At 73.0% G+C, this 55,518-nt stretch carries 53 protein-coding genes (1 of these 53 only partly in view); 29 read left to right on the plus strand and 24 right to left on the minus strand.

Annotation, left to right across the window (positions count from 1 at the left end; translation table 11 throughout):
* Positions 1-93 precede the first annotated feature (93 nt).
* A complete protein-coding gene (locus N3K63_RS10345) occupies positions 94-1,014 on the minus strand; it encodes a lytic transglycosylase domain-containing protein (protein WP_261580095.1) in 921 nt (306 codons plus the stop codon).
* Between the two features lie 417 nt (positions 1,015-1,431).
* Between N3K63_RS10345 and N3K63_RS10350 the strand changes: the two genes are divergently transcribed.
* Positions 1,432-3,522 (plus strand): glucose PTS transporter subunit IIA, encoded by a 2,091-nt coding sequence (locus N3K63_RS10350; protein WP_261580096.1) that lies wholly within the window; start codon positions 1,432-1,434, stop codon positions 3,520-3,522.
* Between the two features lie 160 nt (positions 3,523-3,682).
* Here the strand turns inward: N3K63_RS10350 and coaBC are convergent, their stop codons facing one another.
* The gene (coaBC, locus tag N3K63_RS10355) at positions 3,683-4,888 is read right to left on the minus strand and encodes a bifunctional phosphopantothenoylcysteine decarboxylase/phosphopantothenate--cysteine ligase CoaBC (RefSeq protein ID WP_261580097.1); all 1,206 of its coding nucleotides are present in this window, start codon (positions 4,886-4,888) and stop codon (positions 3,683-3,685) included.
* A gap of 36 nt (positions 4,889-4,924) precedes the next feature.
* Here coaBC and N3K63_RS10360 point away from each other — a divergent pair, with 36 nt between their 5' ends.
* Positions 4,925-5,629, plus strand: a complete 705-nt coding sequence (locus tag N3K63_RS10360; RefSeq protein WP_261580098.1) for an NRDE family protein — start codon at positions 4,925-4,927, stop codon at positions 5,627-5,629.
* A gap of 75 nt (positions 5,630-5,704) precedes the next feature.
* Positions 5,705-6,337 carry a YdeI/OmpD-associated family protein gene (locus N3K63_RS10365; protein WP_261580099.1) on the plus strand — a complete coding sequence of 211 codons (633 nt, stop codon included), beginning with the start codon at positions 5,705-5,707 and terminating at the stop codon, positions 6,335-6,337.
* A gap of 212 nt (positions 6,338-6,549) precedes the next feature.
* Here N3K63_RS10365 and N3K63_RS10370 read toward each other — a convergent pair whose 3' ends face one another.
* Positions 6,550-8,097 (minus strand): FAD-dependent oxidoreductase, encoded by a 1,548-nt coding sequence (locus N3K63_RS10370; protein ID WP_261580100.1) that lies wholly within the window; start codon positions 8,095-8,097, stop codon positions 6,550-6,552.
* Between the two features lie 66 nt (positions 8,098-8,163).
* Between N3K63_RS10370 and N3K63_RS10375 the strand changes: the two genes are divergently transcribed.
* The gene (locus N3K63_RS10375; protein WP_261580101.1) at positions 8,164-8,706 is read left to right on the plus strand and encodes a helix-turn-helix domain-containing protein; all 543 of its coding nucleotides are present in this window, start codon (positions 8,164-8,166) and stop codon (positions 8,704-8,706) included.
* A 154-nt stretch (positions 8,707-8,860) separates the two neighbouring features.
* Here N3K63_RS10375 and pgi read toward each other — a convergent pair whose 3' ends face one another.
* Both pgi and N3K63_RS10385 read right to left on the minus strand, forming a co-directional pair.
* Entirely contained in the window at positions 8,861-10,546 is a 1,686-nt protein-coding gene (gene pgi, locus N3K63_RS10380) for a glucose-6-phosphate isomerase (RefSeq protein ID WP_261580568.1), read from the minus strand.
* Complete coding sequence (locus tag N3K63_RS10385; protein ID WP_261580102.1) at positions 10,540-11,325, minus strand: metal ABC transporter ATP-binding protein; 786 nt, start codon at positions 11,323-11,325, stop codon at positions 10,540-10,542. Before N3K63_RS10385 ends, pgi begins: the two co-directional genes overlap by 7 nt.
* A gap of 55 nt (positions 11,326-11,380) precedes the next feature.
* On the opposite strand from N3K63_RS10385, the gene aztB reads away from it, so the two are divergent.
* The 4 genes from aztB to aztD are packed head-to-tail and all read left to right on the plus strand — an operon-like array spanning position 11,381 to position 15,608.
* Positions 11,381-12,232, plus strand: a complete 852-nt coding sequence (aztB, locus tag N3K63_RS10390; protein ID WP_261580103.1) for a zinc ABC transporter permease AztB — start codon at positions 11,381-11,383, stop codon at positions 12,230-12,232.
* Positions 12,229-13,425 (plus strand): hypothetical protein, encoded by a 1,197-nt coding sequence (locus N3K63_RS10395; protein WP_261580104.1) that lies wholly within the window; start codon positions 12,229-12,231, stop codon positions 13,423-13,425. The genes aztB and N3K63_RS10395 overlap by 4 nt, the downstream gene beginning before the upstream one ends.
* Positions 13,422-14,372 carry a metal ABC transporter substrate-binding protein gene (locus N3K63_RS10400; protein WP_261580105.1) on the plus strand — a complete coding sequence of 317 codons (951 nt, stop codon included), beginning with the start codon at positions 13,422-13,424 and terminating at the stop codon, positions 14,370-14,372. Before N3K63_RS10395 ends, N3K63_RS10400 begins: the two co-directional genes overlap by 4 nt.
* A 36-nt stretch (positions 14,373-14,408) precedes the next feature.
* Positions 14,409-15,608: a zinc metallochaperone AztD gene (gene aztD / locus N3K63_RS10405; RefSeq protein ID WP_261580106.1), complete on the plus strand. Its 1,200-nt coding sequence runs from the start codon at positions 14,409-14,411 to the stop codon at positions 15,606-15,608.
* 66 nt (positions 15,609-15,674) lie between these two features.
* Here aztD and N3K63_RS10410 read toward each other — a convergent pair whose 3' ends face one another.
* From N3K63_RS10410 to N3K63_RS10420, 3 genes are read right to left on the minus strand one after another with little or no spacing between them, the layout of a single operon-like run.
* Positions 15,675-16,541: a DUF4097 domain-containing protein gene (locus N3K63_RS10410; RefSeq protein ID WP_261580107.1), complete on the minus strand. Its 867-nt coding sequence runs from the start codon at positions 16,539-16,541 to the stop codon at positions 15,675-15,677.
* Entirely contained in the window at positions 16,538-17,245 is a 708-nt protein-coding gene (locus N3K63_RS10415) for a LuxR C-terminal-related transcriptional regulator (protein ID WP_261580108.1), read from the minus strand. Before N3K63_RS10415 ends, N3K63_RS10410 begins: the two co-directional genes overlap by 4 nt.
* Complete coding sequence (locus N3K63_RS10420) at positions 17,233-18,531, minus strand: sensor histidine kinase (protein ID WP_261580109.1); 1,299 nt, start codon at positions 18,529-18,531, stop codon at positions 17,233-17,235. The genes N3K63_RS10415 and N3K63_RS10420 overlap by 13 nt, the downstream gene beginning before the upstream one ends.
* Positions 18,532-18,647: 116 nt before the next feature.
* On the opposite strand from N3K63_RS10420, the gene N3K63_RS10425 reads away from it, so the two are divergent.
* Together N3K63_RS10425 and N3K63_RS10430 are read left to right on the plus strand one after the other, a co-directional pair.
* Positions 18,648-19,481, plus strand: a complete 834-nt coding sequence (locus N3K63_RS10425; RefSeq protein WP_261580110.1) for a Cof-type HAD-IIB family hydrolase — start codon at positions 18,648-18,650, stop codon at positions 19,479-19,481.
* 50 nt (positions 19,482-19,531) lie between these two features.
* On the plus strand, positions 19,532-20,362 hold the full coding sequence (locus N3K63_RS10430; RefSeq protein ID WP_261580111.1) for an aldo/keto reductase: 831 nt from the start codon (positions 19,532-19,534) through the stop codon (positions 20,360-20,362).
* A 25-nt stretch (positions 20,363-20,387) separates the two neighbouring features.
* Here N3K63_RS10430 and N3K63_RS10435 read toward each other — a convergent pair whose 3' ends face one another.
* On the minus strand, positions 20,388-21,185 hold the full coding sequence (locus tag N3K63_RS10435) for a siderophore-interacting protein (RefSeq protein WP_261580112.1): 798 nt from the start codon (positions 21,183-21,185) through the stop codon (positions 20,388-20,390).
* A 94-nt stretch (positions 21,186-21,279) separates the two neighbouring features.
* Between N3K63_RS10435 and N3K63_RS10440 the strand changes: the two genes are divergently transcribed.
* From N3K63_RS10440 to N3K63_RS10455, 4 genes are all read left to right on the plus strand, one after another.
* A complete protein-coding gene (locus N3K63_RS10440) occupies positions 21,280-22,263 on the plus strand; it encodes a siderophore ABC transporter substrate-binding protein (RefSeq protein ID WP_261580113.1) in 984 nt (327 codons plus the stop codon).
* An 86-nt stretch (positions 22,264-22,349) separates the two neighbouring features.
* Positions 22,350-23,348, plus strand: a complete 999-nt coding sequence (locus N3K63_RS10445) for an ABC transporter permease (protein WP_261580114.1) — start codon at positions 22,350-22,352, stop codon at positions 23,346-23,348.
* Positions 23,341-24,375, plus strand: coding sequence for an iron chelate uptake ABC transporter family permease subunit (locus tag N3K63_RS10450; RefSeq protein WP_261580115.1), 1,035 nt, complete (start codon positions 23,341-23,343; stop codon positions 24,373-24,375). The genes N3K63_RS10445 and N3K63_RS10450 overlap by 8 nt, the downstream gene beginning before the upstream one ends.
* Positions 24,372-25,127 (plus strand): iron ABC transporter ATP-binding protein, encoded by a 756-nt coding sequence (locus N3K63_RS10455; RefSeq protein ID WP_261580116.1) that lies wholly within the window; start codon positions 24,372-24,374, stop codon positions 25,125-25,127. Before N3K63_RS10450 ends, N3K63_RS10455 begins: the two co-directional genes overlap by 4 nt.
* Before the next feature lie 22 nt (positions 25,128-25,149).
* Here N3K63_RS10455 and N3K63_RS10460 read toward each other — a convergent pair whose 3' ends face one another.
* From N3K63_RS10460 to N3K63_RS10475, 4 genes are all read right to left on the minus strand, one after another.
* Positions 25,150-25,428, minus strand: a complete 279-nt coding sequence (locus tag N3K63_RS10460; protein ID WP_261580117.1) for a hypothetical protein — start codon at positions 25,426-25,428, stop codon at positions 25,150-25,152.
* Between the two features lie 18 nt (positions 25,429-25,446).
* Entirely contained in the window at positions 25,447-25,854 is a 408-nt protein-coding gene (locus tag N3K63_RS10465; protein WP_261580118.1) for a VOC family protein, read from the minus strand.
* A 59-nt stretch (positions 25,855-25,913) separates the two neighbouring features.
* Positions 25,914-26,828 carry a DNA-3-methyladenine glycosylase family protein gene (locus N3K63_RS10470; RefSeq protein ID WP_390895160.1) on the minus strand — a complete coding sequence of 305 codons (915 nt, stop codon included), beginning with the start codon at positions 26,826-26,828 and terminating at the stop codon, positions 25,914-25,916.
* A 269-nt stretch (positions 26,829-27,097) separates the two neighbouring features.
* Positions 27,098-27,808, minus strand: coding sequence for a winged helix-turn-helix domain-containing protein (locus tag N3K63_RS10475; protein WP_261580119.1), 711 nt, complete (start codon positions 27,806-27,808; stop codon positions 27,098-27,100).
* A gap of 406 nt (positions 27,809-28,214) precedes the next feature.
* On the opposite strand from N3K63_RS10475, the gene N3K63_RS10480 reads away from it, so the two are divergent.
* Positions 28,215-28,514 (plus strand): GNAT family N-acetyltransferase, encoded by a 300-nt coding sequence (locus N3K63_RS10480; RefSeq protein WP_261580120.1) that lies wholly within the window; start codon positions 28,215-28,217, stop codon positions 28,512-28,514.
* 111 nt (positions 28,515-28,625) lie between these two features.
* On the plus strand, positions 28,626-28,928 hold the full coding sequence (locus tag N3K63_RS10485) for a hypothetical protein (protein WP_261580121.1): 303 nt from the start codon (positions 28,626-28,628) through the stop codon (positions 28,926-28,928).
* Positions 28,929-29,044: 116 nt separating this feature from the next.
* Here the strand turns inward: N3K63_RS10485 and N3K63_RS10490 are convergent, their stop codons facing one another.
* Complete coding sequence (locus N3K63_RS10490; protein WP_261580122.1) at positions 29,045-29,788, minus strand: alpha/beta fold hydrolase; 744 nt, start codon at positions 29,786-29,788, stop codon at positions 29,045-29,047.
* Between the two features lie 95 nt (positions 29,789-29,883).
* Between N3K63_RS10490 and N3K63_RS10495 the strand changes: the two genes are divergently transcribed.
* The 3 genes from N3K63_RS10495 to N3K63_RS10505 all read left to right on the plus strand — a co-directional run bounded on the left by N3K63_RS10495 (position 29,884) and on the right by N3K63_RS10505 (position 35,554).
* Positions 29,884-31,353, plus strand: a complete 1,470-nt coding sequence (locus tag N3K63_RS10495; RefSeq protein ID WP_261580123.1) for an MFS transporter — start codon at positions 29,884-29,886, stop codon at positions 31,351-31,353.
* 65 nt (positions 31,354-31,418) lie between these two features.
* The gene (locus N3K63_RS10500) at positions 31,419-32,567 is read left to right on the plus strand and encodes an exonuclease SbcCD subunit D (RefSeq protein WP_261580124.1); all 1,149 of its coding nucleotides are present in this window, start codon (positions 31,419-31,421) and stop codon (positions 32,565-32,567) included.
* The gene (locus tag N3K63_RS10505) at positions 32,564-35,554 is read left to right on the plus strand and encodes an AAA family ATPase (RefSeq protein WP_261580125.1); all 2,991 of its coding nucleotides are present in this window, start codon (positions 32,564-32,566) and stop codon (positions 35,552-35,554) included. Before N3K63_RS10500 ends, N3K63_RS10505 begins: the two co-directional genes overlap by 4 nt.
* A gap of 29 nt (positions 35,555-35,583) precedes the next feature.
* Here N3K63_RS10505 and N3K63_RS10510 read toward each other — a convergent pair whose 3' ends face one another.
* Positions 35,584-35,709 (minus strand): hypothetical protein, encoded by a 126-nt coding sequence (locus tag N3K63_RS10510; protein WP_261580126.1) that lies wholly within the window; start codon positions 35,707-35,709, stop codon positions 35,584-35,586.
* A gap of 110 nt (positions 35,710-35,819) precedes the next feature.
* Between N3K63_RS10510 and N3K63_RS10515 the strand changes: the two genes are divergently transcribed.
* Complete coding sequence (locus tag N3K63_RS10515) at positions 35,820-36,407, plus strand: hypothetical protein (protein ID WP_261580127.1); 588 nt, start codon at positions 35,820-35,822, stop codon at positions 36,405-36,407.
* A 39-nt stretch (positions 36,408-36,446) separates the two neighbouring features.
* Here N3K63_RS10515 and N3K63_RS10520 read toward each other — a convergent pair whose 3' ends face one another.
* Positions 36,447-38,507 (minus strand): NAD(+) synthase, encoded by a 2,061-nt coding sequence (locus tag N3K63_RS10520; RefSeq protein ID WP_261580128.1) that lies wholly within the window; start codon positions 38,505-38,507, stop codon positions 36,447-36,449.
* Positions 38,508-38,586: 79 nt separating this feature from the next.
* On the opposite strand from N3K63_RS10520, the gene N3K63_RS10525 reads away from it, so the two are divergent.
* Complete coding sequence (locus N3K63_RS10525) at positions 38,587-42,081, plus strand: TM0106 family RecB-like putative nuclease (RefSeq protein WP_261580129.1); 3,495 nt, start codon at positions 38,587-38,589, stop codon at positions 42,079-42,081.
* A gap of 692 nt (positions 42,082-42,773) precedes the next feature.
* On the opposite strand, the gene N3K63_RS10530 is transcribed toward N3K63_RS10525, so the two are convergent.
* Both N3K63_RS10530 and N3K63_RS10535 read right to left on the minus strand, forming a co-directional pair.
* Entirely contained in the window at positions 42,774-43,691 is a 918-nt protein-coding gene (locus N3K63_RS10530; RefSeq protein WP_261580130.1) for a DUF808 domain-containing protein, read from the minus strand.
* 46 nt (positions 43,692-43,737) lie between these two features.
* On the minus strand, positions 43,738-44,205 hold the full coding sequence (locus tag N3K63_RS10535) for a nucleoside deaminase (RefSeq protein ID WP_390895162.1): 468 nt from the start codon (positions 44,203-44,205) through the stop codon (positions 43,738-43,740).
* Between the two features lie 32 nt (positions 44,206-44,237).
* Here N3K63_RS10535 and upp point away from each other — a divergent pair, with 32 nt between their 5' ends.
* Complete coding sequence (upp, locus tag N3K63_RS10540; RefSeq protein ID WP_261580131.1) at positions 44,238-44,870, plus strand: uracil phosphoribosyltransferase; 633 nt, start codon at positions 44,238-44,240, stop codon at positions 44,868-44,870.
* 846 nt (positions 44,871-45,716) lie between these two features.
* Here upp and N3K63_RS10545 read toward each other — a convergent pair.
* Positions 45,717-46,829 carry an alpha/beta fold hydrolase gene (locus N3K63_RS10545; protein WP_261580132.1) on the minus strand — a complete coding sequence of 371 codons (1,113 nt, stop codon included), beginning with the start codon at positions 46,827-46,829 and terminating at the stop codon, positions 45,717-45,719.
* Positions 46,830-46,915: 86 nt separating this feature from the next.
* On the opposite strand from N3K63_RS10545, the gene proC reads away from it, so the two are divergent.
* Positions 46,916-47,752: a pyrroline-5-carboxylate reductase gene (proC, locus tag N3K63_RS10550; RefSeq protein WP_261580133.1), complete on the plus strand. Its 837-nt coding sequence runs from the start codon at positions 46,916-46,918 to the stop codon at positions 47,750-47,752.
* Positions 47,753-47,821: 69 nt separating this feature from the next.
* On the opposite strand, the gene N3K63_RS10555 is transcribed toward proC, so the two are convergent.
* Positions 47,822-48,493: a potassium channel family protein gene (locus N3K63_RS10555; protein WP_261580134.1), complete on the minus strand. Its 672-nt coding sequence runs from the start codon at positions 48,491-48,493 to the stop codon at positions 47,822-47,824.
* A complete protein-coding gene (locus tag N3K63_RS10560) occupies positions 48,486-49,901 on the minus strand; it encodes a TrkH family potassium uptake protein (protein ID WP_261580571.1) in 1,416 nt (471 codons plus the stop codon). The genes N3K63_RS10555 and N3K63_RS10560 overlap by 8 nt, the downstream gene beginning before the upstream one ends.
* Positions 49,902-49,998: 97 nt before the next feature.
* Here N3K63_RS10560 and N3K63_RS10565 point away from each other — a divergent pair, with 97 nt between their 5' ends.
* The gene (locus tag N3K63_RS10565; RefSeq protein ID WP_261580135.1) at positions 49,999-50,406 is read left to right on the plus strand and encodes an ArsR/SmtB family transcription factor; all 408 of its coding nucleotides are present in this window, start codon (positions 49,999-50,001) and stop codon (positions 50,404-50,406) included.
* Positions 50,407-50,446: 40 nt separating this feature from the next.
* Here N3K63_RS10565 and N3K63_RS10570 read toward each other — a convergent pair whose 3' ends face one another.
* The gene (locus N3K63_RS10570) at positions 50,447-51,244 is read right to left on the minus strand and encodes an ABC transporter permease (protein WP_261580136.1); all 798 of its coding nucleotides are present in this window, start codon (positions 51,242-51,244) and stop codon (positions 50,447-50,449) included.
* The gene (locus tag N3K63_RS10575; protein ID WP_261580137.1) at positions 51,241-52,125 is read right to left on the minus strand and encodes an ATP-binding cassette domain-containing protein; all 885 of its coding nucleotides are present in this window, start codon (positions 52,123-52,125) and stop codon (positions 51,241-51,243) included. The genes N3K63_RS10570 and N3K63_RS10575 overlap by 4 nt, the downstream gene beginning before the upstream one ends.
* Positions 52,126-52,216: 91 nt before the next feature.
* Between N3K63_RS10575 and N3K63_RS10580 the strand changes: the two genes are divergently transcribed.
* The 5 genes from N3K63_RS10580 to N3K63_RS10600 all read left to right on the plus strand — a co-directional run bounded on the left by N3K63_RS10580 (position 52,217) and on the right by N3K63_RS10600 (position 54,431).
* Complete coding sequence (locus N3K63_RS10580; RefSeq protein ID WP_261580138.1) at positions 52,217-53,143, plus strand: TetR/AcrR family transcriptional regulator; 927 nt, start codon at positions 52,217-52,219, stop codon at positions 53,141-53,143.
* A gap of 144 nt (positions 53,144-53,287) precedes the next feature.
* Positions 53,288-53,479: a helix-turn-helix domain-containing protein gene (locus N3K63_RS10585; RefSeq protein ID WP_121057598.1), complete on the plus strand. Its 192-nt coding sequence runs from the start codon at positions 53,288-53,290 to the stop codon at positions 53,477-53,479.
* 81 nt (positions 53,480-53,560) lie between these two features.
* The gene (locus tag N3K63_RS10590; RefSeq protein WP_003792170.1) at positions 53,561-53,659 is read left to right on the plus strand and encodes a 30S ribosomal protein bS22; all 99 of its coding nucleotides are present in this window, start codon (positions 53,561-53,563) and stop codon (positions 53,657-53,659) included.
* 143 nt (positions 53,660-53,802) lie between these two features.
* Positions 53,803-54,132 (plus strand): glutaredoxin family protein, encoded by a 330-nt coding sequence (locus N3K63_RS10595; protein ID WP_261580143.1) that lies wholly within the window; start codon positions 53,803-53,805, stop codon positions 54,130-54,132.
* The gene (locus tag N3K63_RS10600; protein ID WP_261580144.1) at positions 54,129-54,431 is read left to right on the plus strand and encodes a Dabb family protein; all 303 of its coding nucleotides are present in this window, start codon (positions 54,129-54,131) and stop codon (positions 54,429-54,431) included. Before N3K63_RS10595 ends, N3K63_RS10600 begins: the two co-directional genes overlap by 4 nt.
* 51 nt (positions 54,432-54,482) lie before the next feature.
* Here the strand turns inward: N3K63_RS10600 and N3K63_RS10605 are convergent, their stop codons facing one another.
* Positions 54,483-55,518: the 3' portion of a mechanosensitive ion channel family protein gene (locus tag N3K63_RS10605; protein ID WP_261580145.1), read on the minus strand. Its footprint extends 149 nt past the window's final position; only the last 1,036 of its 1,185 coding nucleotides appear in the window; its start codon lies beyond the right edge, outside the window; its stop codon occupies positions 54,483-54,485.

The raw sequence follows: 55,518 nt of genomic DNA on the forward strand, positions 1-55,518 counted from the left end.
CCCCCCCCCCCCCCCCCCCCCCCCCCCCCCCCCCCCCCCCCCCCCCCCCCCCCCCCCCCCCCCCCCCCCCCCCCCCACGGGCGGGGGTGCGGCTCAGTACCAGCCGGTGGACTGCGAGTGGCTCCACGCGCCGCAGGGGGTGCCGTAGCGGCCGGCGATGTAGCCCAGGCCCCAGGTGATCTGCGTGGCCGGGTTGGTCTCCCAGTCGGAGCCGGCGGTGGCCATCTTGCTGCCCGGGAGGGCCTGCGGGATGCCGTAGGCGCCCGAACCCTTGTTGTGGGCGGCCGGGTTCCAGCCCGACTCCTTCTGCCAGAGGCGGTCGAGGCACGAGAACTGGTCGGAGCCCCAGCCGTACTGGCTGGCGGCCAGCTCTGCGCCGATCGCGCGGGGGTCGCCCGCCATGATCGGGCGGGCCGGCGCCGACGAGGCGGCGGGGCGCGACGAGGTGCTGGCCGCCTGCGCGGACTCGGCGGCCTCGGCTGCGGCAGCTGCGGCGGCAGCGGCCTCCTCGGCGGCCTTCTTCTCCTGCGCGGCGGTGAGGCGGCTGCGCAGGTCGGCGGTGGCGGCGACCACGGTGCCCATGTCGGCCATCGTCTGGTCGGTGGGGTCGGCCATCAGCAGGTTCGCGTTGTCGGCGACGGCATCCAGGCGGGCGATGCCCTCGGCCAGGGCCGTGGTGTCGATGGTGGTGGCGCCCTCGACGGTCACGCCGGCGGCGGCGACCTCCTGCTGGGCGGCGCCAGCGTCGTCGAGCGCGGCCTGCGCCTGCGCGCGGGCGTCGGCGTCCTTGGCGGTGGTGAGGGGGGCCTCGGCGTCGGCGGCATCGGCGGCGTCGGCCGAGAGGAAGGGGGCGAAGCTCGCCACGGGGGTGACCTGCGCGGCCCGCACCATGGTCGTCCCGGCCGGCTCGGCGGCGTAGGCGACACCCACCCCGCCGATCATGCAGGCGCCGACGGCGACGGCGACGGCGGTGGACAACAGGGCGCGGCGGGCAGGGCGTGAGGAAGCGGGCATGACGTCTTTCGGGTCAGCGGAGCCGGCGGAAATGCACCGGCGCGTGCCCTCGGGTCGGACACAAGTTGCCGAGTCTGTCGGGCGGTTCTGGACGAAACCTCCGCTCTTCCTGGACGCCCGGTGTGAACGGCCGGTCGGAAAAGTCCTGATCCGGGGCTTGTCGGCCCCCGCGCGACGGGGCCCGGATGCCAGTGAGGGAGCGGGATCGGGGCCGATCCGGCGCGCCGGCGGCCGCCGAAGATGGACTACATTCGATCCGGTTGTAAAAACACGGCGTCGCGTTCGGAGATTCTCCGGAACCGGCGCCATACTCATGTGGTCAGGCCATAAGTCCGACCACCTTACGCCGCCGGATCGCTCGGTATAGAGTCGCGATCACAGGCGATACCCAGACAAGGGAGCACAGGGAGCACAGCGATGGCATCCAATACCGCATCTGAGATCCTCGACGCCGTCGGCGGCGCCGAGAACGTCGTCAGCCTCACGCACTGCGCGACGCGCCTGAGGTTCCAGCTCGCCGATGGCGAGAAGGCCGACAAGGCCACCGTGGAGAAGATCCCCGGTGTCATGGGCGCCGTGCCGCAGGCGGGTGACCGCTTCCAGGTGGTCATCGGCGGCGCCGTGCAGAACGTCTACAACGAGATCAACGCGCTCCCGGCCATGGCCGGCGGCGGTGCCGCCTCGGCGGAGTCGATCGACGACATCAAGAAGCGCGAGCGCGAGAAGGGCGTGCGCGGCAAGGTCGCGTGGATCGACTCGCTCTTCGAGTACCTCTCCGACTCGTTCCGCCCGATCCTGGGCGCGCTGCTGGGCGCCTCGCTGTTCATCACCTTCATGGCGCTGATGGCCACGCTCGGGGTCATCCCGGCCTGGAACGCGCCCGGCGTGACCCTCGACCCGTCGTGGGCGTTCGTCAACCTGATGTGGCAGTGCGTGTTCGTCTTCCTGCCGCTGATGGTCGCCTACAACGCCTCCGCCAAGATCGGCGCCGACCCGTGGGTCGGCTTCGCGATCATGGCCGTGCTGATGCTGCCCGGCTTCACCGGGCTGGGCGCGGGCGTCGAGAAGACGGCCCTGTTCGGCTTCGAGCAGGCGCAGGTCGCGATCGTCACCGTGTGGGGTCTGCCCATGCCGATCGCCGACTACTCGTCGCAGGTGTTCCCGCCGCTGCTGATGGCGGCCGTGCTGGGCCTGGTCTACAAGGGCCTGAAGAAGATCATCCCCGCCAACCTGCAGCTGATCTTCGTGCCGTTCCTGGCGATGCTCGTCATGATCCCGCTCACCGCGTTCCTCATCGGCCCGATCGGCGTCTACGTCGGTGCCGGTCTCGCCAGCGCCCTGGCCGCGATCAACAGCTTCTCACCGTTCATCTTCGCGATCGTCATCCCGCTGGCCTACCCCTTCATGGTGCCGCTGGGTCTGCACTGGCCGATCAACGCGATCATGCTCCTCAACATCCAGACCCTCGGCTACGACTTCATCCAAGGCCCCATGGGTGCGTGGAACTTCGCCTGCTTCGGTGCCACCGCCGGTGTGCTCTTCCTCGCCTGGCGCGAGAAGGACAAGGACATGAAGCAGACCGCGACGGGTGCGCTCGCGGCGGGTCTGCTCGGCGGTATCTCCGAGCCCTCGCTCTACGGCATCCACCTGCGGTTCAAGCGGATCTACCCGCGGATGCTGGTGGGCTGCCTCACCGGTGGTCTCATCATCGGCTTCGGCAGCCTCATCCTGGGCCTGCCCAACGGCATCACGACCAATGCGTTCGTGTTCACGTCGCTGCTGACCATCCCCGCCTTCGACCCGATCGGCCTCTACACGATCGCCGTGCTGGCCGCCTTCGCCGTCGCGATGTTCCTCGTGATCATCTCGGGCTACAAGGACAAGGAGCCTGCGGGCGAGGCGGCCGTGGCCGCCGCGACCGCCGGTGACACCGTCGTCGGCGCGAACGCCGCCACCCCTGCCTCGGTGTCCACCGTGGCCGGTGGCGCGGCCGTGGCCGGTGCCGCGACGGCGACCGCGGTCGCCGAGCGCACCGATGCCGTGGGCGAGCTCGTGCAGATCGCGTCGCCGCTGGACGGCACCGTCGTCGCGCTCGACCAGGTTCCCGACCCCGTCTTCGCCGGCGGCGTGATGGGCCCGGGCGTCGCGATCGAGCCGACCGGCGACACCGTCTACGCACCCGGCAAGGGTGTGGTGGTGGCCGCGCAGCCCACCGGACACGCGTTCGGCCTGCAGCTGGACAACGGCGCCGAGATCCTCATCCACGTGGGCATCGACACCGTCAACCTGAAGGGCGAGGGCTTCGACGTCAAGGTCAAGAACGGCGACCAGGTCGACGTCGGCACCCCGCTGGTCACCTTCGACCGCGCCGTGATCGAGAAGGCGGGCTACCCGCTGATCACCCCGGTCATCGTGCTCAACGGCGACTCGTTCGACACCGTCGACCCGGTGGCGCTCGGCCCCGTCACCAGCGGCAGCCCGCTTCTGGACATCCAGAAGAAGGCCTGACCTCCGCAGCGTCCGACCCCCGTCGCCGCGCCCGCGTCGGTTCCTCCGGGAACCGGTCGCCGGGCCGGCGGCGGGGGTCTTCGCTGTTCCGGGGCGTGGGGTGCGGGCGCGTGGTGTGTGCGCGTGGGCGCGTGTGGTGCGGGTGGGAGGCGTCGCGGGGTCAGCCGCGGGCGGCGATGATGGCGCTCCACAGCGCGTCGGCGACGGCGCGCTTGCTGCCGGCGGCGTCGACGGCGACGGCGCCCTGGGCGTCGAGCAGCAGCACGCGGTTGTCGTCGGCCTCGAACCCGGCATCCCACGCCACGCGGTTCACCGCGAGGAAGTCGACGCCCTTGCGGCGGAGCTTGCGCTCGCCGCGCTCCCGCAGCTCGGCCTCGTCGGCCGCGGTCTCGGCCGCGAAGCCGATGACGGTCTGCCCGGCTCGGCGGCCGGCCACGAGCCCCGCGAGCACGTCGGGGTTCTCGACCAGGTCGAGGGCGGCCAGTCCCTCCTCCTTGCGCAGCTTCTCGTGCGAGAGCGCCGCCGCCCGGAAGTCGGCGACCGCGGCCACCATCGCCACGATGTCGGCGGTCGCCGCCGCGGCGGTCATCGCCGCGCCCAGCTCGGCGGCGGTCGAGACGCGCGTGAGGGTGATGCGCGGATGCCGCTGCGCCGCGCTCAGCACGCCCTCGTCGACGTGCGCGGCCACCAGGTGCACCTCGGCGCCGCGCTCGGCGGCGGCCACGGCCAGCGCCGCGCCCTGCCGGCCGCTGGAGCGGTTGCCGAGGAAGCGCACCGGGTCGATCGGCTCGCGGGTGCCGCCGGTGGAGACGGCCACCCGCAGCCCCGACAGATCGCCCCCGGCCGAGGTGACCGCCAGCGCGGCCGTCGCGAGATCGTCGGGCTCGACCATGCGGCCCGGGCCGCTGTCGCCGCCGGTGAGCGCGCCGTCGGCGGGGCCGACCACGTGCACCCCGCGGGCACGGAGCGTGGCGATGTTGGCCTGCGTGGCGGCGTGCTCCCACATCGCGGTGTGCATGGCCGGGGCCACCACCACTGGCGCGGTCGTGGCCAGGAGGGTCACCCCCAGCAGGTTGTCGGCGATGCCGGCGGCCATCTTGGCCAGGGTGTTGGCGGTGGCGGGGGCCACGATCACCAGCTCGGCGCGGGTGCCGAGGGCCACGTGGCGCACCTCGGCGACGTCGTCGTGCACCGAAGTCGTGACAGGATTGCGGCTGACCGCTTCCCAGGTGGCGGTCCCCACGAACCGCAGCGCGTCGCCGGTGGGAACAACGTGCACCTCGTGCCCGTTCGTCACCAGAGTGCGGACGAGCTGGACCGTCTTGTACGCGGCGATGCCGCCCGTGACACCGATGACGACGAACATGCTCCGATCCTCCCACGCGAGCAGGAAGGCCCACCCATGTGCACCGTGATCGTCCACGTCCCCGAGATCGCCGGGCGCCCCGTGCGCCTGCTCGCGGTGCGCGACGAAGACCCCGGCCGGGCGTGGGACCCGCTCGGCGAGGCGTGGCCGGCCGAGCATCCCGGCATCGTCGGGGTGCGCGACCGCCGCGCCGGGGGCGCCTGGCTGGCCGCCGACCGGGCCGCGGGCCGCGTCGCGGTGATCCTCAACCGCGCCGATGTGCTCGGCGCCGAGCCGCTCGCCTCGCGCGGCCACATCGTGCTCGACGCCATCGCCGGCCGCCCGCCGGCCGGCATCCCGCGCACCCACGGGTTCAACCTCGTCGAGGCCGACGCCGGCGGCGCCCGCGTGACCATGTGGGACGGCGCCGCGGTGCGCACGGTGGGCCTGGCCCCCGGCATCCACATGATCGCCCACGACGACGTCGACGACCCGACCACTGCGCGCATCATCGCGTGGCGGGCGGCGTTCCCCGAGCCCGGCGAGGGCGACCGGTGGTGGGAGCCGTGGCTCGACACCCTCGAGCGCACGAGCGAGGTCGGACCGGTCGACGACCGCGCGATCGTGCGCGACAACCGCCCGTTCGGCTACCCGACCCTGTCGCTGCTGGCCTGCGCGGCCTCGATCGACGCCGACGGCGCGCGCGTCGTCTACGGCGAGTTCGACGAGCCCGGAGCGTGGAATCGCCTCACGCTGACGTGACGCGGCGGCGCGCATGAGGCGGCGCGGCGGGAGTGGAGTGCCGCGGTGTCGGGGCCCGCTGCTAGCGTCGCCGACATGAGCGATGCCGAGCCGACGGTCGTCTTCTTCGCCGATGCGGCGCAGTTCCGCGCGTGGCTGGAGGAGCACCACGACTCCGAGGTCGAGCTGTGGATGGGGCTCTACCGCAAGGGCGACCCGCGCCGCGGCATCACGTGGGAGGAAGCGGTCGTCGAGGCGCTCTGCTTCGGCTGGATCGACTCCACGAGCTACCGCATCGACGACGCGGCCCGCCGCCAGCGGTGGACGCCGCGCAAGGCGCGCTCGATGTGGAGCGCGGTCAACATCGCCCACGTCGAGCGGCTGATCGCCGAGGGGCGCATGCGGCCGGCGGGGCTCGCCGCCTACGAGCGGCGCGATCCGGGTGTGGCCGGGTACTCCTATGAGACCCAGCGCGAACTGGGCGACGACCAGCTCGCCGCCCTCGCGGCCGTGCCCGCGGCGCAGGCGTTCTGGGATGCCGCCACCCCGTCGTACCGTCGCACCGCGGGGCACTGGGTGCAGTCCGCCAAGCGCGAGCAGACCCGCGTCGACCGCCTCGCCACGCTCATCGCCGACTGCGCCGCCGGCCGCCTCATCCCCCCGCAGCGCTACGGCACCCCGCCGACCTGGGTCACCCGCGCCGCCGCCGCTGCCGCCGCGAGCGGCTGACCGGGCCCGTTCCGGCCCGCGCGCCGGCGCCGCGGCGAGCTGACTCGGCCCGCGCGCCGGCGCTGCGGCGAGCTGACTCGGCCCGCGCGCCGGCGCTGCGGCATCCGCTCGCCGCACAAGTGCGGTGCCGCGAGCGCGACACGCGGGTGGATGCCGGTGGGTGCGCGGCGTGTCGGGCTGGCGGCACCGGCGTTGTGCGGGGGTGGGGCGTGTCAGGCGCGGCGGCGGAGGAGCAGCACGCCGTCGTCGAGATGGGCGGGGTTGCCGTCGGGGTCGACGGCGTCGCGGGGGCGCACCTCGGCGGCCTCGACCGTCCAGTCAGCCGGGTCGAGGGCGAGGAGCGCGAGCTCCTCGGAGGGCGTGCGCATCGGGGGCAGGTGCGCGGGGAGCTCGCGCGCCCACGGCGGGGGAGCGGCGTGCGAGACGGCGAGCATCCGCCCGCCGGGGGCGACGCGGGCGGCCGCCGCGCGGAGGATGCCGATCCGCGGGAAGTCGGTCTCCCAGGAGTGCAGGAAGCTCGACACGACGAGGTCGAAGCTGCCCGCGGGCAGGTCGGCGTCGGCGTCGGCTGCGACGAAGTCGATGTGCAGGCCCCGGTCGGAGGCAGCCGCGCGGGCGCGCGCGATGGCGGTGGCCGACACGTCGACGGCGGTAACCGTCCAGCCGTGCTCGGCCATCCACACGGCATCCGCGCCCTCGCCGCACCCGATCTCGAGCACCGATCCGGCAGCGAGCTCGGCGACCACGGCGGCCGTCGTGGCGTTGACCCGGCCCGACCAGAACCGGGTGTTCTCGGCGTAGCGCTCCTCCCAGTGCGCGTTGCGCTCGGCGCGGCGGGCGGCGACGGCGCGCGCGGCATCGTCGGCGACGAGCGCGGCGTTCGCGCCCGCCCCGGCCATCGAGCCCGACCCCATCGCCAGCGGCACGTTGCCGAACGGCGCGACGAGGTTGCCCGCCGCCCACACCCGCGGGTGGCTGGTGGCTCCGGCGGGGTCGATGACCAGCGGGGCGCCGGGCTGGTCGCTGCGGGCGAGGCCCAGGGCGGCCGCGAAGTCGAGCGGCAGGCGCGGGGTGGGCGCGGTGAACAGCGCGTCGAGCTCGTGGCGCTCGCCGTCGGCGGTGACGAGGGCGGTCAGCGTGTCGCCGTCGACCTCGACGCGTGCGGCCGGGCTCGAGACGATGCGGATGCCGCGGGCGACGAGCCGCGCGCGCACCGCGTCGTCGAGGGGCTCGGCCGCCGCGGTGAACGCGGTCACCTCGTCGCTCCACTGCCGCACGAGTTCGATCTGGTGGATGCCGGCGGGCGAGGTGGCCAGCACGCCCAGGCGCCGGCCGGCGACCTCGTAGCCGTGGCAGTAGGGGCAGTGCAGCACATCGCGGCCCCAGCGCTCTGCCAGGCCGGGGAGCGCCGGCAGGCCGTCGACGGCCCCCGCCGCGAGCACGACCGCCCGGGCGGCGTCGACCGTGCCGTCGGCCCGGGTGAGGCGCAGCCGGTCGCCGAGGTCGTCGATTCTCGTCACGAGCCCGGTCTCGATCTCCACGCCGTAGTCCGCGGCCTCGGCGCGTCCGCGGGCCAGGAGCTCGGCGGGGTCGACGCCGTCGTGCCCCAGCACGCCGTGCATGTGCGACGCGAAGCGGTTGCGCGGCGCGCCCCCGTCGATCACGAGCGTGCGGCGACGCGCGCGCCCCAGCATCTGTGCGGCCGAGAGGCCCGCGGCTCCGCCGCCCACGACGACGGCATCCCATTCACGTTCTTCCATGCCTCACAGCATCCGATCGTGTGGCGACTCTTGCAAGCAGACTTGCAATAATGGCAAGCTGTCGTCATGGCGGGCGTGGATCAGGTGGGGGCGCGGCTGCGCGCCGCCCGGCAGGCGAAGGGCTGGACGCTCGATGACCTCGCGGCGCGCGCGTCGATGTCGGCGAGCACGCTGTCGCGGCTGGAATCGGGCAAGCGGCAGGCCAACCTCGAGCTTCTCGTGCCGCTGACCCGGATGCTCGGCATCCGCATCGACGACCTCGTCGCGGAGCCGGCCGATCCCCGGGTGCGGCGCCCGTCGACCACGCGTCACGGCTACGTCGTGGCCCCGCTCACCCGCGAGGACTCGCCGGTGCAGACCTACAAGGTGACCTTCCCGCCGCTCGCCGAGGCCCCCACGCTGCGCGTGCACGAGGGGTTCGAGTGGTTCTACGTGCTCAGCGGGCGCGTGCGCCTGGTGCTGGGCGAGAGCGAGCTCGTGCTCGAGCGCGGCGAGGCCGCCGAGTTCGACACCCGCACCCCGCACTCCATCAGCGCCCTCGGCGACGCGCCGGCCGAGGTCGTGAGCATCTTCAGCCCCGACGGCCACCGCCTCCACACCCGCACCTGACGGCCCCGGGCCCCCGGGCCCGGCCCCTGACCGCGAGAGAACACGGGGGCGCCGAGGGAACGGTCGACACCCGTTCTCTCGGCGCTCCGTTGTTCTCTCGCGGCCAGGCCGGCCGGGCCAGGCCGGGCCGGGCCGGCCCGACCCGAGCCGGGGCTCAGGGCTGGCGGTGGGTGCGGTAGTAGTCCAGGAGGGCGCGGGTGGAGGCGTCCTGGGCGGCGTAGGCGGCCTCGTCGCCCTCGATGGCGGGGGCGATCTGCAGGGCGAGCTGCTTGCCGAGCTCGACGCCCCACTGGTCGAAGGAGTTGATGCCCCAGATGACGCCCTGGGTGAAGGTGATGTGCTCGTAGAGCGCGATCAGCTCGCCGAGCACCTTCGGGGTGAGGGCGGGGGCGAAGATCGACGTCGTCGGGCGGTTGCCGGCGAAGGTGCGGGCGGCCACGAGGGCCCCCGTCGTGCCCTCGGCCTCGACCTCTTCGGCGGTCTTGCCGAACGCGAGGGCCTTGGTCTGGGCGAGGAAGTTCGCCAGGAACAGGCCGTGCACGTCGCGGTCGCCGTCGGTGAGCGGGTAGGCCGGCGTCGCGAAGGCGATGAAGTCGGCCGGGATCAGGCGCGTGCCCTGGTGGATGAGCTGGTAGAACGCGTGCTGCCCGTTGGTGCCGGGCTCGCCCCAGAACACCTCGCCGGTCTCGGTGGTCACCGGCGACCCGTCCCAGCGCACCGACTTGCCGTTGGACTCCATGGTGAGCTGCTGCAGGTACGCGGCGAAGCGGCTCAGCTGCTGCGCGTAGGGCAGCACCGCGTGCGACTGCGCGCCGAGGAAGTTGGTGTACCAGACGTTGAGCAGGCCCATCAGCACGGGCACGTTCTCGGCCAGCGGGGCGGATGCCACGTGCTCGTCGACCGCGTGGAAGCCGGCCAGCAGCTCGCGGAACGAGTCGGGGCCGAGCTCGAGCATGAGCGAGAGGCCGATGGCCGAGTCCACCGAGTAGCGGCCGCCCACCCAGTCCCAGAACCCGAAGGCGTTCGCGGTGTCGATGCCGAAGGCGGCCACCTTGTCGAGCGCGGTCGACACGGCGACGAAGTGGTGGGCGACGGCATCGGTGCGCTGGGCCTCGGAGTCGTCGATGGCGCCCGCGGTGCGCAGGCCCGCCCACAGCCAGTCGCGCGCGAGGCGCGCGTTGGTGAGGGTCTCGAGGGTGGTGAACGTCTTCGACGCGACGATGAACAGCGTCGTCTCGGGGTCGAGGTCGGCGGTCTTGTGCGCGAGGTCGAACGGGTCGATGTTCGAGACGAACCGCGCCTGGATGCCGGCGGTGGCATACGGCTCGAGGGCGGCCGAGATCATCGCGGGGCCGAGGTCGGAGCCGCCGATGCCGATGTTGACGACGGTGGCGACCTTCTTCCCGGTGATGCCGGTCCACTCGCCCGAGCGCACCCGCTCGGCGAACGCGGTCATCGCTGCGAGCACGCCCTGCACGTCGGCGTCGATGTCCTGCCCGTCGACGACCAGCTTCGGCTCGCTGCCGGCGGGGCGGCGGAGGGCCGTGTGCAGCACCGCACGGTCTTCGGTCGTGTTGATGTGCTCACCGGCGCGCATCGCGGCGTAGCGCTCGGCGACCCCGGTCTGCTCGGCGAGCGAGACCAGCGAAGCGAGGATGCCGGCGTCGATGAGGTTCTTCGACAGGTCGACGCGCAGGTCGGCCAGGTCGAACGTCAGCCGCTCGACGCGACCGGGATCGGCGTCGAACCAGGCCCGCAGATCCGGGGCGAAGACGTTCTTGTGGGCGGCGAGCTCGGCCCAGGCGGCGGTGGTGGTGGCATCGATGGGAGTGGTCACCAGGCCACGCTAGCGCGGGGCGGCGCGGGTGTGCAGTCGGGTGGGCCGGAGATAGCGCCCAGCCGCCCGTCGGCGAGCGTGGCGACCGCGTCGACGCGGCCGAGCTCGGCGAGGTCGTGGGTGACGACGACGACGGCGGCGCCGGCGGCGGTCAGGGCCGAGATCGCGGCGGCGGCATCGGCGCGCGCCGCGTCGTCGAGGCCCGTCATGGGTTCGTCCAGCAGCACGAGCGTCGCCTGCTGCGCCAGCGCCTGAGCCAAGAACGCGCGGCGGCGCTGCCCGCCCGACAGCTCGCCGATGCGGCGGCGGGCGAGCGCGGTGAGCCCCACCGCGGCGATGGCCGACGCGATGGCCTCGCGGTCGACCCGTCGCAGCGGGCGCCAGAACCCGCGCTGCCGCCAGCGCCCCATCGCGACCACCCCCTCGACGTTGAGCGGCAGGCGCTCGCCGGTGGTGGTGTGCTGCGGCACGAGGGCCACGGCGGTGCCGGGTGCCCGCCACGCGCTGCCGGCGGTGGGCGCGGTGAGCCCCGCCATCACCGACAGCGCCGTCGACTTGCCGCTGCCGTTGGCGCCGACGACGGCGAGCACCCGGCCCGCCCGCGCGTCGAGATCGACGCCGCGCAGGGCCGCGTGCCCGTCGATGTCGACGCCCACCTGCCGCAGCCGCGCGATCACGGGCGCGCCGGGCAGGGCGGCGCCGGAGCGAGCTGTGCCGGGGAGCGCTGCGCCGGGGAGGGCTGCGCGGGGAAGGGGGGCGTCGAGCGGATGCGAGGGCGACATGCCCGCCAGTATCGCAAATGAAAACCATTCTCAATAACTGCTAGGGTCGTCGACCGTGTCCCTCCTCCTCGACCCGTTCACCGTCGCCTTCGTGCAGCGCGCCCTGCTCGGCGGCGCCCTCGTGGCGCTCGTCTGCGGGGTCGTGGGCACCTGGGTGGTGCTGCGCGGCATGGCCTTCCTCGGCGAGGCGATGGCCCACGGCATGCTCCCCGGCATCGCGGTGGCGACCCTCACCGGCATCCCGCCGATGGTGGGCGCCGCCGTCAGCGCCGGGGCCATGTCGGTGGGCATCGGTGCGCTGCAGCGCCGCGGGCGCCTGTCGGCCGACACCAGCATCGGGCTGCTGTTCGTGGCGAGCCTGGCGCTGGGCGTCATCATCGTCTCGTCATCGCGGAGTTTCGCGACCGACGCGACGGCCATCCTCTTCGGCGACATCCTCGCCATCGGCACCGCCGACCTCGTCGCCCTCGCCGTGGCCGCGGCGGTCGTGCTCGTCGTGGCCGCCGCCGGCCACCGGGCATTCGTCGCGCTGACCGTCGACCCGCGGCAGGCGCAGCTGCTGGGGCTGCGGCCCCGCCTCGCGCACATCGTGCTCGTCGCCCTCGTCACCCTCGCCGTCGTCGCCGCCTACCAGGCAGTCGGATCGCTGCTGGTGGTCGGGATGCTGCTCGGCCCCGCCGTCGCCGCCGGTGCGTGGACCAGTCGCATCGTGTCGACCATGGCGCTGGCGGCGGTCATCGGCACGGCCGCCGTCGCGGTGGGGCTGCTGCTCTCGTGGCACCTCGGCACCGCCGCGGGGGCGACCATCGCGTTCACCGCCATCTGCTCCGGCGCCCTGTCGACCGGCATCCGCGCCCTCGTCCGGTCGCTGCGACCGGCCGCCGCCCTCTCCGGAAGGACCGCATGACGACCCGCCCCCTCGCACTGCTCGGCGCCGCCCTGCTGCTGCCCGCCCTGCTCGCCGGCTGCGCCGCGACCCCCGCGACACCCCCGCCGCCCAGCCCGACCGCGGCCCCCGGTCACGGGGCCGTCGCCGGGGCGGTGGAGCTCGCCGAGCCCGCGCTGCACCTCGCCTCGATCTCCCCGGATGGCGCCGTGCACCACCTCGACCTGCTCGACGGCGAGAGCACGTCGCTCGGCGACATCGCGCCGGCGGCGACGCTCGACAGCGAGGGCCGGTTCCTGTTCGCCGGACGCGACGGGTCGGTGTCGATCGTCGACAGCGGGGTGTGGACCTGGAACCACGTCGATCACTTCCACTACTACGAGGCGCCCTCCCGCCTGCTCGGTGAGCTGACCGGCGACGGCACGCCCCGCACCGTCGTCAGCGACCTCGGCGCCGGGGTGCACTTCGACGGCGGCGAGGCGGTGCTGCTCGACCTCGGCGCGCTCAAAGACGGCGAGATCGTCGCGGCACTGCGCCTCGAGGTCGCCCCCGGCGACGGCATGATCGTCCCCCTCCCCGTCGGCGCGCTCGTGACCACCGGTGAGGGGCTGCGTCGTGTGGATGCCGACGGCACGGCGCGCGAGACCATCCCGTGCGCCGCGCCGCAGGGCTCGATCGCGACGGTCGAGGGCGTGGTCGTCGGCTGCGCCGACGGGGCCGTGCTCGTCACCGGCGCGGGCGATTCGACCGCCGTCGAGCGGATCCCCTACCCGGAGGGGGCGGGGGAGCGGGCGGTGTCCTTCGCCGCCCGCGAGCACCGGCCCACCGTGGCCGGCGTGACCGGCGGGACGACCTTCTGGATGCTCGACACCCGCGCCCGCACGTGGACCGAGGTCGACGCCGGCGAACCGCTCGAGCGGGTCGTCGCCGTCGACGACACGGCCGGGCACGTGGTGGCCCTCGCCGCCGACGGCGCCGTGCAGGTGTTCGCCGGCGGTGCGCCGGTGGCCCGCACCGCGCCCCTCGTGGCCGCGTCGCTGGCCGACCCCGCCCTCGCCGCCGGGGTCTCCCTGACCGTCGACGCGCACCGCGTCTACCTCAACGGGCCCGCCGAACGGATGCTGTTCGAGCTCGCCCCCGCCGACGGCGCGCGGATCGCGCGCACCTTCCCGACCGGCCACGTGCCGCAGCTGACCACGGAGACGGGCCGATGAGCCGCCGCACCACGACCCGCACCACCGCCCTCGCGCTCGCCGCCGCGCTGTGCCTCACGGCGCTCACGGCGTGCACCGCGCCGGCCGCCGACGAGCGCCCCTCGGTCGTGGTGACCACCAACATCCTCGGCGACGTGGTCACCGCCCTGGCCGGCGACGCGCTCGCGGTCGCCACGCTCATGCCGCCGGGCGCCGACCCGCACGCCTTCGAGCTGTCGGCGCAGCAGGCCCAGTCGCTGCGCACCGCCGACCTCGTCGTCTCGAACGGGCTGGGGCTGGAGGAGGGGCTGCAGCGGCACGTCGACGCGTCGGCCGCCGACGGCGCCGACCAGTTCGTCGCCGGCGACCACGTGCAGGTGCTGGGCTACGCCGATGCGGATGCCGACGACCCCCACTTCTGGACCGACCCCGGTCAGATGACGCGCGTCGTCGAGGCGCTGCTGCCCGAACTGACCGCTCTGGCCGGGGCGGGGGCCGGGGCCGGGGCCGGGGCCGAGACCGCCGTCGAGACCGTGCAGGCGGCGGGCCGGCAGTACCTCGCCGACCTCGCGGCGCTCGATGCCGAGATGACGGCGGCGTTCGCGGCGATCCCGGCCGACCGCCGCGCCCTGGTGACCAACCACCACGTCTTCGGCTACCTCGCCGCCCGCTACGACGTGCGCATCCTCGGTGCCGCGATCCCCGGGGGCACCACCCTCGCCGCGCCCAGCGCCGGCGATCTGCGCGACCTCGTCGACGCGATCGACGCCGCCGGGGTGCCGACGATCTTCGCCGAGTCGTCGCAGCCCGACCGCCTCATGCAGGTGCTCGCCGACGAGGCCGGCCGCGACGTGCAGGTGGTGTCGCTGCCCACCGAGTCGCTGGCCGCACGCGGCGAACCCGCCGACACCTACCTCGACATGATGCGCGTGGTCACTCAGCGCATCTCCCACGGGCTCGCCCCCTGAGCCCCCCCGCAGAAACCCCCACAGAAAAGGAAGCACATGAAACGTCTCCTCCCCGTCGGCGCCCTCGTCGGCGTCGCCGCCCTCGCGCTCACCGCGTGCGCCGGCACCAGCGCACCGGCCGGCACCGCCGACCCCGCCGCCACCGACCCCGCCGCCACCGACGCGGCCGCCTCCGACTCCGGCTCCCGCGTGGCCGTCGGCTATGAGGGCGGCGTGCTCGTGCTCGACGGGCAGTCGCTCGACGAGCTCGGCGACTTCGCCTCCGAGGACTTCATCCGCCTCAACCCCGCCGGCGACGGCCGCCACGTGCTGGTGACCACCTCGGCGGGCTTCCAGTTCCTCGACGTGCAGCAGCCCGAGCTCACCGACCTCGTCGTGCCCGCCGCCACCGCCGGGCACGTCGTGAGCCACGCCGGCACGACCGTGCTTTACGACGACGCCACCAGCGACACCACGATCTTCGACTCGGCCGCCCTCGCCGACCGCGGCGACGCGCTGCCCGAGGCCACCGTCATCGAGGGCGTCGAGGCGCATCACGGCGTCTCGGTGCAGCTCGAGGACGGCACCGTGCTCACCACCGTCGGCGGCGAGGCCGGGCGCACCGGCATCCGCGTGCTCGACGACCACGGCCACGAGGTCGCCGTCAACGCCGAATGCCCCGGCGTGCACGGCGAAGGCGCGACCCACGACGAGGCGGTCGTCTTCGGCTGCGAGAACGGCGCCCTGCTCTACCGCGACGGCGAGATCACCAAGCTCGCCTCGCCCGACGCCTACGGCCGCATCGGCAACGCCTACGTCTCCGACACCAGCCCGCTGATCGTCATGGACTACAAGGACGACCCGGATGCCGAGGGCTACCTGCTGCACACCGTCGCCCTCGTCGACACCGAGGCGGCCACCCTCACCACCGCCGCCCTGCCGGAGGGCATCGCGTACACCTACCGCGGTGTCGCCCGCGGCCCGGCCGGCGAGGGTGTGCTGATCGGCACCGACGGAAGCCTGCACTCCCTCGACCCCGCCACCGGTGAGATCACCTCGTCGCTGCCGGTGATCGACGCGTGGGAGGGCCCCGCCCAGTGGCAGGAGCCGCACCCGACCCTGCGGGTCGCCGGCGACATCGCCTACATCACCGACCCGGCCGACAGCGAGCTGGTGGCCGTCGACCTCACCACCGGTGAGATCATCGCGACCGCGAAGCTCCCGCAGGTGCCCAACGAGATCGCCGCAGTGTCCTGACCCGAGGGCGCACATGCGGCAGGGCCGGTCGGGGAAGCCACCCGACCGGCCCTGCCGTGTGCGTGCTCAGCGCACCGGGCGCAGCACGACCTGACCGGCCGACACCGTCACCGAGATCTGCGACGATGCGGCAGCCGAGGTGTCGAGGCGGTTGTCGAAGCCGCCGGCCTCGACGTCGGAGACCACCCGGTAGGTCTCGTCGGGCAGCTCCAGGGTCACCCGGCCGGCCGACACGTCGATGGTGAGGGCGTCGGGGGCCCGCCGCAGCCGGCCGTCGAGCGCGCCGGCGCTCACCTGCATCTCGGCGGTGCGCACGCCCGCCAGGTCGAGGCTCGTGCGCCCCGCGCTCACGTCGACGTCGAGCTCGGCCGCGGTGCCCGACACATCGATCGCGCCGGCATCGAGGTCGACGTCGAGCTCGCCATAGGTGCCGTCGGCGGTGATCGAGCCGGCCGACAGCGACAGCGAGGCATCCAGCGCACCCCGCTCGAGGGCCGACGGGAGGGTCAGCACGGCGCTGTCGCCGCCGTCGCGCCCGAACGACCAGCCGCCGAACCACGAGCGGTCGGTGCGCACCGACAGCTCGTCGCCGTCGCGCTCGAAGCTCCAGTCGCCGGGGGTGCCCTCCACGACCAGCTGCGCCTGGTCGACGTCGCCGTAGATGATCGTCAGGTCGGCGGCGCTCACGTCGACGTCGAAGCCGGTGATGCCGTTGACCGCGGCGGTGAAGGTCTCGGTGCGCACCGCGGTGCTGCGCACGGCCGCGAAGGCCGAGCCGGCGATCGCGCCGACGATGAGCACCGCCCCGGCGACGATCGCGATGATCGCCACCACCGTCGACGAGGTGCGTCGCGGCGGGGTGGGCGCGCCCGCACCGGGGGGCGGTGCGGCGGGCTGAGGGGGCAGCGGGGGCGGGGTCATGGTGGTGGTCATCGGTCTGCTCCGTTCGGTGACGGGGTGGAAGTGGGGGTCTGCGCGGGGGTCTGCCCCGTGGTCTGCTCCAGGTGCACGAGGGCGGCCAGCACCCGCCGGTTGCCGTGCTCGTCCTGCTCGAGGTCGAGCTTCTGGAACAGCGAGGTGATGTGCTTCTCGACGGCGGCCTCGCTCACGTGCAGGGCCGCGGCGATGGCCTGGTTGCTCTTGCCCTCGGCGATCAGCGCCAGCACGGAGCGCTCCCGCTCGGTCAGCCGCGCCATCCGGTCGTCGCGGGCGCGGCGGGTGAGCAGCTGCGCGACGACCTCGGGGTCGAGCACCGTCGCGCCCTCGCCGATGCGCTGCACCGCGTCGAGGAAGTCGGCGACGTCGGCCACCCGGTCTTTCAGCAGGTAGCCCAGCGCCGCGCGCTGCCCGGCGATGAGGTCGCTGGCGTAGCGCTCCTCGACGTACTGGCTCAGCACGAGCACCGGCAGCGTCGGGTTGTCGGCGCGCAGCCCCAGGGCCGCCCGGATGCCCTCGTCGGTGAACGTCGGGGGCAGGCGCACGTCGAGGATGCACAGCTCGGGAGAGGTGCCCGCCACCTGCGCGGCCAGCTCGTGCGCGTCGGGGAGGGCGGCAACGATCTCGTGGCCGGCGTCTTCGAGCACGCGCACCAGGCCGGCGCGCAGCAGCGCGGAGTCTTCGCAGATCAGGATGCGCACGGGACGCTCACCTCCAGGGCGGTGGGGCCGCCGATCGGACTGTCCAGCCGCGGCGTGCCGCCGGCGGCGAGGATGCGGTTCATGATGCCGTCCAGGCCTCCGCCGGGCTGCACGTGCGCCCCGCCGATGCCGTTGTCCTCGACGCGGGCCCACAGGCTCCCCGAGGCGCCGTCCACGCCGTCACGGCGGCGCACGGTCACGCGGGCCTCCGAGCCGCGCGAGTGCTTGGCGGCGTTGGTGAGCGATTCGGCGATGGCGAAGTACACGGCGGCCTCGGCGGTCGCCGAGCAGCGGCCGTCGATGCGCACGTCCAGGCTCACCGGGATGGGGGAGCGGGCGGCCAGCGCCGACAGCGCGGCATCCAGACCCCGGTCGTCGAGCACGGACGCGTGGATGCCGCGGGCGAGCTGCCGCAGTTCGGTGATGGCCGCCTTCGTCGAGGTGTGCGCCTCGTCGATGAGCGCCTTGGCCGCGACCGGGTCGGTGTCGATCTTCTGCTGGGCGAGGCCCAGGGTCATGCCGACCGAGACCAGCCGCGGCTGGACGCCGTCGTGCAGGTCGCGCTCGATGCGGGTGCGCTCGACCTCGCTGGCACGCACGGCCCCTTCGCGCTGGGCGCCGGCGGTGCGGGCCTGCTCGGCGGCGGTGAAGGCCTGCTCGGCGAGGATGGCCTCCCGCGAGGGCACGAGGATCGCACGGGTGAGCACACCGTGCAGCAGCGCGATGCCCAGCAGCAGCGCGAGGCACACGACGATGCTGAGGAGGCCGATCCCCACGGCCCAGCCGGGCTCGACGGTCAGCCCGGTGGTGGGCAGGCGCACGAGGTCGCCGCCGCGCAGCGGGGCGAACAGCAGGCCGATGCTCGTGAACAGCCACGAGATCGTCGGCAGCACGATCAGGCCCAGCACGGTGGCGATCGCGACGCTCGCGACGCCGCGCCACATCGGCCCGTCGGTGAACTGGCGCCACAGCGACCGCAGCCACCCGCCGAAGCCGGGGCGTTCGCGGCGGCGCAGGCGCAGCGCGGGGAGGCCGTAGTGGTAGAGGCCCTCGACGCGCTCGTACTCGATCCACGCCGCCGCCCACAGGGCGTAGACGAAGCCGACCAGCAGCACCAGGCCGATGCCGAAGACCAGAGCGGTGCCGAGCCCCACGCTCAGCAGGGTGAACAGCACGGTGAACGCGATCGAGCCGGCGACGCCCAGGGCGGCCAGCTGCGCGATCGCGCCGAGATGGATGAGCGGGCCCGGGCGACGGACGGTCGCGGGGGCGGCAGTGGTGGTCATGACTCCACGGTAGGACCGGGGGCGACCCCGCGCCCCAGAGTCATCCGTACACCTGGGGTGGGGTTTTCCCTACCTTCGCGGGCGACGGCTGGGCGGGGCTGCGCGAGGATGGAGGGGTGCCCCGCCCCGACTCCCGCCCCGACTCCCGCCCCGACATCCGCCTGATCGCCGTCGACATGGATGGGACGCTGCTCAGCCCCGAAGGCGAGGTGCCGGCCGCGCTGTGGGGCCTGCTGGAGCGTCTGCACGCCCGCGGCATCGCCTTCGCGCCGGCCAGCGGCCGGCAGCTGGCCACCCTGCAGGCGATGTTCGCCGCGGTGCCCGTGCCGCTGGACTACATCGCCGAGAACGGCGCGTTCGTCGTCAAGGGCGACGTCGAGGTGAGCTCCGACGCGATGGACCCCGAGGTCGTCGCCGACGTGGTGCGGCGCGTGCGCGCGGCGGTGGCCGCCGGAGAGCTGCGCACCGGCGTGGTGGTGTGCGGCAAGCGGTCGGCCTACATCGAAGACCCCGATCCCGACTTCCGCATCGAGGTCGACAAGTACTACCGCGCGCTGAGCGTCGTCGACGACCTCACCGCGACCGGCGACCAGATCCTCAAGGTCGCCCTCTACGACTTCGACGGCGGAGAGACCCGCACCGCGCCCCGCTTCGCCGACCTCACCGCGACCCACCAGGTCGTCGTCTCGGGCGAGCACTGGGTCGACATCATGAACGCCGGCGTCGACAAGGGCGTCGCCCTGCGCGCGCTGCAGCGAGGGCTCGGCGTCACCGCCGCCCAGACGGCCGCGTTCGGCGACTACCTCAACGACGTCGAGATGCTGCGCGCGGCGCAGTGGTCGTACGCGATGGCCGACGCGCACCCCGACGTGGTGGCCGTGGCCCGCCACCGGGCCCCCTCCAACGCCGAGGCCGGCGTCATCCAGGTGATCGAGCAGCTCATCGCCTGACGGGCGACACCCCGAGCCCGCGGCCGGTGAGCGGGCGTAGCGTGGAGCACATGGTCACGATCCCCACGGTCACCCTCTCCGACGGCACGACGTTCCCCGAACTCGGGTTCGGCACCTACAAGCTGCGCGATGCGGAGGGAGTGGATGCCATCGTCTCGGCGATCGACAGCGGCTACCGTCTGCTCGATTCCGCCGTCAACTACGAGAACGAGGCGGAGGTGGGCGAAGCGGTGCGCCGGTCCGGCATCCGCGACGAGCTGATCGTCACCACCAAGGTGCCCGGCCGCGACCACGGCGCGCAGAAGACCCGCCGCAGCGCCGAGGCGTCGCTGCAGCGCCTCGGTCTGGAGCGCATCGACCTCTACCTCATCCACTGGCCGAACCCGTCGCAGGGCGCATGGCTGGATACCTACCGCGAGATGCTGCGCCTGCGGGACGAGGGCCTGGTGGGCTCGGTGGGTGTCTCGAACTTCACGGCGGCCATGCTGACCCGCCTGATCGACGAGACGGGGGTTGCCCCCGTGGTCAACCAGGTCGAGATGCACCCCTACTTCCCGCAGCAGTCGCTGCGCGAGTTCCACGCCGCCCACGGCATCCGCACCGAGAGCTGGAGCCCGCTGGCCCGGCGCAGCGAGCTGCTGGGCGAGCAGGTCGTCACCGACATCGCCGCCGCCCACGGGGTCACCCCGACGCAGGCGGTGCTGCGCTGGCACACCCAGCTGGGTTCGACGCCCATCCCGAAGTCCGCCGACCCGGCGCGGCAGATCGAGAACGCCGACGTGTTCGGCTTCACCCTCGCCGGCGACGAGGTCGCGGCCCTCTCCGGCCTCGAGCGCGGCCGCCTGTGGGACGGCGACCCCGACACCCACGAAGAGATGTGAGCCCGCGCGCCGATCCGGCGCCGCGTCAGTGCGGCGCGTGGTACTCCGCGGCGCCGCGCTTCCAGTAGCCCTTGACGACGAACCGGCTCGGGTCGAGCCCCCACCGCCCCTGCAGCAGCGCGCGGCCCGGCGCCACGATGGCCTGCTCGGCGGCGATGAAGCAGAACACGTCGCCGGTCGGCCGATCGGCCGCGCCCAGCGCGTCGAGGGCGGCGGCCAGCACCGATCCGGATGCCGCGTCGTCGCGGTGCAGCTGGGTGACGCGCACGCCGGGCGGCGCGGTGATGGGCAGCTCGTGGTCGGCGTCCGGCACCTCGACGAGGATGCGTCCGACGGCGTCGGCATCCATCAGGTGCGCATAGCGGCGCATCGCCGGCACGGCCGTCTCGTCGCCCGCGAGCAGCCACGCGTCGGGCCGTCCCTGCAGCACCGCCGAGCCGCGGGGGCCGCCGATGCCGGCGACGCTGCCGATGTCGGCCGTGGCCGCCCACGGCGCGGCCACGCCGTCGGCCCCGTGCACGGCGAACTCGAGATCGAGCCACCCCGACTCGGCATCCCACGCCAGCGGCGTGTACTCGCGGCTGGGCGCCTGCCGCAGCTCGTCGATGCCGGCGGGCGCGGTGTCGGGGAAGAAGATGCGGATGTGGTCGTCGCTGCCGGGTGAGTCGAAGCCGACGAGGTCGGCGCCCTCCAGCCGCACCCGCACGTACCCCGGGGTGAGCCACTGCCGCGCGGCGAGGTGCACGGTGCGCAGCACCAGCTCGAGGGGGCGGCGCTCCAGCCGGAAGGAGGTGGGCGACGGGGCGGAGTTGACGGCGGTCATGAAGGTTAGGCTAACCTACCTTCGCGATGGGCTCCACGTGTCGTGGCGCCGATCGCCCTCCCTGCACACATCACCGGAAGAGACATCACTGCGCATGAAGACGACACGCCCGCTCCTGGTCCTCCCGCTCGCCGCGGCCCTCGCCCTCGCGGGCTGCGCGCAGACGGCCACCCCCGCCGCCACCGCGTCGCCGGCCGCCGAACCCACCTCGGTCACCGTGACCGACAACCACGGCGAGCAGACCATCGCGCTGCCTCCCACCGCCGTCGTCGCCACCGACAACCGCACCATCTCGGTGCTCGACAGCTGGGGTGTCGACGTCGTCGCCGCGCCGCTCGACATCTTCCCGGCCGGTCTGTCGTACAAGGAGGAGGGCTCGGGGGTCATCAACCTCGGCAACCACGGCGAGCCCGACCTCGAGGCCGTCGTCGCCGCCGACCCCGACCTCATCATCAACGGCCAGCGCTTCTCGTCGTACTACGGCGACTTCCAGACGCTGGTGCCCGATGCCGCGATCGTCGAGCTCGACCCGCGCGAGGGCGAGCCCTTCGACGACGAGCTCGTGCGCCAGGTGACCGTGCTGGGCGAGATCTTCGGCAAGCAGGACGAAGCGGCCGCCCTCGTGGCCGACTTCGAGGAGGCCATCGAGCGGGTGCGCGCGGCCTACGACGACGAGCAGACCGTGATGGGCGTCATCACCTCGGGGGGCGAGATCAACTACGCCGCCCCCACCACCGGGCGCACCCTCGGCCCGGTGTTCGACATCCTCGGGCTCACCCCGGCGCTGACCAGCGACGGCTCCACCGACCACCAGGGCGACGACATTTCGGTCGAGGCGATCGCCGCCTCCGACCCCGACTGGATCCTCGTGATGGACCGCGACGCCGGCGTGAGCGTCAACACCGACGAGGCCTACACCCCGGCCGACGACCTCATCGGCGCCTCGGAGGCGCTGCAGAACGTCACCGCCGTCACCGAGAAGCACATCGTCTACATGCCGCAGGGCACCTACCTCGACGAGGGCATCGTCACCTACACGACGTTCTTCAACGACCTCGCCGACGCGCTCGAGAGCTGAGCCCGCACGACGCGCACCGCAGCCCCCGCGGCATCCCCGGCACCGGGATGCCGCGGGGCCGCGGTGGCGTGCCGGAAGGACGTCGCATGACCACCACCCCGCATCCGCTCGCCGCGCCCCGCCCGCCCCGGCGCCGGCAGCGCCTGTTCACCTGGCCGCTGCTGATCGGCCTCCTCGTCGTGGCTGCCCTGGTCGCGCTGTCGCTGTTCGTCGGCGTCTACGACGTGTGGGGCGCCGCCGACGGCGGCGAGATGTTCCTCATCACCCGCATCCCCCGCACCGTCGGCCTGGTGCTGGCGGGGGCGGCGATGGCGATGTGCGGCCTCGTGATGCAGCTGCTCACCCAGAACCGGTTCGTCGAGCCCACCACCACCGGCACCACCGAGTGGGCCGGGCTCGGACTGCTGCTGGTGATGCTGCTCGTGCCCGACGCGCCGCTCATGGTGCGCATGGTCGGCGCGGTGGCGATGGCCTTCATCGGCACCATGCTGTTCTTCCTGTTCCTGCGCCGCGTGATGCTCACCTCGTCGATCATCGTCCCCATCGTCGGCATGATGCTCGGCGCCGTCATCGGGGCGATCTCCACGTTCCTCGCGCTGTCGACCAACATGCTCCAGAGCATGACCATCTGGTTCACCGGCTCGTTCACCTCGGTGCTGCGCGGGCAGTACGAGCCGCTGTGGATCGTGCTGATCGTGGTGGTGGCCGTCTTCCTCGCCGCCGACCGCTTCACGATCGCGGGCCTCGGGCACGACGTGGCCACCGGGGTCGGGGTGGACTACGAGCGCATCGTGCTCATCGGCACAGTGCTGATCGCCCTGTCGTCGGGGGTCATCACCGTCGTCGTGGGCAACCTCCCCTTCCTCGGGCTCATCGTCCCCAACATCGTCTCCCTCATCCGCGGCGACGACCTGCGCTCGAACCTGCCGTGGGTGGCGCTGGGCGGCATCGCCCTCATCACCGTCTGCGACATCCTCGCCCGCGTGATCAACATGCCCTTCGAGGTGCCGGTCTCCCTCATCCTGGCGATGATCGGGTCGGTCGTGTTCATCACCCTCCTGCTCCGGCAGCGGCGCCGTGGCTGAGCTCGTGATGCCGGCCGCGCCGCCCGCCCGCCGCTCGGGGCCGTTCCCCACCGCTTCCCACGCCCGGCGCTACGCGGCCACGATCGTGGTGCTGACGGTGGTGGCGGCGCTCGTGGTCGTCGGCATCCTCGTCTGGGACAACCCGGCACCGGCCGGCAGCGACGGGTTCTGGCGCATCGCGCAGCTGCGCGTGACCAGCGTCGTGGTGATCCTCGTCGTCGCGTGCTGCCAGGCGATCGCGACGATCACGTTCCAGACCGTCACCGGCAACCGCATCGTCACCCCCTCGCTCATGGGGTTCGAGTCGCTCTACACGGCGATCTCGACCTCGGCGATCTTCTTCTTCGGCACCGCCGGCGCGCTGATGGTGCAGGGGGTGGGCGCGTACCTGCTGCAGATCGCGGTGATGCTCGTCTTCTCGGGCATCCTCTACGGATGGCTGCTGTCGGGGCGCTACGCCAACGTGCAGATCATGCTGCTGATCGGCATCATCCTCGGCGGTGCGCTCGCGGCCTTCTCCACGTTCCTGCAGCGGATGCTGACCCCCACCGAGTTCGATCTGCTCACCGCGCGCCTCATCGGCTCGGTGGCCAACGCCGACGTCACCTACCTTCCCGTCGCGGTGCCGCTGGCGGCGGCGGCCGTGGCCGCGCTGTGGTGGGGCGGCGGGCGGCTGAACGTGCTCGCCCTCGGCCGCCCGGTCGCGCTGAACCTCGGAGCGCAGCAGCAGCGCGATGTGATCCTGTCGCTGCTGATGGTCTCGGTGCTCATGGCGGTGTGCACCTCGCTCATCGGGCCGATGACGTTCTTCGGCTTCCTCGTGGCGATGCTCACCTATCAGCTCGTCGACTCCTACGACCACCGGCGCATGTTCGCCATGTCATGGCTGATCGGCTTCGTGGTGCTCGGCGGCGCCTACTTCGTGATGAAGCACATCTTCTATGCGGCGGGCTCGGTCGGCATCATCGTCGAGATCGTCGGCGGCACGTTCTTCCTCATCCATCTGCTGCGAAAGGGGCGCCTGTGATCTCGCTCACCGCCGTCGAGAAGCGCTACAGCACGCACGTGGCCATCGGCCCGGTCGACCTCGAGCTGCCGGCCGGCGGCATCACCGCCCTCATCGGCCCGAACGGCGCCGGCAAGTCGACGCTGCTCACCATGATCGGGCGGCTGCTGGCCGCCGATGCCGGCACGATCTCGGTCGCCGGGCACGACGTGGCCGCCACCCCCTCGCGCACGCTCGCGAAGGTCGTGGCCATTCTGCGGCAGGAGAACCACTTCGTCACCCGGCTCACGGTGCGCCAGCTGGTGGGGTTCGGCCGCTACCCGCACTCGCGCGGCCGGCTCACCGTGGCCGACGAGGCGATCATCGACCGGTCGATCGACTTCCTCGGTCTCGACGGGCTCGAGGGCCGCTACCTCGACGAGCTGTCGGGCGGGCAGCGCCAGCGCGCCTACGTGGCGATGGTGCTCGCGCAAGACACCGACTACGTGCTGCTGGACGAGCCCCTCAACAACCTCGACATCCAGCACGCGGTGCAGATGATGAGCCACCTGCAGCGGGCCGCGTCGGAGCTCGGCCGCACGATCGTGGTCGTGCTGCACGACATCAACTTCGCCGGCCACTACGCCGACCGGGTGTGCGCCATGAAGGACGGCCGGGTCGTCGCCGTCGGCGCCCCGGGCGAGATCATCCGCGGCGACGTGCTCTCCGACATCTTCGACACCCCGGTCGAGGTCGTCGAAGGGCCGCGCGGGCCGCTGGCCGTGTACTACTGACGCCTTCGGGGCGTCGGCGGCATCACACCTGGGCGCCGTCGTCCCACGGGTCGTCGAGGCCCGGCGTCTTGCCGCGCCACGACTCGTAGGCGATGAGCCAGACGATCGAGATCATCACCGCCAGGGCGATCCCCAGCCACACGCTGTCGAGCACGAGACCGACCACGATCCCCACGGCGAACAGCACGACGGTGCCGGCCGCCCAGCCGATGCGCCCGCGCGGCCAGCCGCGGTGCGAGGCCGGCGCGCCCGCGTCGCTCGGGCGGCGGTCGGCGGGGTCGTCGTCGAAGGAGGCGCTCATGCCCCCAGCGTACGAAAGTCAGGCCGCGTTGAGGGCCACCATCCAGTCGACGCCGAACGCGTCGGTGACCATCCCGAACTTCCCGCCCCACGGCGGGGTCTCGTAGGGGAGGGTGATCTCGCCGCCCGCGGCCAGTCCGTCCCACACCTGCTGCAGCCGGTCGGCGTCGTCGCCGCTGACCGACACGGCGAAGCCGGCCGGCTTGTCGTAGGGCATCGTCGAGGGCACATCCGATCCCATCAGCACGAGACCCTCGGGGGTGGTGAGCTGCCCGTGCATGATGAGGTGCTCCTCGCCGGCGGGGATGCCCATGTCGGGGAAGCCCGAGAAGTCCGACAGCTCGAGCTCGCCTCCCAGCACCGACCGGTAGAACTCCATCGCCTCGCGCGCGTTTCCGCGGAAGTTGACGTACGGGTTGAGGTTCATCGTCGCTCCTGTCTTCGCCTGCCGACAGTGTGAACCCGGCCACCGACACGCACAAGGTCTCAGCGCGAGCGGTGGTCCTCCGGGCTCAGCCGCGGCCCGCGCCGGGCCTCCCGCACGCCGCTGAGCCCGATGAGTCGGATCACGCGCTGCCGGTGGCCGCGCCACGGCTCCAGCAGCTCCAGCATCCCGTCGTCGTCGACCCGGTGCCCGGTGAGGGCGTGACCCACCTCGTGGGCGACGTGGTAGTCGCCCACGCTGACGGCATCCGGGTCGCCGTACGCGCGGATGCGGGTCTCGGCGCTCGTCCACACGCCGACGCCGGGGAGGCTCGTGAGCACCCGGTCGCGCCCGTCGCCGTCGGCGGCGGCATCGGCGGCGCGCTCGATCGACGTGCGCCGGGCGGCGGCGGCAACGATGGTGCGCGACTGCGGCGGCTCCAGCCCCGCCCGGTGCCACGTCCAGCTGGGGATGGCGCGCCAGTCGGCCGGCGGCGCGAACATCGGGGTCGGGGTCGGCCCGGGCGCGCGCTCGCCGCACCAGGTGACGATGGCGCGCCAGGCGCCAAAGGCCTGCAGCCCGGTGACCTTCTGCTCGAAGATCGCGCTGACGAGGGCGTCGAAGACGAGATCGGTGCCGCCCAGGCGCAGGCCGGGGTGGCGGTGGTGGGTGGCGGCGATGAGCGGATGCCGGGCCGCGTCGAACCCGGTCGGGTCGTCGTCCGCGCCGCACAGGCGCGGCAGCTGCGTCAGCGCCCAGTCGGCGCCCGGACCCCAGGCGGCCGCGCGCACGCCGTGCCGGTCGGGGCGCAATGCGACGGTCGCGATGCCCGCGGGGGTGCGGCTGGCTCGCCAGATGATCCCGGCCGCCGTCGTCATCGTCGGGTCGTGCGCGCCGCGCCGCTGATCCCCGATGGCCCGTGCCGCGTCGACGGGCACGCGCGGGTGGTACACGGCCTCGAGCGGTCGTTCGGACACCGGACGCGGGTCGCGCGTGGGCGTCGCGGGGCGCTGGGCCCCCGCGGAGCGCTTGGCCCCGGGGAGTTGGGCCGACGCGGGGCGCTGGGTCGCGGGGAGTTGGGTCGTCGCGGGGCGCTGTGCCCCCGGCATCCGCCCCCGCAGTCCCGACGTCATGCCGTCACCCTACGTCAGGGGCGCCGACATCCCCCCCGCGTTCACTCGCGCCCAGTTGTCGCCGCGCCGTGCTCAACACAGCAACACGGCGCCAGTGAACCGATGGGAGCGGGTCAGAAGCGGTCGGGCGAGGGGGTGCCGTGGCCGTAGCGGATGACGACGTCGGCATGCCGGTCGAAGCGGTAGCCGATGCCGCGCACCGTGCGCACGATGTCTTCGTAGCGGCCGAGCTTGGAGCGCAGGCGACGCACGTGCACGTCGATCGTGCGCTCGCCGGGCACCTCGTCGTCGTCGGCGTGGCTCCACAGCGACGAGACCAGCTCGGTGCGCTCGATCGTGCGGCCCTCGCGCAGCACGAGGTACTGCAGCAGCTCGAACTCCTTGAAGGTCAGCGCGGCCGACTCGCCGTCGATGTGCACGCGGCGACGCGAGATGTCGATCTCGACGCCACCGGGCGCGCGGTCCTCGTCGGGCCGGTCCTGCTTGGTGCGGGCCACGGCACCGGGCTCGTGGAGCGCGAGGCGCACGACGTCGACGTCGCGGCCGCCGGCGCCCACGGGGGCCAGGGCCACGGTGGCGTAGGTCTCGGCCTGCGGGGCGAGGTCGGCGATCGTGCGGCGGAGGGCCTCGACGATGGTCGACAGCGAGACGCCGTCGACGGCGGCCTTCACCTCGTCGAGTCCGACGTAGAGGGCGAAGCCGCGCGGGGCGGTGCCGGCGGGCAGCTGCCGCGACGCACCCTGCGAACTCGGAGTCAGGTCTTCGACGGCGTGCAGGTGACGGGCGGCGGTGGCGGGCTGGGAGAGGAGCGCGGTGTGCGACATGGGAGAAAGTCCTTGGAGGAGGGAACCCGGGCGGTTCGCCAGAAGCGGGTTCGATGTGTTGCGGTCGGGCCCGATCGGGCCGTGGTGTGCGAGCTGGCCGGCATCCACGTTGTGGGCGGTGCGGTGCTCGGGGGTGCGTGGTCCGTACTTCGAGCGATGGCTCAGAAGCGGACGCACCCGGCGGGGTTCACCGTCAGTGGCACATTCGGCAACACATGGCAACGCGCGGCATCATGATGCCGGCAGTTCCGTTCGCCTCCCGGGCGGACAGAGTGCGTGCGTTGTCAGTCATGGGGCGATTATGACGAACCGTGTCGGCGCGTGTCAAACGCGGCGACGGGCTCGATCCCCCATATGACGCCGTGTGACGGCCCTGGATGTCGGTGGTCGGGCGTACCGTGAACACATGAGCGGCTTCACGTTCGCGAACGAACCCGATGCATCCCGGTACACCCTGCACAAGGGCGGTGACCTGGTGAGCGTGCTCGATTACCGCGACGACGGGCGCACCGTCGCCATGACGCGCGCCTACACGATCCCCACCTTCCGCGGCCACGGCTATGCGGGTGAGGTGGTCGCCCGCGCGGTCGCCGAGATCTCCGAGCGCGGCGACCGTGCCGTGAGCCCGGTGTGCTGGTACGTCGCCGACTGGTTCGAGGCCCACCCCGAGCATCGCGGGCTGCTGCGCGCCCAGCGCGCAGGCTGACCGCGCGGGGCGGCGTCGCCGGGCCGGTACCGGCGGGCGACGCGTCCGTCAAGCCCCGCGACGCTTCCGCGGTCGGCGGGTGACACTGGTGCCCCGACCGAAGGAGGAGCCATGTCCCACGACATCCCCGAAGAAGTGCCCGACGGCATCGTCGACGCCGATCCCGCCGGCGGCTGGGGCAGCGCCGGCACCTCGGAGCATTCCGACGACGAGCAGCCCACCCTCGCTGCGCACGAGGTGGACGACGAGGCCGCGCGCGAGCGGGGCGCCGACGCGCAGCCGTCGGCACCCGACGGCGAACCGGCGTCCGACCCGTTCGTCGAGAGCGCCGAGATCCAGCAGGGCCTCGACCCCGACCTCGCCGTGCACTCCGAGACCTCGGGCGACGCCCCGGGCGGCGACGAACAGCCCTGACGGGCGAACAGCCCTGACGGGCGAGCAGCCCTGACGGGCGAGCAGCCCTGACGGGCGAGCAGCCCCGAAAGAACCGCCCTGAGCGCGGCGTCGGCCCCCGCGGGGCCGGCGCCGACTCAGTCCACGAAGCGCAGGATCTCGCGCGCCGCGGGCTCGGCATCGCGGATGAGGGTCTCGTGACCGTGGCCCGCGATCAGCGCGGTGCGCGCATCGGGCAGCAGCGCGACCACCTCGTGGAACCACCGCGGCGGCACCGTGAGATCGTGCTCGCCGCGCACCACGAGCGTCGGCATCCGCACCGCCGGGTACACCCGCTCGGGCCGGTGCACGAGCATGGCGTGCACCTTGCGCCGCAGGTGCGGGCCGGCGCGCACGTACTCACGCGCCCCCAGCAGCAGCACCTTGGGGCTCTCGTTCAGCAGGTCGAGGGCCAGCCGCCACAGCTGCGCGCCGGCGTGGCGGTGCCGACGGTCGACGGTCGGCCCGACCAGCACCACCCGGGCGACGGCGGCGGGGTGGCGCACCGCCAGCTCCACCGCGACCTGGGTGCCCATCGAGTGACCGATCACCACGACCTCGCCCAGGCCGCGGCTGCGCAGCATCGCCGCGACGAAGTCGGCCATGCGCTCCATCGTCGGGGTGCGCGCGGGCTCGGGCGCATCGCCGTAGCCGGGCAGGTCGAGCGCGATGACGCGGCCGTGCGGCGACAGGTGGGTGATGAGCTCGGCGAAGACCTTCCGTCCCATGCCGATGCCGTGCAGCAGCACGAACACCGTTCCCGCGTCGGCGGCCCCGAACTCCTCGACCACGAGGGTCGCCCCGGCGTCGTGGAACTCGGAGACGATGCCGGCAGAACCCATCCGACGAGGCTACGTGCTCGGCGGGGGTGGTGCCGACCGGCATCCGGCGGGCCCCGCCCGACCCGTGCGGCCCGGACGGGCATAGCCTGGAACCGATGAACGCGCCCGAGACTGCCAGCATCCCGCTCGACCACGGCCAGCGCTGGCGCGCATTCTGGGTGTGCGTGTCGGTGGCGGCGCTCACGATCCTCGACCTCAGCAAGGTCAATGTCGCCCTGCCCTCGATCGAGAACGCGCTCGGGGCCGCCTCCACCGAGCTGCAGATCGTCGTGTCGGGCTACGTGCTCATGTTCGGTCTGGCCCTCGTGCCGTTCGGGCGCCTGGGCGACCAGCGCTCCCGCCGGATGCTGTTCCTCATCGGGCTGAGCCTGTTCACGCTCATGTCGGTGGTGTGCGCGCTGGCGCCCACCATCGAGGTGCTCATCGCCGGGCGCCTGCTGCAGGGCCTGGCCGCCGGCATCCAGATGCCGCAGGTGATCGGCACGATCCAGCAGATCTTCACCGGCAAGGAGCGCGGGCGCGCCTTCGGCCTGTTCGGTGCGACGATCGGCATCGCCACCGCGTTCGGTCCGACCCTCGGCGGCCTCATGATCGCCGCCGGCGGCGACCAGGACGGCTGGCGCTGGATCTTCTGGATCAACGTGCCGCTGTGCCTTGCGGTGCTGGCCGGTGTCGCGTTCATCCTGCCGCGCACCCGGCAGTCGACGCCCGGAAAGCTGCAGCTCGACCCGGTGGGCCTCACCCTGTTCGCGGTGATGATCATCACTCTGATGTGGCCGTTCCTGTTCACCACCGGCTCGCCCGACGACGACCCGCGCCGCTGGTGGACCCTCGTTCTGTTCGCCGTCTTCGCCGCCGGGTTCGTGGCCTGGGAGCGCCGCTACGCGGCATCCGGCAAAGCGCCGCTCGTGCCGTTCGGGCTGTTCCGCATCCCGTCGTACCGCAACGGCACGCTCATCGTGACGGCGTACTTCACGGCGATCCCCGCGATGTTCCTGCTCACCACGCTGTTCCTGCAGCTGGGGGTGGGTCTCGCGCCGGTCTTCGCGGGCATGGTGTCGATCGGGTTCGCGGTGGCCAGCGCGGTGACCAGCTGGTTCGGCGGCAACCTCGTGATGCGTCTGGGACGTCCGCTGGTGGTGTGGGGCCTGGGCATCGTGCTGGTCTCGGCGGTGGGGCTCGCGGTGGTCGCCTACCTCGCCCCCGCCGACGTCGTGGCCTACCTGATGGCAGCGGTCATGCTCGTCGCGGGCGCCGGTGCCGGCCTGGTCGTCGCCCCCAACCAGACCCTCACCCTGGCCGAGATCCCCACCCGCGAGGGCGGTCTGGCCGGATCGGTCGGCCAGCTGGGGCAGCGCATCGGCACGGCGGTCGGCTCGGCGGTGGCCCTGTCGCTGTTCTACGCCGCGATCTACCGCGACGCCGCCGCCGACAAGCACGGCCTCGACGTGTACCACGACGCCTACGCGTACGGCATGGTCGCCGTCGCGCTGTTCGTCGCGCTCGCCTTCTTCCTCGGGGTCGTCGACCTGGCCTCGCGCCGCCGCGCGTCGCGGCGCGGATAGCCCGGAGCGGGCCCACCCCGGCGGGGCGGCCGGGCGATGTCGGGGGCCGCTCGTACCGTGGGATCATGCGGATCCTGCACACCAGCGACTGGCACATCGGGCGCACCTTCCACGGGCACGCGACCCTCGATGCGCTGCGCGGCGTGCTCGAGCAGCTGACCGCCGAGGTGCGCGCGCACGAGGTCGACGTGGTGATCGTCGCCGGCGACGTGTTCGACTCCGCCACCCCCGCGGCTCCCGCCTACGCGCTGCTCAGCGACACGCTGCGGGCCCTGGCCGACACCGGCGCGCACGTGATCGTCACCAGCGGCAACCACGACTCCGCGGCCCGACTGGGCTTCCAGGCGGGGCTGCTGCGCGACGGCATCCACGTGATCACCGACCCCGGCACCGTCGGCACCCCCGTCACCATCGACGACGTCGACGGGCCCGTGCACGTCTACGGCATCCCGTTCCTCGAGCCCGCGCTGCTGCGCCACCTCTGGCCGGGCGTGCGCACCCAGCACGACGCCCTCGGGCACGCGATGCAGCTCGTGCGCGCCGACCTCGCCGCCCGCGGCGGCCGCTCGGTGGCCGTGGCGCACTGCTTCGCCGCGGGCGTCGAGCCCACCCCGCACCTCGAGCGCGACATCCAGCAGGGCGGTCTCGACATCGTGCCGCTGACGGTGTTCGACGGTGTCGACTACGCCGCGCTCGGCCACATCCACGGCCGCCAGCAGCTCTCGCCGCACGTGCGTTACGCCGGCGCGCCGCTGCACTACAGCTTCGGCGAGGGCGACAAGCCGCGCGGCGCCTGGCTGGTCGACCTGGATGCCGACGGTCTCGCAGCGGTGCAGTGGCTCGACCTGCCCGTGCCGCGCCGGCTGGTCACGCTGCGTGGCCCGGTCGACGAGCTGCTGACCGATCCCGCGTACGACGACGCGCGTGAGGCGTGGGTGTGCGTCGAGTACACCGACCCGCTGCCGCAGCGCGATCCGCTCCGTCGCCTGCAGGAACGCTTCGCCCACTGCGCGAAGGTCGTCCACGCGCCGGTGGGCGCGCCCGTCGCCGAGGCGCGCTCCTACGCCGAGCGCGTGGCGGCGGCGCGCACCGACCACGAACTCGTCGATGCCTTCCTCGTGCACGTGCGCGAGGGGGAGGGGCTCAGCGAGGCCGAGGCCGAGATGCTCACCGAGGTGCAGGGCGAGCGCGTGCGCGCGGAGGCGCTGGCGTGAAGCTGCACCGGCTCGAACTGACCGGCTTCGGCCCCTTCCGCGGCACCCAGTCGGTCGACTTCGACGCGTTCGACGCCGACGGGCTGTTCCTCATCTCGGGGCGCACCGGGGCGGGCAAGTCGAGCATCCTCGACGGCGTGAGCTTCGCCCTCTACGGCACCGTGCCCCGCTACGACGGGGGCGACCGGCGGCTGCGCAGCGACCATTGCGGCGACGGCGACCCCACCTGGGTGCGCCTGGAGTTCACCGTCGGCGACCGCCGGCTGCGCGTCACCCGCGCCCCCGAATACGACCGGCCCGCCAAACGGGGCACCGGCACGGTCACCGAGCCCACCGCCGCCGAGCTCGAAGAGCTGATCGGCGAGGTGTGGACGGGCATCGCGGCCAAGCCGCGCGAGGTCGGCATCGAGCTCAGCGAGGTGCTGGGACTCACCGCCGTGCAGTTCCAGCAGGTCATCCTGCTGGCCCAGAACAAGTTCTCCCGCTTCCTGCTCGCCGGCAACGACGAGCGCCAGGCGCTGCTGCGCACCCTGTTCGACACCCGCCGTTTCGCGCAGTACGAAGACGCGCTCGACCAGCGCCGCCGCGACGCGCAGAAAGACCTGGATGCCGCGGGCACACGCGCGGCCCTCCTGCTCGACCAGGTCGAGACGCTCATCGCCGACGCGGGCCTCGGTCATCCGGACGATGCGCCGGTGCCGGGTGAGCTCGCCGCGCGTCGTGCGGCCGCCGATGCGGCCCTGGCCCGTGCCGCCTACCGCGTCGACACGACGGTCGATGCGGTCGTGCGTGCCGAGGAGGCCGCCGTCGCCGCCACCGTGGCCCATCAGCAGCTCGTCGGCTGGGCGAAGGCCGCCGCCGAGCTCGACGCGGTGCGCGTCCAGTTCGCCCAGCACGAGGCCGAGGCCCCGCAGATCGCGGCCGACCGCGACCGCGCCGCGCGAGCCGTGGCCGCCGAGACGCTGCGCGCCCCCCTGGCCGCCCTCGCCCGCGAGCAGGGTGCCCTCGCCGCCGCCGAGGCCGTCGCCGACAGCGCCGCCACCGCCTGGCACGCGCTCGCCGATGACGAGGGGGCCGACGCGCCCGAGGCGGCCGTCGAACGACTCACCGGGGCCCTCGCCGTCGCCGCGGCGGCCGCCGACGCCGAGAAGACGCTGGTCGCCGCGGCCGCCGCCGTCGTCGCGCACACCGCGGCCGTCGAGGCGGCCGACGCCGAACTGGCCGCGCTCGAGACGGCCGCCGCCGGCATCCCCGCCGAGCGCGCCGACCGCGACGTCGAGCTCGCGGCGGCACGATCGGCCGCCGGCGACCGCGACGTCCTCGCCGAGCGCCGTGCCGCAGCCGCTGCCGCGCTCGCCGCGGCGGAGGAGCGCGATGACCTGCAGCCGCGACTGGTCGCCGCGGAGCGGGCCTACCTCGCCGCCGCAGAACGCGCCGCCGACGCCGCGCGCGAGGTCACGGCCCTGCTGCAGCGCCGGCTCGACGGCATGGCGGGAGAGCTCGCCGCCGACCTGATCGACGGCGCGCCCTGCGCGGTGTGCGGATCGACCGCGCACCCTGCGCCCGCGCCGCGGGTGGTCGCGCCCGTCACCGACGACGACGTGAGTGCCGCCGAACGGGCCCGCGACGCCGCCGTCACCGCAGAGCGCGCCGCCGCCGACGCCGCCCGCACCGTGCGGGAGCAGCACACCGCCGCGGCCGCCCGTGCCGGCGGCGACGACGCGACTGCGCTCCGCACCCGGGTCGACGAGCTCACCGCCGCCCTGACCGCGGCCGAGCACGCCCAGCAGACGCTCGAGACCGCCACCCGTGCCCTCGCCGCGCTCGACGATCGGGCCGCGGCCACCGCGGCCGCCCGCGACGAGGTGGGCGCCCGCCGCACCGGCATCCTCGCCGACCTCGCCGCCGCGCAGGCGCGCGTCGAGGCCGCGCAGACCGAGGTCGACGACGCGCGGGGCGCGTTCGACACCGTCGCCGAGCGCGTCACCGCCCTTACCCGGCGCCTCGAGGCTGCCCGCGCCGCCCACCGCAGCGCGCAGCAGCTGGCCGAGCGCCGGCGGGCGCGCGAGGTGGCAGCCGACGACCTCGCGGCGCACGTGGCGGGCTCGGAGTTCGCCGACGCCGCCGCCGCCGAGGCGGCGCTGCTCGACACCGCCGTCCGCCGCGACCTCGAGGCACGCGTCGCCGCCCACGCCGCGGCGCTGCACGCCGCCCGCGAGCGCCTGCTCGAACTCGAGCTCGAACTGAGCGGGCGCGAGGTCTCGTCCGCCGCGCTGGCCGCGGCCGCCGACGCCGCCGCGACGGCCGACGCCGAACGCACCGCCGCCATCACCGCGCGCAGCGGCGCCGAGCACACCCGCGACCGGCTCGCCGCGCAGTTGGCCCAGGTCGCCGTCGCCTACGACGCCGTCGGCGACCGTGCCGCCGAGACCGCCGCGCTCACGAGGTTCGCCGACACCATCGCCGGGCGCGCCCCCAACACCCGCAAGATGGACCTCGAGACGTTCGTGCTCGCTGCCGAGCTGGAAGAGATCGTCGCCGCCGCCAACCTGCGGCTCACCGAGATGTCGGCCGGCCGCTACACCCTCCACCACAGCGACGCGAAGGCCTCGCACGGTCGTGCCTCCGGCCTCGGCATCGAGGTGCTCGACGCCCACACCGGGCGTCGCCGGCCGCCGCAGTCGCTGTCGGGCGGCGAGACCTTCCTCGCCTCGCTCGCCCTCGCGCTCGGCCTCGCCGAGGTCGTCACCCACCGGGCCGGCGGACTGCGCCTGGACACCCTCTTCGTCGACGAGGGCTTCGGCTCGCTCGACCCCGAGACGCTCGAGCTGGCGATGCGCACCCTCGACGAGCTGCGTGCCGGCGGGCGCACCGTCGGTCTCATCAGCCACGTCGAGGCGATGAAGGAGCAGCTGCCCGCGCAGCTGGTGGTCGAAGCCGACGCCCACGGCCCGAGCCGCATCCGGCAGGAGGTGCGCGTCGGCTGAGCCGCACGCGCCGGTGACGGCGGTCGGGGTCAGCTGCCGCCGGAGACGATCCCGATGATGCCCGAGACCAGCAGGTAGACGCCGATACCGCCCACGACCACCCAGATTGCGACGCGGGCGGGGCTGGGCCGCTTGTCTTCGGGCTCGAGGCTCATGTGTCCGAGCGTACCGGCCGCCCGGCGGCAGGTTTTCCACGACCCGATCCGTGTCGCGAAGCCGGGCGGTGGGCCAAGATGGAACCACGCTGTCGGATCGAGGGAGTGCCATGACTTTGAACACCGTCGCCCTGGAGATGCCCACCGGGATCACCGCCCGGCTCGGCTGGGACCCGGGGACCACGATCCACGACCGCCGCCGCATCCTCGCCAAGGAGCTCATCGCCGCGAAGCTCGGATGCGACACCTCCGCGATCCGCATCGAGCGCGAGGCCCCGCGGGGCTTCGGCTACCACACCCGCCTCATCGCCTCCCGCGACGGCGCCGAGCTGCCGATCGCCATCGTCACGGCCAGCTACCGGGCTGCCACCGTCGCCGCCATCGCCGACCCGGGCCTGCCGCTGGGCATCGACATCCGCGACAGCACGCCCGACCCCGCCGACATCCGGCAGATGCAGAAGCACTCGCACCTGCCCAACGAAGAGAACATCCCCGACCTGCTCAACCACTGGGTGTGCGTGCAGGCGGTGCTCGAGGCCGACGGTCGCGGCGTGCGCGTCGCGCCGCAGCACGTGCGGCTGGATGCCGGGCGTCACCGCGGCTGGCTGCCCGACCGCAACATGAAGTACTCGCTGGTCGACGCCTCGCGCGACGGCTGGCTCATCACCGTCGCCTACGGGGCGCTGCCCGCGGCCTGACCCGCCCGGAAGCGGCCGCGCCCACCCGGGCGGTGCCGCTCAGCGCACCGGGAAGACGGCATCCAGCTCGGCCAGCCACGCGGCGGCGTTGCCGTCCGACGGGGCGCGCCAGTCGCCGCGCGGCGACAGCGAGCCCGCCGGCAGCACCTTGGGGCCGTTCGGGATGGCGCTGCGCTTGAACTGCGCGAAGCCGAAGTAGCGCCGCAGGAACACCCGCAGCCAGCGCACGATCTCGGCCCGGTCGTACCCGAACCGATCGTCGGCGGGGAACCCGGGCGGCCACGCCCCGGCATCCGCGTCGCGCCACGCCTGCTCGGCGAGGAACGCGATCTTCGACGGGCGCATCCCGAAGCGCAGCACGTGGAACAGCGTGAAGTCGTGCAGGGCGTAGGGGCCGATGGTGTCTTCGGTGGACTGCACCTTGCCGTCCTGCCCGGCCGGCACCAGCTCGGGGCTGATCTCGGTGTCGAGCACCGACTGCAGCACCCGCTTGGCCTCGTCGGTGAGCGTCGTGCCGGCGCCGTCGCTGTGGGCGATGACCCAGCGGATGAGGTGCTGGATGAGCGTCTTGGGCACACCGCTGTTGACGGCGTAGTGGCTCATCTGGTCGCCGACGCCGTAGGTCGCCCAGCCGAGGGCGAGCTCCGAGAGGTCGGAGGTGCCGATGACGATGCCGTTGTGGCGGTTGGCCAGGCGGAACAGGAAGTCGGTGCGGGCGCCGGCCTGCACGTTCTCGAACGTCACGTCGTAGAGCGGCTCGCCGTCGGCGTAGGGGTGACCGATGCCGCGCAGCAGCTCCCCGGCCATCGGGCGGATGTCGATCGTCTCGATCGTGGCGCCGATCGCCTCGGCGAGGGCGAGCGCGTTGGACTTCGTGTGGTCGCTGGTGGCGAACCCGGGCATCGTGTAGGCCAGGATGTCGCTGCGCGGACGCCCCATGCGGTCCATCGCGCGCGCCACGACCAGCAGCGCGTGCGTCGAGTCGAGCCCGCCCGACACCCCGATCACGGGGCGGGGCGAGCCGATGGCGCGCAGCCGCTGCTCGAGGCCGGAGACCTGGATGCTGAACGCCTCGTAGCAGTCCTGATCGAGGCGGGCCGGGTCGTCGGGCACGAACGGGAACCGGTCGAGCGGCCGGCGCACGCCGATGTCCTCGGCGGGCGGGTCGAGCTGGAAGTCGATCGTGGTCGCCGTGGCGGCACGATCGGCGCGGTTGTCGTCGAACGTGCCCTGCCGCAGCCGGTCCTGCCGCAGCCGGTCGAGGTCGACGTCGGCGACGCTCCGGCGCGGGCCCTCGGGGAAGCGCTCCGTCTCGGCGAGGAGCTGTCCGCCCTCGTAGATCATGGTCTGGCCGTCCCACGACACGTCGTTGGTCGACTCGCCCTGCCCCGCCGCGGCATACGCGTAGGCGGCGATGCAGCGCAGCGACTGCGACTGGGCCAGCAGGTGCCGGTCGTCGGCCCTGGCCACGGTGATGGGGCTTCCCGAGAGGTTCACCAGCACGGTCGCCCCGGCCAGCGCGGCCGTCGACGAGGGCGGCACGGGCACCCACATGTCCTCGCACACCTCGGCGTGCACGACGAGTCCGGGCACGTCGCTCGCGGCGAACAGCAGGTCGGTGCCCACCGGCACCTCGGTGTCGCCGAGCATCACCGTCGCGGGGGCGTCGGCGCCGGGGGCGTACCACCGGCGCTCGTAGAACTCGCGGTAGGTCGGCAGGTAGGCCTTCGGCGCGACACCGAGCACCCGCCCGCGCTGGATCACCACGGCGCAGTTGTACAGGCGGGAGCCGATCCGCAGCGGAGCGCCGACGACCAGCAGGGGGCGCAGCCCCGCCGAGGCGATGCGCACGGTGTCGATGGCGGCGAGCACGGCATCCAGCACGACGTCCTGCATCACCAGGTCGTCGATCGCGTAGCCGGTGAGGCACAGCTCGGGGAAGACGGCGACGGCGACACCGTCGTCGTGGCATCCGCGGGCCGCCTCCAGCACCGCGGCGGCGTTGCGCACGGGGTCGGCGATGGCGACGGGGATCGTGCAGGCGGCGACACGGGCGAACCCGTGACGGTAGACGCTCTCGAACGGCAGGCTCTCGCTCACGGTCCCAGTCTGTCAGGCACGACCGGCCGGTCGGGGGTGTCGGGGGTCCCGGTTAGGGTCGGAGAGCGAAAGGGGACCAGTGCGGTACATCGAGGACGAAGGCCGGATCGTCTGGAGCGCGAGCGATCTGAAGGCCGCGGCCGAATGCGAGTTCGCGTGGCTGCGGGCGATCGACGCGAAGCTCGGCCGGCTGCCCGCCGTCGCCGAGCCCGACGACCCCACCCGCGAGCGCGCGGGGCGGCTGGGCACCCAGCACGAGCTGCGCGTGCTCGCCGACTACCGCGCCGAGCGGGGGGATGCCGTCGCCGAGATCCCCGAGACGCGCTCCTCGGATGCCGTGGCTCTGGCCGCCGCCGTCGCCCAGACCGCGGCGGCGCTGGCAGACCCCGACGTCAGCGTCGTCTACCAGGCGGCGTTCTCGTCCGACGAGTTCGTGGGGTTCGCCGACTTCCTCGTCCGCGACGAGGCGGGGGCCTGGCTCGTGCAAGACACCAAGCTCGCCCGTCACGCGCGCGTCACCGCGCTCATGCAGCTGGCGGCCTACGTCGACCAGCTCGACCGCCTCGGGATCGCCCGCGCCGACACCGTCGAGCTGCTGCTGGGCGACGGCGAGCGGTCGGTGCACCGCGTGCGCGACCTGCTGCCCGTCTACATGCTGCGGCGCGCGCGCCTGCGTGCCCTCATCGCCGACCGCGACATCGCCGCCGGTGCGGCGGGGGCGCCGCTGGCGTGGGGCGACGAGCGCGGCGCGCTGCGGGTCGTGGCGTGCGGGCGGTGCGCCACCTGCGACCTCGAGGTGGTGGCCCACCGCGACCTGCTGCTGGTGGCCGGCATCCGCCCGGTGCAGCGCGAGCGGCTGCGTGCCGCCGGCATCCGCACCGTCGACGAGCTCGCCGCCGCGCGCGAGGCGCCCGAACGCATGTCGGGGGACACCTTCTCCGGGCTGCGCACGCAGGCCTGGCTGCAGCTGGAGTCGCCGGCCGGCGGGGTGGAGGCCGCCGCCGAGGGCGCCCCGGCGCCGGTGCCCACCTACTCGGTGTTCTTCCCGAAGGCGTTGGGCGCGCTGCCGCGCCCCGACCACGGCGACCTCTTCTTCGACTTCGAGGGCGACCCGCTCTACATGGAGGGCGCCGCCGCCGACGGGGCGCTGTGGGGTATCGACTACCTGTTCGGCTGGGTCGACACCCGCGAGCAGTACTCGGCGCTGTGGGCGCACAGCTTCGCCGACGAGAAGCAGGCGCTCATCGACTTCATCGACGTCGTCACCCTGCGACGGCGCGCGCATCCCGGCATGCACATCTACCACTACGCCCCCTACGAGCCCACCCACCTGCTGGCGATGGCCGCGCGCCACGGCGTGTGCGAGGGCGAGGTCGACCGACTGCTGCGCGACGGGGTCTTCGTCGACCTCTACCCCATCGTGCGCCGGGCGCTGCGGGTGGGCTCGCGGTCCTACTCGATCAAGAAGCTCGAGCCGCTGTACATGGGCGACGAGGTGCGCACGAGCGACGTGCAGCGCGGCGACGACTCGATCGTGCGGTACGTCGAGGCGCGCGCCCTGCAGGACGCCGGCGACGACACCGGCGCGCGGGCGATCCTCGACGACCTGGCCGACTACAACCGCTACGACTGCGTCTCGACGCTGCGGCTGCGCGACTGGCTGGTCGAGCGGGCGCGTGAGGCGCAGCTGCGCCCGACGATCGACGGCGAGCCCGACGAGCGCGCTTACGAGCCCTCGCCGCGCGCCGAGACCCTGTCGCGGCTGGCGGCCGCGGTGCCCGCCGGCGATGAGGCCGCGGCGACCGCGCTGCGCCTGGGAGCCGCGGCGATCGACTACTACCCCCGTGAGGTGAAGACCTTCTGGGCGACCCACTTCCTGCGGCTGCGCGAGCCCGTGTCGGTGTGGGAGGAGACCCGCGATGTCGTGGTCGTCGACCGCGACCGCAGCCGGGTGCTCACCGACTGGCACCTGCCCGAGGGCGGCCGAGCGCAGCGGCGCGTGGTCGAGCTGCGCGGCGAGCTCGCCCCGGGCACGCGCCTGAGCGTCGACGGGCAGCCGTTCGCGGTCTACGAGCTGCCGACGCCGTTCCCGTCGGAGCCGCGGGCGCGGTGGATCCACGGCGCCCGCACCGTGCGCGTGGTCGACGTGCTCGACGACGGCGCCGTGGTCGAAGAGACCTCGGTGCAGGGCTTCACGTGGAGTGAGCTTCCCCTCGCCCTCACCCCGCCCGCCCCGCCGCAGGCCGGCAGCCAGCAGGCCGCGATCGACGAATGGGCCGACCGCGTCATCGCCGCCGCGCCGACCCTGCCGGCCGACCCGGCCACCGACCTGCTGCTGCGCCGGCCGCCCCGCACCTTCTCGGGTGCGCTCGCCCGTGGCGGCGCCGACGACGTGGCCGACATCGCCGCCACCCTCGCCGACCTCGACCGCAGCTACCTCGCCGTGCAGGGTCCGCCCGGAACCGGCAAGACCTACGTCGGCTCGCACGTGGTCGCCCGGCTCGTGCGCGAGCGGGGCTGGAAGGTCGGCGTCGTCGCGCAGTCTCACGCGGTCGTCGAGCACATGCTCGAGCGGATCGTGGCGGCCGGGGTGCCGCGCGAGCAGGTCGCCAAGGCGCCCAAGGGCGCGGCCACGGGTGCCGAGAGCTTCACGCCGATCGCCAAGACCGCCATGGCCGGCTACATCGCCGAGCAGCCGGCGGGGTTCGTCGTCGGCGGCACCGCGTGGGATGTCAGCCATGCCGGGCGCATCGCCCGCGGCGGCCTCGACCTGCTCGTCATCGACGAGGCGGGGCAGTTCTCGCTGGCATCCACGATCGCCGTCTCGGTCGCCGCATCCCGGCTGCTCCTGCTCGGCGACCCGCAGCAGCTGCCGCAGGTGAGCCAGGGCACCCACCCCGAGCCGGTCGACACCTCGGCGCTCGGATGGGTGATGGACGGTGCCGCAGTCATCGCCGACGACCGCGGATACTTCCTCGCGCACACGCGCCGGATGCGGCCCGAGGTCGCCGGCCCGGTGTCGCAGCTGTCCTACGAGGGACGCCTCGACGCGTGGCCGGGAACCGCCGACCGGCACCTCGAGGGCGTCGAGCCGGGCGTGCTCCCCGTGCCACTCGGGCACACCGGCAACGCCACCCAGTCGCCCGAAGAGGCCGCCGTCGTCGTCGACCTCGTGCAGGGGCTGCTCGGACGCACGTGGAACGGCGGGCCGGGAGAGACCCCGCGCGCGCTCGAGCAGCAGGATGTGATCGTCGTCACGCCCTACAACGCCCAGCAGGTGCTCGTCGAAGAGGCCCTCGCGGCCGCCGGCCTCGCGCAGGTGCCCGTCGGCACCGTCGATCGGTTCCAGGGGCAGGAGGCCGTCGTCGCGATCGTCTCCCTCGCCGCCTCGTCGGGGCGCGACGCCCCCCGGGGCCTGGAGTTCCTGCTGCTGCAGAACCGCCTCAACGTCGCGATCTCCCGCGCCATGCACACCGCCTACGTCGTGCACGCCACCGGCCTGCTCGACGACCTGCCCCGCACCCCCGAAGGCGTCGCGCGCCTCTCCGCCTTCGCCCGCCTCGTCCACGCCTGACGGCGGGGGTGGGGTGGCGCTGGGGACGCCTCGGTGAGTGCGGCTGGGCGGGTGCTCGGCCCGCGGTTCGTGGGACGCGCTTGGGGGCTGTGTCCCGCGGTGTGCGGGTGAGTGGGTGGCTGACCCGCGGTTTGTGGGACGTGCCCGGGTGGCGTGTCCCGCAGTCTGCGGGTGATGGGGGCGTGACCCACCCTCTGCGAGACGCGCTCGGCGGGGACGTCCCGCAACGTGCGAGTGGTGAGTGCTCGACCCGCAGTTTGCGGGACGTGCCCGGGGGGCGTGTCCCGCAGAGTGCGGGTGGTGGCTGTTTGACCCGCGGTTCGCGGGACGTGCTCGGGTGGCATGTCCCACGATGTGTGGGTCCTAGGCCGCTGAACCCACCGTTCGCGGGACCTGCACGTGTGGCGCGTCCCGCCGCTCCGCCGAGCGACCGGCATCCGCCATCAGTGGGACGCCACCGGATGCTATGTCCCGCAATGCGCGGGACGAGGGCGCGTACCCGGCATTCTCTGTGACCCCACCGGATGCCATGTCCCGCGATGTGCGGGTGCCAGGCCCCTTGACCCGCCGTTGGCGGGACCCGCCTGAGAGCCATGTCCCACAAACTGCGGGCGAGCGGAACACCCCACCCGCCATCTTCGCCACCCCACCGAATGCCGCGTCCCGCAACACGCGGGTGCCACACCCCCGGCTCAGTGGTGGGCGACGCCTGCGGGCGACTCGCCGCCTTCGGTGAAGGTGGGGCGACGCCCCACGAGCTTGCCGATCAGCAGCACGATGCCGACCACGACGAGTCCGAGCGCGAGGCCCGCGATCGCCGAGACGATCGTGTCGCCGATCCAGACGATCACCGCGCCGAGCGGCTCGAGGGCGTGCTCGACGGCGTGGATGAGGTCTCCCGTGAACGCGACGCCGACCTCGGCGAGGTTGGCGAGCACGAGGTGCCCGCCGACCCACAGCATCGCGACGGTGCCGATGATGCTGATCACGCGGAAGACGGCCGGCATCGAGCGGACGATCCGAGTGCCGGTGTGGCGCACACGCTGCTCGGGGCTCTTGGCCATGCGCAGCCCGATGTCGTCGAGCTTCACGAGCAGCGCGACCGCGCCGTAGACGACGCCGGTCATCAGCAGGGCGATGACGGCGAGCACGGCGAGGGTCATCCAGATGCTCATACCGGCATCCAGGCTCGCCAGCGAGATCAGCATGATCTCGGTCGAGAGGATCAGGTCGGTGCGCACGGCGCCCCACACGAGCTTCTTCTCGTCGCGCGCGCCCTCGTCGTGTCCGTGCGCGAAGCCGAACCACTCGAGCACCTTCTCGGCACCCTCGAAGCACAGGTACGTGCCGCCGATGATGAGCAGGAACGGCAGCACCCACGGCGCGAACGCGGTCAGCAGCAGCGCGATCGGGATGATGATCAGGAACTTGTTGGCCAGCGAGCCGAGCGCGATCTTGGCGACGACGGGCAGTTCACGCGCCGGCGTGAGCCCCTGCACGTACTGCGGGGTGACGGCGGCGTCGTCGATGACGACACCGGCGGTTTTGGCGGATGCCTTCATCGCCGCACTCAGGATGTCGTCGACGACCGCGAGCAGACCAACCGACATGTGCGACTCCCAAAGCTGTGCGGATGCGTGGATCAGACTCGTCAGGTTATCGGCGCGCGGCGAAGAAGTCGCGCAGCAGGGCCGCGGCCTCGTCGGCGGCGACCCCGGCGACCACCTCGGCCCGCACCGGCAGGCGCCGGTCGCGCAACACGTCGTAGACCGATCCGGCCGCGCCGGCCTTGTCGTCCCAGGCGCCGAACACCACCCGCGACACGTGCGACTGCAGCGCCGCACCCGCGCACATCACGCACGGTTCCAGGGTGACGGTGAGGGTGCACCCGGACAGGTTCCAGTCGCCGACGGATGCCGCGGCGGCGCGGAGCGCGACGACCTCGGCGTGCGCGGTGGGATCGCTCGTGGCCTCGCGCAGGTTGCGGCCTTCGCCGATCACCGTGCCCGCGGCATCCGTCACCACGGCACCCACCGGGATGTCGCCGTGCGCAGACGCCTCGGCGGCCAGCTGCAGCGCGCGGTGCATGGCGTGCCGGTCGCTTTGTCCGGTCGGGAGGCTCACGCGCCCAGCGTAAGCCCCGGTAGCCTGTCATCATGCGTGTTCACGTCGCCGATCACCCGCTCATCACCCACAAGCTGACGGTGCTGCGCGACAAGCGCACCCCCTCGCCGGTGTTCCGTCAGCTGACGGAGGAGCTCATCACCCTGCTGGCCTACGAGGCCACCCGCTCCGTGCGCGTCGAAGAGGTCGAGATCCAGACGCCCGTCACGACCACCGTCGGTGTGCGCATCGCCGACCCCAAGCCGCTCGTCGTGCCGATCCTGCGTGCCGGTCTGGGCATGCTCGAAGGCATGGTCAAGCTGCTGCCCACCGCCGAGGTCGGATTCCTCGGCATGGCGCGCAACGAAGAGACCCTCGAGCCGACGACCTACGCCGAGCGCCTTCCCGAAGACCTCAGCGACCGCCAGTGCTTCGTGCTCGACCCGATGCTCGCCACCGGCGGCTCGCTCGGCGCCGCCATCGAGTTCCTGTTCGCCCGCGGTGCGCAGAACGTCACCGCGATCTGCATCCTCGCCGCCCCCGAAGGCCTCGCGGCGATCGAGAAGCAGATCGGCGACCGCGACGTCACCCTCGTGCTCGGCTCGCTCGACGAGCGCCTCGACGAGAAGGGCTACATCGTGCCCGGACTCGGCGACGCCGGCGACCGCCTCTACGGCACCGTCTGACCCCCGCGCCCCGCCCGCGCGGCATCCGGGGTTTCACGAGCGCGGCGGCTGACCCGCGAGTTGCGGGACGTGCTCCGGTCGGGTGTCCCGCATTCTGCGGCTTGAGGCGTGGGTGACCCGCGGGTTGTGGGACCCGGTTCTGTCGGGTGTCCCGCATTCTGCGGCTTGAGGGGCGTGTGGGACCCGCAGGTTATGGGACCTGGCCCGGTGGGGTGTCCCGCATTCTGCGGCCCGAGGCGTGGGCGACCCGCGGGTTGTGGGACTTGGCCCGGTCGGGTGTCCCGCATTCTGCGGCTTGCACGCCCGCGGCCCGTCGTTTGCGGGACGTGCTCAGACGGCGTGTCCCGAACCTGGCGGCTCGTGGCGCTCTGAGCGACCGTTTGTGGGACCAGCCCCCTCCCGTGTCCCGCAATCCGCGACCACGCGCGGCGACCCGATATCTGCGGGACCCGCCCCCTCATCAAGTCCCGCAATCCGCGACCCGCGGCGCACCGATCAGCCGTTCGGGGGACCTGCCTCGGCGCCGCGTCCCGCAATCCGCGACCCGCAGCGCACCGATCATCCGTTCGTGGGACCTGCCGCAGCGCCGCGTCCCGCATCCTGCTGCTCGCGGCCTGCGAAGTCACCGTTCGCGGGACATGGCCCGGCATCGCGTCGCGGAAACTGATGGATGCCAAGGGTCGAGGCTCGGCCACCGCCAGGCCCTCGCGTCAGGCGCCGCAGGCCCCTGCCCGCCGCAGGCCCCTACCCGCCGTGGGCCCCTACCCGCCGCGCGAGCCCCTCGAGCCCCTCGAGCCCCTCGAGCCGCGCGAGCGCCTCGAGGGGCTCCAGCCCCTCCAACCCGCCTCAGTCCGAGGAGCTGATGATGATCGCCTCGGTGGGCGGCGCGGGGGAGGCGGGGGTGCCGATGTAGCCGATCGCCGACAGCAGGGCGCGGCGGAAGCGCGCGGGGCGCTCGATGTGCGGGGTGTGCCCGATGCCGTCGAGCACGAGTTCCACGACCTGTCCGCCGGCGGCGCGATAGGCGTCGAGCACGTCGCGCGTCTGCGAGACCATCGGCTGCGCGGGGGCGACGTCTGCGCCCGGCCAGCCGGGGATCACGCCGAGCGCGCCGAGGTGGTTGACGTCTTGGAACGAGGCGTCGGAGACGACGGCATCCTCGCTGCCTCGCACCCACAGGATGGGCGGCTTGGGGGAGATGTCGACGATGCCCGACACGTCGAAGTAGCGGGGTGCGAGGGCGTTGAGCACGCCGACGGTGCCGGCGGCGAAGCCGGGCCAGTTCTCGCTCGGGGTGCTGTCGCCGGGGTAGCCGCCGGTGGCGGTGGAGGTCGTGAGCATGGCCTCGACCCAGACGTCTTCGCCCGGACCCGGCTCGGCGTCGGCGACATATGCCGTGCGGAGGATGCTGCGCGGCGACGACGGCGCCTCGTCGGTGGTGTCGCCGTCGATGAGCCGGCGCACGAGCTCGGCGTCGCCGGCCCCGCCGCCCACACCGGCGTCGTCGTCGGTGAGGCGCGAGCCGTCGCGGCGGGTGCCTCCGAAGCCATAGGGCGAGATCGGCGACTCGAGGGTGAGCGAGAGCACCGGGTGGTCGAGGGCGTACTGCAGGGCGACGGCCCCGCCGAGCCCCCAGCCCACGAGGTGGGAGGTGGGCAGGCCGAGCTCTTCGAGTGTCGCGTGCACGTCGTCGCTGAAGTCGCGCACCCCGCGGGTCGCGTCGACGGGGGCGTGCTCGGTGCCGCCGAAGCCGCGCAGGTCGACGGCGATGACGCGCAGATCGACCGGAAGGTCTTGCATGAGCTCCTGCCACACCAGGCTCGACGAGACCGCGCCGTGCAGCAGCACGACGGTCTGCTCGCCGGGCGTGGCCGGGTCGTCGCCGTCACGCTCGAGGACGTTGACGCTCAGGCGTTCGGTGTCGACGCGATGCGATCGGATGCCGTCGAAGAGGGTCATGACCCGATGATAGTCGGGGGGTCGCAGGCCCGTTCCGAGGTGCCTCTCAGCGTCCCGCGTCGCCGCTGGGATGGGAGGATGGAGCCATGGCGATCACCACCCTGCCCCCCATCGCGATCCTCGGAGCCGGCTCGATGGGAGGGGCCATCCTGCAGGGCCTCGTCCGCTCGGGCGCCGCGCCCGAGGTCACGGTGACCAACCGCACCGCCGTCAAGGCCGCCGAGCTCGACGGGCTCGCCGGGGTGCGCAGCCTCGCGCTCGAGAACGCCGCGGATGCCAACGCCACCGCTGCCGCCGGCGCCGACGTCGTGCTGGTCGGGGTCAAGCCGGGGATGGTCGCCGACCTGCTGCGCGAGATCGCTCCGCACCTGCGCCCGGGCGCCATCGTGGTGAGCCTGGCCGCCGGGGTCACCCTGACGACCTTCCAGGACATCCTCGGCGACGAGGTGAGCGTCATCCGCTCGATGCCCAACACCCCCGCCGTGGTCGGCAAGGCCGTCACCGGACTCGCGGCAGGACCCTCGGCATCCGCGGACGACGTCGCCCTCGTGCGCAGCCTGTTCGAGACGTGCGGCGCGGTCATCGAGCTGCCCGAAGAGCGCATCGACGCGCTGTCGACCATCTCGGGCTCGGGCCCGGCCTACGTGTTCCTGCTGATCGAGGCGCTCACCGAGGCCGCCCGCGGCAAGGGATTCTCCGAGGCCGACGCGCGGCTCATGGCCGAGCAGACCTTCATCGGCGCCGCCGCACTGCTCGACGCGTCGGGGGAGGACCCGGCCGAGCTGCGCCGCCGGGTGACGAGCCCTAAGGGCACCACCGAGCGCGCGATCGCGGTGCTGCAGGGCGCCAACCTCGACGGGCTGTTCGCCGAAGCGACGGATGCCGCGCTCGCCCGCGCCCGGGAGCTGGCACAGGGCTCCTGAGCCCTCAGGGCGCGGAAGCCCACAGGGCTCGCGAGCCGCGGCATCCGGCACGCGCCGCGACCGTGCGCGTCAGCGGTCGAGCGAGGCGAAGCGCTCGATGTCGGAATTGGTGCCCGACACGATGATGAGGTCGTGGTTGGTGACGACCGTGTTGGCCTCCGCGTAGCGGAACGGCTTGCCGGGGCTCTTCACGCCCACGACGGTGACGTTGTAGCGCGAGCGCACGCCCGACTCGTTGAGGCCGACGCCGCGGATGAACTTCGGCGGATACATCTTGGCGAGTACGAAGTCGTCGTCGAAGCGGATGAAATCGAGCATGCGGCCCGACACCAGGTGGGCGACGCGCTCGCCGGCCTCGCGCTCGGGGTAGATCACGTGGTTGGCGCCGACGCGGGCGAGGATCTTGCCGTGCGACTGCGAGACGGCCTTGGCCCAGATCTGCGGCACCTTCAGGTCGACGAGGTTCGCGGTGATGAGCACCGACGCCTCGATCGATGAGCCGACGGCGACGACGGCCACCTGGAAGTCCTTGGCGCCGATCTGCGTGAGCGCGTCGATGTTGCGGGCATCGGCCTGCACGGCGTGGGTGACCCGCTCCGACCACTTCTGCACGAGTTCGAGGTTGTCGTCGACGGCGAGCACCTCGCGGTCGAGCCGGTCGAGCTCGCCGGCGCAGGCGGCGCCGAAGCGACCGAGGCCGATGACGAGGACGGGCGCGTCGTTCCGCAACTGCTCAACCAACGATGGGCCTTTCCACGGGCAGCGAGTAGTGCTGCGATCGGCTGGTCGCGGCCACCGCCGCGGCGAGAGTCACTGTACCAACGCGTCCCATGAACATCGTCGCCGCCAGCACGTACACGGCCGGATCGGCCATCTCGGCGGTGAGGCCGGTCGACAGGCCCACGGTCGCGAACCCCGAGATGACGTCGAAGAGCACCTGTTCGACGGGCGCCTTGGTGATCTGGGCGATCGTGATGGTGGCCATGGCCACGATGGTCGCGCCCCACGCCACAACCGACAGCGCCACCCGCTGCACGTCGCTGGGGATGCGGCGGCCGAACGCCTCGACGCTCGGCCGCCCCTTGGCCTCGGACCACACCGCCAGCGCGAGGACGGCGAGGGTGGTCACCTTGATGCCGCCCGCGGTGGAGGCCGAGCCGCCGCCGACGAACATGAGCATCGAGGCGACGACCAGCGACGACCCGTGCAGGTCGCCCATCTCGACCACCGAGAAGCCGCCCGAACGGGTCATCGCCGAGAGGAAGAACGCCTGGAAGGTCGTGTCCCAGGCTTCCATCGAGCCGAACGTCTTCGGGTTGTCGTACTCGAGCAGCAGGAACACGCCCGCTCCCACGAAGAACAGGATGACGGTGGTGATGAGGGTCAGCTTGGCGTGCAGCGACCAGCGGCGCACGTGCCACTGGTGGCGCCACAGCGCGAAGATCACCGGGAAGCCGATGGAGCCGAGGAACACACCCGCCATCAGCACGGTGAGCATGAAGTAGTCGGTGGCGAACGGCTGCAGCCCGCCCGCGTTGGGGGTGAAGCCGGTGTTGGTGAACGACATCGCCGCGTAGTACGGCGCCTCCCACAGGGCGGTGATCGGGTCGACACCGCCCACCAGCAGCGACGGGTAGAGCAGCACCGCGAGGACGGCTTCGATGACGAGGGTCGAGATGGCGACGGTGGCCAGCAGCTGACCGACCTCGCCCAGGCGCACGGTCTGGCCCTCGTTGACCGGGCCGCCGTGCACGCGCAGCGGGTTGGAGTCGCCGGCGGCGATGAGCTTGGCGCGCAGCCCCAGCCGCTTCGAGATGACCAGGCCCAGGATCGAGGCGAGGGTCAGCACGCCGAGGGCGCCGACGTTGACACCGACGTAGACGAAGACGTGTCCGAGCGGCGACCAGTGGGTGGCCATGTCGACGGTGGACAGACCCGTCACGCAGATCGTCGACACCGCGGTGAACAGGGCGTCGGCCAGCGGCGTCACCCGCCCGTTCGAGGCGGCCGCCGGCATCGAGAACAGCCCCGTGAACAGCAGGATGAGCGCCGAGAAGACCAGCACCGCGAAGCGTGAGGGCGAAGAGGTGGTGAGCTCGCGGAAGTTGTGCAGGAAGCGCCGGAAGGAGCCGCTGACGTCGGCCCGCATGCGCCCGATGACGGTCTCGCCCGCCATATCTCGCGCCCCTTCCGCCGTTCGGACCCTGTCATGGTACTCCGGCCGCGGAGCGGGCTACCCTAAGGGCATGGCGGACATCTTCGACGTGATCGCCGACGGCACCCGTCGGGACATTCTGCAGCTTCTGCGCGAGCACGGCGAGACCGCCCGCGGAGGCACGAGCGTGTCGCAGATCGTCGCCGAGCTGGGCATCAGCCAGCCCACCGTCTCGAAGCACCTCAAGGTGCTGCGCGACGCCGAGCTCGTCTCGGTGCGCGAAGAGGGTCAGCACCGCTACTACAGCGTGTCGCCCGCGCCGCTGGATGCCGTCGACGACTGGCTCGTGCCGTTCCTGGTCGACGAGGACGGGCTGTCGGTCGGGTCGGGCGCATCGCTGCCGCAGCCGGCGGCGCAGGCCGCCGAGATGGTCGGCCGCGCCGCGGCATCCACCAAGCACGCCCTCGAGAGCGTGCTGAAGAAGATCCCCGGCCGCTGACCCCGCGCGGCGCCCGCGCCGCCCGAACGCCCGACCGGCCTCAGTGCCGTCGGCCCGCCTTGCGGCGGAAGAGCCACGAGCCCCAGATCACGGCGACCGCGAGGATCGCCAGGCACCACCCCACCGCCCACCACGGCGCCGTGCCCGACGAGGTGCCCATGAGCAGCCCGCGGATCGTCTCGATGATCGGGGTGATCGGCTGGTTCTCCGCCACCCACCGCAGTCCGTCCGGCATGGTCTCCACCGGCACGAAGGCGCTGGACAGATAGGGCGCGAACAGCAGGATGAAGCCGTACCCGGTCGCCGCTGCGGGGGAGCCGGCAGCGATGCCGATCGCGGTGAACAGGTAGGTGATGGCGAGGATGTAGAGCGCGATCACCGCGATCGCCGCAGCCCAGGAGAGCGCGTCGGCGGAGGGTCGGAACCCGACGATGAGCGCCGCGACGACGACCACCCCGGTGGCGACGAGATTGCGCAGCAGGCTGGCGATGGCGTGACCGGTGAGCACGGCGCTGGAGCGCAGCGGCATGGTGCGCAGGCGCGAGATCATGCCGCTGTTCATGTCGGTGGCGACGGTGGTGGCGGTGCTCGACGACCCGAATCCGGCGCAGAGCAGGATGATGCCCGGCACGACGTAGTCGACATATCCGCCGCTGGGGTCGATGGCCCCGCCGAAGACGAACGTGAACAGCACCATCATCAGCACCGGCAGCAGGATCGCCATGAGAAGCGACTCGACGTCGCGCAACGACTGGACGAGGCTCCGTCGCACGAAGACCGCCTCCGCAGTCAGCCCGGTGAGGGGGCGGCGCAGCCCGGGGGTGTCGAGCGCGCTCATGCCGCTTCCTCCTGGGTCTGCGGTGCCGTGGCGCCGGTGAAGGCGAGGAAGACGTCGTCGAGTGTCGGCCGACGCACCAGCACCATGCCCTCGAGGTCGCCGAGTTCGTCGAGTGCCGACCGTACGCCCGCGACGGTGCCGTCGGTGGGGATGCTGCCCACCAGGGCGCCGTCAGCGCCGCGGACCTCGACGGTGTCGGTGCCGACATGGGCTTTGAGCTCTGCGGCCGTGCCCAGCGCCACGATCCTCCCCGCGTCGAGGACGGCGACGCGATCGGCGAGGATGTCGGCTTCTTCGAGGTACTGGGTGGTGAGGAAGACGGTCGTGCCCGAGCGGGCCAGTGCGCGGATCGCCGACCAGAGCTCGCGCCGGCTGCGGGTGTCGAGCCCGGTGGTGGGCTCGTCGAGGAACAGCACGTGCGGGGCCACGACGAAGCTCAGGGCCAGATCCAGTCGCCGGCGCATGCCGCCGGAGTAGGTGGCGGTGCGGCGGTCAGCGGCGTCGGTCAGAGCGAACCGCTCCAGGAGCTGTGCGGCGCGTGCCCGGGCCTCGCGGGGCGACAGTCCCGACAGTCGCCCCATCATGACGAGATTCTCGGTGCCGGTGAGGATGCCGTCGACGGCGGCGGCCTGGCCGGTGAGGGCGATGCGGCTGCGCACGCGATCGGGGTCGCTCGTCACGTCGAACCCGGCGACGCGGGCGGTGCCGGCGTCGGGCGGCAGCAGGGTGGTCAGGATCGAGATCATCGTGGTCTTCCCGGCGCCGTTGGCGCCGAGGAGGGCGAAGATCTCACCCTGTGCGACCTCGAGGTCGATGCCCGCTAGCACCGGTGTGCCCGCGAAGCTCTTGCCGATTCCGGACAGGGTGAGCGCGGCGTCCATGGCATCCCTTCTGTGTATGTCAGAAACTGTTTATGAAAATAACACACCGTTTACACCGTATACAGATCTAATCTGGACGAGTGGTGCACACATGACCGACCAGGCCGAACCCGAGCTCTCGCGCGCGGTCGCCCTCGCCTGGGGGGTCGCGGTCAACCCGCAGCGGGGGCCGAAACGCGAGATGAGCGTGGAGCGCATCGTCGATGCGGCCATCGAGATCGCCGACGCCGAGGGCCTCGGGGCGGTCTCCATGGCGGCGGTGGCTGCGCGCCTCGGCTACACCGCGATGTCGCTCTACCGCTATGTGAGCGCGAAGGACGATCTCGTGCTGCTCATGCAGGAGGCCGGCGTCGGGCTTCCGCCTGCGCCTCCCGCCGAGGGCGGGCACTGGCGTCAGCGCATCGAGACGCTGTACGCCGCGCAGATGGGGCGCTACCTCCAGCATCCGTGGCTGCTCGACATCCCCATCAACGGGTCTCCGACGACGCCGAACAGTGCCGCGTGGATGGATGCCGGCCTCGCCGCGCTGTCATCGACCGCGCTCTCGCACGCCGAGCGACTCGCTGTCGTCCTCGCCGTCACCGGACTGGCGCGCTGGTGCGGCGTCGTCTACGCCGGGTATGCGCGCGCCGCCCAGGCGACCGGCCTGAGCGACGAGGCGCTCGCGCAGCGGGAGGACCAGCTGTTCCGGGCGCTCATCGACGTCGACGCGTTCCCGGCCCTGCGCGCCGCGATCGATGCCGGCGTGTTCCTCGACGAGGGCGACCCCTTCGCGTTCGGCCTCGCCCGACTGCTCGACGGGGTGGTCGCCCATGCCGAGCATCGCGCCTCCGGCCGGCCGGTGGAGGCGCCTGCGGCACCGGAGGTGTCGCCTCTGCCGGTCGCCGACAAGCGGGTGCGCGAGGCGCAGAAGGCCGTGCGCGCCGCCGAACGGCAGCTGCGCGACGCCCAGCGTGACCTGCGGCACGCGTCGCGGGAGGCGCTCGACCGGGCCGAGCGGGCCGGCGGACGCCCCTGAGCGGGACACCGTCGACTCATCCCCGCGCGTCACACGTTTCCCAGATGTTTACACGCGTCCCGCCGACCCCGTAGGCTGTGCGTCAATGCAAGCCCGGGGCAATTCCGCCCAGGGGCTTCGGGTACCGGGGACAAAGGGGATTCGATGTCGGAGCTCGCTGATGTGCGCTTCCTCACCGTTGCGGAGGTCGCCGACCTCATGCGCGTCTCGAAGATGACCGTGTACCGCCTCGTGCACTCGGGTGAACTGCCCGCGGTGCGCTTCGGACGCAGCTACCGTGTGCCCGAGACGGCCGTCACAGCAGCCCTGCAGCGGCCGATCGCCGACGTCGGCTAGACTGCTCTGAGGCATTTTTCCGATTTGCCCGATCCCGGGTGCGGTCATCCGCGTCCAGACCCCTGACATGTGAGGTTTTCCGTGGGTTCTGTCATCAAGAAGCGCCGCAAGCGCATGGCGAAGAAGAAGCACCGCAAGCTGCTTCGCAAGACTCGCCACCAGCGCCGCAACAAGAAGTAAGCTGCGGCACAGACACCGAGCGCCTGTCCGAACGGACGGGCGCTTCGTGTTTCCGCGCCCGGACGCACCTCCTCGCGCCACAGCGACGCCCCCGCGGCACCCCGGCGACGCCGCCCGGTGCGCGGCGGTGGAAAGATGGGAGCGTGACGACGCTGACGATCATCTCCAAGCCCGACTGCCATCTGTGCGACGTGGCACGTGAGGTCATCGAGACCGTCGTGGCCGATCTTCCCGACGATGCCGTCGAGATCGAGGAGTTCTCGATCCTCGACGATGCCGCGCTCTACGCGCAGTGGTGGGAGAAGATCCCCGTCGTCCTCGTCGACGGTCGACTGCACGCCCACTGGCGCCTGTCGCCCGACCGGCTGCGCACGGCGCTGACCGAGGCCGCGCACGCCGCCACCGCGCACAACGACACCGCGCACACCGAGTCGTCGATCGCATCGATGACCGAGAAGGAGAGCTCCCGATGACCATCCGTCACATCGTCGCCTGGAAGATGGCCGCCGAGGATGCCGGCACCCGCGCCGAGCAGGCCGCCGAGGTCGCTCGTCGCCTGCACGCCCTCGTGGGGGTCGTGCCCTCGATCCGCACGCTGTCGGCCGGCCCGAACGTGGCCTACCCGGAGGGCAACGCCGACGTGGCGGTCGTCATCGACTTCGACGACCTCGCCGGTCTCGACGCCTACCAGACCCACCCCGCGCACCAGGAGACGGCCGGGTACATCCGCAGCGTCGCCGGCGGCCGGCTGGCCGTCGACTTCGAGGTCTGACCCGGCTCCGGCCGCGGATCGCCGCCTCGCCGATCGCGCGGGCGGTCCGGCTCAGCGCTCGTCGGCCTCGCGATCGGGCGTGATCACCGGGATGGCCTGGGTGAAGTGGCGCGCACGCTCCTCGGCCTCCTCCGACCCGGTGAACAGGCCGACCGCATCGGTGTCGGCGGCCGGCGCCGCCGGCTCTGCCGACCCCGGCGGAGACGCGGACTCGCCCATCAGCACCCGCTGCACCGGCAGCGCCGCGGGGGTCTCGCGCTGCACCCAGTCGACCAGCCGCTCGCGCACGATGCAGCGCAGGTCGAACAGCGTCGGGGCGTCGTGCGCGGTCACCAGCACCCGCACGCGCACGAACCCGCCGGTGGCCTCGGTCACCTGCAGCACCGAGGCCCGGCCGTCCCACAGCGGGGTCTGGGCGAGCACCCGCTCCAGCTCCTCCCGCATCCGCGCCGGCGAGACGCGCCAGTCGAGGTCGAACTCCACCGCGCCCAGCAGCTCGCTGCCGGTGCGCGTCCAGTTCTGGAACGGCTTGGTTGTGAAGTAGGTGCACGGCAGCACGAGGCGACGGTCGTCCCACAGGTCGACGACGACGTAGCTGAGCGTGATCTCGCCGATGCGCCCCCACTCGCCCTCCACGACCACCACGTCGTCCACGCGGATCGCGTCGCTGAAGACCAGCTGCACCCCGGCGAACATGTTGGCGAGCACCGACTGCGCGGCCAGGCCCGCCACGATCGAGGCGATGCCGGCGGATGCCAGGACGCTGGCCCCCACGGCGCGCACCGCGTCGAAGGTGAGCAGCATCGAGCCGATCGCGAGGATGACGATGAGCGCGATCGCCAGCCGCCGCAGGATCAGCACCTGCGTGCGCATGCGCCGCGCCACGCGGTTGTCGGGCACGTCGATGCGGTAGCGGGCCAGCGCCAGATCGCCCGCGAAGGAGACGAGAGCCGACAGCAGCCACGCCCCGGCGGCGATGGCCACCAGCACGAACGCCTGCGTCACCGCGCCCAGCCACGGCGCCCCGGCCGGCGCCACCGCCAGCACCGCGATCCAGACCGCGATCACCACGACGAGCGTGCGAAAC

This window comes from Microbacterium festucae, from assembly GCF_025421715.1.
Classification (GTDB): Bacteria; Actinomycetota; Actinomycetes; order Actinomycetales; family Microbacteriaceae; genus Microbacterium; species Microbacterium festucae.

What these genes read in the sequence shown, in the direction of transcription:
- N3K63_RS10345 (WP_261580095.1), bottom strand. Translation starts at nt 1,014, where the DNA reads ATGCCCGCTTCCTCACGCCCTGCCCGCCGCGCCCTGTTGTCCACCGCC.
- N3K63_RS10350 (WP_261580096.1), top strand. Translation starts at nt 1,432, where the DNA reads ATGGCATCCAATACCGCATCTGAGATCCTCGACGCCGTCGGCGGCGCC.
- coaBC (WP_261580097.1), bottom strand. Translation starts at nt 4,888, where the DNA reads ATGTTCGTCGTCATCGGTGTCACGGGCGGCATCGCCGCGTACAAGACG.
- N3K63_RS10360 (WP_261580098.1), top strand. Translation starts at nt 4,925, where the DNA reads ATGTGCACCGTGATCGTCCACGTCCCCGAGATCGCCGGGCGCCCCGTG.
- N3K63_RS10365 (WP_261580099.1), top strand. Translation starts at nt 5,705, where the DNA reads ATGAGCGATGCCGAGCCGACGGTCGTCTTCTTCGCCGATGCGGCGCAG.
- N3K63_RS10370 (WP_261580100.1), bottom strand. Translation starts at nt 8,097, where the DNA reads ATGGAAGAACGTGAATGGGATGCCGTCGTCGTGGGCGGCGGAGCCGCG.
- N3K63_RS10375 (WP_261580101.1), top strand. Translation starts at nt 8,164, where the DNA reads ATGGCGGGCGTGGATCAGGTGGGGGCGCGGCTGCGCGCCGCCCGGCAG.
- N3K63_RS10385 (WP_261580102.1), bottom strand. Translation starts at nt 11,325, where the DNA reads ATGTCGCCCTCGCATCCGCTCGACGCCCCCCTTCCCCGCGCAGCCCTC.
- N3K63_RS10395 (WP_261580104.1), top strand. Translation starts at nt 12,229, where the DNA reads ATGACGACCCGCCCCCTCGCACTGCTCGGCGCCGCCCTGCTGCTGCCC.
- N3K63_RS10400 (WP_261580105.1), top strand. Translation starts at nt 13,422, where the DNA reads ATGAGCCGCCGCACCACGACCCGCACCACCGCCCTCGCGCTCGCCGCC.
- aztD (WP_261580106.1), top strand. Translation starts at nt 14,409, where the DNA reads ATGAAACGTCTCCTCCCCGTCGGCGCCCTCGTCGGCGTCGCCGCCCTC.
- N3K63_RS10410 (WP_261580107.1), bottom strand. Translation starts at nt 16,541, where the DNA reads ATGACCACCACCATGACCCCGCCCCCGCTGCCCCCTCAGCCCGCCGCA.
- N3K63_RS10420 (WP_261580109.1), bottom strand. Translation starts at nt 18,531, where the DNA reads ATGACCACCACTGCCGCCCCCGCGACCGTCCGTCGCCCGGGCCCGCTC.
- N3K63_RS10430 (WP_261580111.1), top strand. Translation starts at nt 19,532, where the DNA reads ATGGTCACGATCCCCACGGTCACCCTCTCCGACGGCACGACGTTCCCC.
- N3K63_RS10435 (WP_261580112.1), bottom strand. Translation starts at nt 21,185, where the DNA reads ATGACCGCCGTCAACTCCGCCCCGTCGCCCACCTCCTTCCGGCTGGAG.
- N3K63_RS10440 (WP_261580113.1), top strand. Translation starts at nt 21,280, where the DNA reads ATGAAGACGACACGCCCGCTCCTGGTCCTCCCGCTCGCCGCGGCCCTC.
- N3K63_RS10445 (WP_261580114.1), top strand. Translation starts at nt 22,350, where the DNA reads ATGACCACCACCCCGCATCCGCTCGCCGCGCCCCGCCCGCCCCGGCGC.
- N3K63_RS10460 (WP_261580117.1), bottom strand. Translation starts at nt 25,428, where the DNA reads ATGAGCGCCTCCTTCGACGACGACCCCGCCGACCGCCGCCCGAGCGAC.
- N3K63_RS10465 (WP_261580118.1), bottom strand. Translation starts at nt 25,854, where the DNA reads ATGAACCTCAACCCGTACGTCAACTTCCGCGGAAACGCGCGCGAGGCG.
- N3K63_RS10475 (WP_261580119.1), bottom strand. Translation starts at nt 27,808, where the DNA reads ATGTCGCACACCGCGCTCCTCTCCCAGCCCGCCACCGCCGCCCGTCAC.
- N3K63_RS10480 (WP_261580120.1), top strand. Translation starts at nt 28,215, where the DNA reads ATGAGCGGCTTCACGTTCGCGAACGAACCCGATGCATCCCGGTACACC.
- N3K63_RS10485 (WP_261580121.1), top strand. Translation starts at nt 28,626, where the DNA reads ATGTCCCACGACATCCCCGAAGAAGTGCCCGACGGCATCGTCGACGCC.
- N3K63_RS10490 (WP_261580122.1), bottom strand. Translation starts at nt 29,788, where the DNA reads ATGGGTTCTGCCGGCATCGTCTCCGAGTTCCACGACGCCGGGGCGACC.
- N3K63_RS10495 (WP_261580123.1), top strand. Translation starts at nt 29,884, where the DNA reads ATGAACGCGCCCGAGACTGCCAGCATCCCGCTCGACCACGGCCAGCGC.
- N3K63_RS10500 (WP_261580124.1), top strand. Translation starts at nt 31,419, where the DNA reads ATGCGGATCCTGCACACCAGCGACTGGCACATCGGGCGCACCTTCCAC.
- N3K63_RS10510 (WP_261580126.1), bottom strand. Translation starts at nt 35,709, where the DNA reads ATGAGCCTCGAGCCCGAAGACAAGCGGCCCAGCCCCGCCCGCGTCGCA.
- N3K63_RS10515 (WP_261580127.1), top strand. Translation starts at nt 35,820, where the DNA reads ATGACTTTGAACACCGTCGCCCTGGAGATGCCCACCGGGATCACCGCC.
- N3K63_RS10530 (WP_261580130.1), bottom strand. Translation starts at nt 43,691, where the DNA reads ATGTCGGTTGGTCTGCTCGCGGTCGTCGACGACATCCTGAGTGCGGCG.
- upp (WP_261580131.1), top strand. Translation starts at nt 44,238, where the DNA reads ATGCGTGTTCACGTCGCCGATCACCCGCTCATCACCCACAAGCTGACG.
- N3K63_RS10545 (WP_261580132.1), bottom strand. Translation starts at nt 46,829, where the DNA reads ATGACCCTCTTCGACGGCATCCGATCGCATCGCGTCGACACCGAACGC.
- proC (WP_261580133.1), top strand. Translation starts at nt 46,916, where the DNA reads ATGGCGATCACCACCCTGCCCCCCATCGCGATCCTCGGAGCCGGCTCG.
- N3K63_RS10560 (WP_261580571.1), bottom strand. Translation starts at nt 49,901, where the DNA reads ATGCGGGCCGACGTCAGCGGCTCCTTCCGGCGCTTCCTGCACAACTTC.
- N3K63_RS10565 (WP_261580135.1), top strand. Translation starts at nt 49,999, where the DNA reads ATGGCGGACATCTTCGACGTGATCGCCGACGGCACCCGTCGGGACATT.
- N3K63_RS10570 (WP_261580136.1), bottom strand. Translation starts at nt 51,244, where the DNA reads ATGAGCGCGCTCGACACCCCCGGGCTGCGCCGCCCCCTCACCGGGCTG.
- N3K63_RS10575 (WP_261580137.1), bottom strand. Translation starts at nt 52,125, where the DNA reads ATGGACGCCGCGCTCACCCTGTCCGGAATCGGCAAGAGCTTCGCGGGC.
- N3K63_RS10580 (WP_261580138.1), top strand. Translation starts at nt 52,217, where the DNA reads ATGACCGACCAGGCCGAACCCGAGCTCTCGCGCGCGGTCGCCCTCGCC.
- N3K63_RS10585 (WP_121057598.1), top strand. Translation starts at nt 53,288, where the DNA reads ATGTCGGAGCTCGCTGATGTGCGCTTCCTCACCGTTGCGGAGGTCGCC.
- N3K63_RS10600 (WP_261580144.1), top strand. Translation starts at nt 54,129, where the DNA reads ATGACCATCCGTCACATCGTCGCCTGGAAGATGGCCGCCGAGGATGCC.